Origin of the sequence: Paraferrimonas sp. SM1919 (assembly GCF_010993985.1) — a bacterium.
Classification (GTDB): Bacteria; Pseudomonadota; Gammaproteobacteria; order Enterobacterales; family Shewanellaceae; genus SM1919.
Genome location: NZ_WINH01000029.1, coordinates 1 through 46,145 on the forward strand (window position 1 = coordinate 1; position 46,145 = coordinate 46,145).

Consider the following 46,145-nt stretch of genomic DNA (forward strand, 5'->3'; position numbering starts at 1 on the left):
TACTGGGCATCACGCTGGGCTTTGGCTTGTAGGACTTGTGGATCGTTTAGCAGAGCTTGCTGATATATCTGCATTAAATCAGCAGCCATTGCGCTGCCACTCAATAGCGCTGCAACCAAGCCTGCCTTAAGAAATTGTTTCATATTTTATTCCTCATTAAGCCTGTCGATTTCGACAGGCTTAACCACTGAGAATTACTCTTTCACACCCAGCTTTTTGAACACCATTGCTGCTGGACAAAAGCCTGTAAATGCACTTTGGAATAAGTTGGCACCGACAAACACGGTGAACCAAATAAAGTTAGGGTGCACAAATTCAGTTAACACTACTGAAATTAATACCATGACACCTGCAAAGGCTTGAATTGTTCTCGCTAAGTTCATCTTCATTTCTCCTAATTAAGCGTTAAAGCGCTTACGCATAAACATAAAATACAATACTGGGATCACCACCAAGGTTAAGATGGTAGAAATAAAGATCCCGAAAATCAAACTGATCGCTAAGCCGTTGAAGATTGGGTCATCTAGGATAAACAATGCACCAATCATAGCCGCTAATGCCGTTAGCATGATTGGCTTAGCACGCACCGCTCCTGATTTAATTACAGCTTCAACAAAAGGCATACCTTTTTCAGTTTCTTGGTTAATAAAATCCACCAACAAGATTGAGTTACGCACGATAATCCCCGCTAAAGCGATCATGCCAATCATAGACGTTGCAGTAAACTGAGCTCCTAATAAAGCATGGCCTGGCATAACCCCAATAATGGTTAGCGGGATTGGCGCCATAATAATCAGCGGTACCAAATAGCTTTTAAACTGGGCCACGACCAACAGGTAGATTAAAATCATACCCACGCCATAGGCGATACCCATATCCCTGAAGGTCTCGTAAGTGATTTTCCACTCACCATCCCACAGCACTGCTGGCACCAAACCGTTTGGTTGCTCGACTAGGTTTTGCTCAATAGTAGTATCGGACAATTTAAAGAAGATGCTAAACATGCCGTATAACGGGCTATCAGAGCCACCAGCCACATCGGCCACTACCATCACCATTGGGCGCTGGTTTTTTCGCATAATGTAGTCTTGGTGGGTGACTTCGCTCACCGATACCACCTCTGCAATTGCCACCTTAGCGCCAGTTTGACTGGTAAGAGTAAGGCTTAAAGCGTCATTCAGGCCTAGCTTCTGCGACTCGTTTAGCTGCATACGCACCGGTACTGGGTCTTGGGCATAGCTTGGGTAAATGTAGCTGGCATCTTGGCCACCAATGGCAACTTGCATAGCACTTGCTACATCAGCATAGTTAAGGCCAAGCTGACGCACTTTGGCGCTATCAATACTCACTGCCCACTGGCTTTGCGCATCTGGTTTAAAGATATCTACGTCTACAACATGGTCTTCTTCTAAGAAGGTCTGTTTAACCTGCATTGCCGTTTGATTACGAATTTCCTGGGTTGGGCCGTAAACCTCAGCCACAATTGGTGACCATACCGGTGGACCTGGTGGCACTTCTACTACTTTGATATTGGCGTTATAAGCTGCACCAATTTGCTGCAAAGCCTCGCGCACGCTTAATGCCACTTCATGACTTGAACGGTCACGCTCGCCCTTATCAACCAAGTTTACTTGTACATCACCAAGCTCGGCTGACTCACGCAGGAAGTAATGACGCACTAAACCGTTAAAGTTAATGGGGGCACTGGTGCCCGCATACAATTGCATGTCTTTCACTTCTGGCACAGACTTAAGCTCGTTTGCCAGCATTTTTAGTAGGCGTTGGTTGTCTTCTAATGAACTGCCCTCAGGTAAATCCACCATCACTTGGAATTCTGACTTGTTATCAAATGGCAGCATTTTAAGCACCACAAGCCCGGTTGCAGGCAGTGCTACCGCCACCATAATAAGCGCAGTCACGCCACCGAACATCATCATGCGAGTACGACCAGCTTTATCGCCCTTAAGCATTGGTGACATAATGCCATCAAAAATGCTCAGTAGCTTTTTATCGCTGTTGCTTGGCTCATGGTTTTGATGCACCCCGTGGCCACCCAATAACTTGTAGCTTAACCACGGAGTAATGGTGAACGCCACAAACATAGAGATCAGCATGCCCATAGAAGCATTAATTGGGATTGGGCTCATGTATGGCCCCATCAGGCCAGAAACAAAGGCCATTGGCAGTAATGCCGCAATGACCGTAAAGGTTGCTAAAATAGTTGGTGCGCCGACTTCTTCTACCGCGATAGGAATAAGTTCAAGCAGCTTTTTGTTGCCCATTTGCATATGACGGTGAATGTTTTCCACCACCACAATGGCGTCGTCCACCAAAATACCGATTGAGAAAATCAGCGCGAACAAAGACACGCGGTTTAGGGTAAAACCATAGGCCCATGAGGCAAATAACGTCAGTGCTAGGGTAACTACAATAGCTAAACCAACCACCACCGACTCTTTCGCGCCCATGGTGATCACCACCAATAACACTACCGCCATAGTGGCGAAAATAAGCTTACCAATTAGGGTATTAGACTTTGTGTTAGCGGTTTCACCATAGTCACGGCTTAACTGCATTTGAATATCTGCAGGCACTAGGGTGTTTTTAGCAGCATCGGCTTTAGCAATTAGGCTTGATGCCAAATCCACTGCGTTCACGCCGACTTGCTTAGACACGCTAATGGTGACTGCTGGGAAAGTACCGTTGTCGTTAACCTGCCAAACACCTTGGGTCGCCATTTCATCGTTTAGAGTCACACTGGCAACATCTTCAAGGTAAACTGGTTGGTTATTGTGTACCCCAATCACGAGCTGTCTGACGTCATTAACGCTTTGGGCAAATTGGCCCACTTTAACCTGTACCACACCTTCAGGTTGGTTAAGTTGCATATGAGTTGACTGGGCATTAATGCCTTTAAGCAACTGAGACAATTGCCCTAAATGCACACCAAAATGATTCAGTTTTTGCGCATCAAGGCGCACATCAACAATTTGCTCGCGCTTACCTAGAAGCTTCACCTCTTTGGTGCCCGGAGTCGCGCTTAACTCTGCTTGCAGCGCTTTAGCAACATCCGTCACCTCAGACAAAGCCACATCGTTTTCTGACCACAGGGTAAAGCTCACCACAGGGACATCTTCAATGCCCTTAGGTTTAATCACAGGATCACTGACACCTAGATGACCTCGCCATAGGTCCTTGTTCGAGTAAAACTCGTTATACAAGCGCACCACTGCATCATTACGACTAATGCCGACATCGAAAATAACAATCATCACCGCGCCATCATGCTGGGCAATCGAGTAAAGGTTATCTACTCCTTTAATTTGTGACACTAACCGCTCAGCCGGTTTTAACACTATGTTTTCAACCTGCTGTGGCGTTGCGCCGGCAAATGGAATATAAACATCGGCAAAGGTGACATCAATTTGCGGCTCTTCCTCTTTTGGCGTCACCATCACCGCAAATATCCCCATTAACAAACCGACCAACGCCAATAATGGCGTAATCGCTGAGTTAACAAAATTCTTGGCTAAATTGCCTGAAAGACCAAACTGTGCCATAACTATTTACCTGCTTTAACCACAGTATGCGGCGCAGTTGAAATAACATCACCGGCTTTTAAGCCAGAAACCACACGCCAGCTATTGTTTTCAAATGGCAATACACGTACCTGAGTAAGGGCCCAACTGTCTCCTGATTGCAAATATACCGCCGTCATTTGATTACGGTTAATTAAGGCTGTATCAGGAATGACTAAGCCTGCTTTAGTATCAACGGCGACTTTAGCTGTTAACCAATCCCCTAGGGCAATCCCTTCAACACCAGCAAGCTCAATACGCAGGGTTTGTTTTAGGGCGTTGTCACTAAAGCTAAATAGCTGACCAGAGGCATCAATAACCCATTCTTTGCCGTCAAAAAGCTTAACTATTGTGCCATCCTTAAGGGCCTTAGCTTGGGTTTGTGGCAAAGCAACATCTAAACGTAAAGTATCATCGTTATAACCACTAAACAGCTTTACACCTGGAGCAACAGATTCGCCTACTTCAATAAAACGCTTGGTCATACGACCACTAAATGGCGCATAAATTTTGGTGTAGTTTAATGATTCTTTAGCTGCGGCCACTTGAGCTTTTGCAGCTTCAAACGCTTCTTTAGTACTTTGCGCCTGCGCTTTAGCGTTTTCTAATTGTTGAGCAGATACAGCCCCGGTTTCCCGCAGAGCAACATAACGCTGATATTGATTTTCAGCCTGCAATAATAAGGCACGAACGCGGGCTTGTTCAGCGGTGGCACTTTGTACGCGCGCTCCCTGCTCTTTAGCCGTTAGGTTTAGCAGTACTTGGCCTTTTTCAACGAAATCGTTTTCTTCAAAAAAGATATCTACCACTCGGCCGGATGTTTGCGCCGATACAGTGGCAGCCTGGCGTGAACTAACCTGAGCACTGTAGCTCTGCCACTGTGGCAGCATTTGCGTCTCAAGAGTTAAGGTTTCTTCTGCTAGCGCTGACAAACTTAAGCCTGTCGTCATTGCGATAAGTAACTGTTTCAATTTCATTGAGGGATTCTCACAAATTAACAATGAGACAATACTAATTTAGATTTTTCTAATATTCAAGTTAATATTAGAAGAATCTAAATAACGTTCACATTCTCTTTAAAAGATAAAGGTAGACCATATATGCAATCCAAGTAAACCCATAGCTAACCCCATCACCCTATCGACCCAATGACTATGGGACTGGAATCGAGACAATACCGCGGGGTGGGACAACAACAATACCACTGTGCTAAACCACAATAACTGGATTAACATAATCCAGCCACCGTAAATCGCCACTTGATATATCGGCAGTTCAGGACTGATTACCACAGTAAACAAAGACACAAAATAAATGGGTGCTTTGGGATTAAATGCGTTGCATAAAAAGCCTTTGCTAATGGTTGCTAGGCTAGATAGCTGTTGTGGTTGGGGGAGTGTGGCTGCTGTGGCTGCTTGAGGTTGACTTCGTAACCCTAAAGAACCCAAATACAATAAATAACCACCACCCAATATTTTAATCAAATTAAGGGCGAGTTCCGAGTTGGCAATTATCGCAGCCAAACCAAAGGCACTATAAAGAATATGAACCGATAACCCTAAAGCAATTCCTAACGCACATAACAGGCCTGTGCGTCTGCCGTTCACTAAAGTTTGTTGAGTAACCAAAACGAAATCAGGACCTGGGGAGGCTGCAGCCAATAAATGTATAGAACCGATTAAAATAAGACCTTGCAGTAATTCCATTTAAAACCTAAGAATCAAAATGTTTAAGCTAAGATACAACTCAACAGGATGTACTGCAACATTATCAAAAGGGCATCATTAGATACATAATCTGAGCTTCTATTGACATCACTACGTCTTTTCTACATGATTATATTTCAAACAAAAACAACGCTATATGGAGAGTACTGCGTGAATTCACAAGCATTATCAATGGCTGAAGAAGTTGTAGCCTCTAGCACCAATAAAGTTGTATCCCCTACCCTAAGTTTTAATCAATTGAGCCAGGGTATGCCTTACTGGTTAATGGGTTTGTTGACCTTAATCTGTGGCTGGGTAACCCTAATCGGATTTCCTTCAGCGGCTGCGTTATTTTTTACTATTCCGGCTGTCATCGTAGCCTTGCTTGCATACAAAACTTGGCTTTATCAACGCCAAGACGATGCCTTAAAAGAACAAATTAACCCGCAAAAGTTAATTAACCCAAAAATTCAGGAAACGCCAGAATTACAGCTCGCCAGTGCCAGCCTATCAGAGACTCAGCAGAATCAGTTATCTCAATCTAAAGTGATCACTGGCTATGCCCTTTTGCTCTGTGGTTTATTATCTGGGATAACCGCAGTGTTAGCAGTGGTGTGGGCACTATTAAACATAATTAATGCCAATGCTGAAGATAAAAAACACTACCTCAATATTATTAGTACTTTCGCTCTAAGCAGTGTTGCGATTGTCTTTGGCTACATGACCTTAAGCCTGTTGGTAGGCTATGTGATTATCGCCGCAAGCCTAGCTTGGGCGATTTACCGATTAACGGTAGGATTAACGAGTATATTAGAAAGTTAATCAAAAGCACTATGATGCTGGGGTTCTCGGTTCTCTAGTTTTGATTGATAAAGAGTTTAGATTGAAAAAGCGCTTATTTTGTAAGCGCTTTTTTATTGCCTTTAGACTCTGTCAGCCTAAATATCCCAGTGCAAACCACATTCACGTTTTAAACCTAAAAAGCGGGTATCTTGAGCTTTTTCGCCTTCGGATAATGGCCGTGAGGTATGGGTATCACCAATTGATACATAGCCCTTATCGTACAGTGGATTGTAAGGTAAATCATATTCGAACATAGTGTCGCGCACCTGTTTGGTCGACCAATCAATAATCGGTAAAAACTTATACACACCAGAGCGAATTGCTAATATGGGTAAGTCTTTACGACTGTCAGACTGCTCAGCCCTGAGTCCGGAGAACCACGTTTTCACCTTTAACTCTTGCAAGGCACGCTGCATTGGCTCGACTTTGTTAATGCGGTTATAGGTATCTATGCCCTCTAGACCTTGCTCCCATAACTTACCGTATTTAGCCTCTTGCCAAGCACTTGAGTAATCACTGCGATATACCTTTAAATTCAACTTAAAGCGCTCACGCATCTGCTCAATAAACTGGTAAGTTTCACTAAACAGATAGCCAGTATCGGTTAACACCACTGGCATATCAGGCTGCTGCTCATTGATTAGATGCAGCATCAACGCCGACTGCACCCCAAAGCTTGAACTTAAAATATGACTACCCGGCAAATACTTTAGAGCCCATTTAATGCGTTGTTGGGCGGTCATTGCCTGTAACTGTTTATTCACTTCGGCCAGAGTACTTTGCTGCTGCTCCTTATCGAGTTGCAGCAATTGGTAGAAATTGGTTTCAGTCATGAAAGTCCACCTTAGAGACCTTAATCTCGGCTACTATGCCTGCGCGAATCACAAAATCGCCAAAGCTCTCACCTGAATTACGCTCATCGACCCACAGGCCAATTAAACTATCCAATTCTTGCAAAATAACCGCTGAGCTTAGCCCTTCTTTGTACATTTTAGGAATACGCTCACCATAGCGGCTGCCACCTAAATGTAGGTTATATTTATCCGGCCCCTTACCCACTAAGCCCACTTCGGCCAACAAGGCACGGCCACAGCCATTAGGGCAACCTGTTACTCGCACTACTATGGTATCGTTGGCTTGGTGTTTATCCAGCAGGCCTTCAATTTGGGTGACGAACTCAGGGAGAAAACGTTCGGCCTCCGCCATAGCGAGGGGACAGGTTGGAAAGGCAACACAAGCCATAGAATCCTTGCGTTGATCACTTACACTGTCGTCAATTAACCCGTATTCACGGGCAATAGCTTCAATTTTAGCTTTATTTTCAGGGGCAACACCCGCCACAATCAGGTTTTGGTTGGCGGTTAATCTAAAGTCACCGCTATGCACCTTGGCAATTTCACGCATGCCACTCTTTAGTGGTTTCACCGTATCGAGCAGACGGCCATTTTCCACAAATAGGGTTAAGTGCTCTTTACCGTCAATCCCTGACACCCAACCAAAGCGGTCGCCTCTGCTAGTAAATTCATAGGGTTTAGATTCACTAAATTTAATCCCAGCACGCCTTTCTACTTCCGCCTTAAATACATCGATACCGACCCTATCAAGGGTGTATTTGGTTTTAGCATTTTTACGGTTAGAACGGTTCCCCCAATCACGCTGGGTAGTCACCACTGCGGCAGCGACTTGCAGGGTATGGCTTAGGGGAATAAAACCAAAATCGTCGGCACGTCGGGCATAGGTTGACGTATCACCATGGGTCGTTGCTAAGCCTCCACCTACCAGCACATTAAAACCTATCAGCTTGTCGCCTTCGCTAATGGCGACAAAGTTAAGGTCATTGGCGTGTAAATCAACATCGTTATGGGGAGGGATCACCACTGTGGTTTTAAACTTACGGGGTAAGTAGGTATCCCCCAAAATAGGCTCTACGTTGTCTTCGGTGGATTCTACTTTCTCGCCATCTAACCAGATTTCCGCATAGGCACGGGTTTTCGGTAATAGATGTTCACTGATTTTAGCCGCCCATTCATAGGCCTGCTGATGCAGCACAGACTCAACCGGATTAGAGGTACACAATACGTTACGGTTGACATCACCGGCAGTGGCGATGGAATCAATGCCAATGCTGTTTAGGGTTTGATGCATCAATTTAATGTCACGCTTAAGCACCCCGTGGAACTGGAAAGTCTGACGGGTGGTTAAACGAATAGAACCATAGCTGGTGTGAGTGTCGGCAAATTCATCGATAGCGAGCCATTGTTTAGGGGTGATCACCCCACCTGGCAAGCGGGCACGCAGCATGACATTATGCAAAGGTTCCAGCTTTTGCGCCTGACGCTCAGCACGTATGTCTCTGTCATCCTGCTGGTACATGCCATGAAAACGGATCAGCTGGAAATTGTCACTGGTAAAGCCACCGGTTAGCGGATCTTTTAAATCTTCGCTAATGGTGCCCCTTAGGTGTCTACTTTCGCCTTTAATTCGCTCATTTACTGATAACTTGACTTCTGACATTAGTAGACATCCTTTTGGTAACGCTTATTGCTTTTTAATTCATCTAGGTATTGCTGGGCCTGCTCTAAAGACTTTGAACCTTGCTCGGTTATTACCTCTAACAGTGCTTGCTCGACGTCTTTCGCCATACGGTTTTTGTCACCACAAATGTAGATATGGGCACCGTCTTGTAACCATTGATACAGTTCGCTAGCTTGCTCTTTAATGCGATGCTGTACGTAAATTTTATGGGGCTGATCCCTTGAGAATGCCAGCGAAATATTATTAATCAGGCCGTCCTTAACGTACTTTTGCCACTCCACTTGATACAGGAAGTCTTGAGTAAACTCAGGGTTACCAAAGAACAACCAGTTTTTACCATTAGCGCCACTGGCCGCCCGCTGTTGGATAAAAGCACGAAATGGCGCAATGCCGGTTCCAGGGCCAATCATGATCACTGGGGTATCAGGGTTTTCAGGTAGCTTAAAGTGCTTATTAGGTTCAACATAGACCCCTAGGGTATCGCCCTCTTGCACCCTTTGGGTCAGGTAACTAGAAGCACCGCCTTGGTAGGTTTGACCATCACGCTGCTCACTGACTAGCGCCACGGTTAAATGCACTTCTTCGTCGACCTCTTGCTGTGCTGAAGCAATCGAGTAGGAGCGGGGTGCCAATGGTCGCAGTAATTCCACTAATTGCTGCGCCGTTACCTCTGCATTGAACTCGCTGACCAGTTCAATAAATTGATGGGATTTAATATACGCATTTAATGCATCTTTATCGGCTAACAGACTGGCTAACTGGTCATTGGTCGCCAACTGTTGCCAGGCTTCGATGACCTTAGGGGTTAATTGGGTCAGTTCAAGCTTGTCTGTTAACGCGGCTTTTAATTCAAGCTCATTATTTTTAAGAGTCACTTGGCTAGTTGCTTCAAGCCTTAAAGCTTTAAGCAGTTGCGTTACCAGCTCTGGATCGTTTTGAAAGTACACCCCTAATGAGTCACCGGCTTGATAACTTAAGCCCGATCCCGCTAAATCCAGCTCGACATGGTGGATCACCTTAGATGAATCCCGGCCAGTAATACGTTGACTAACAATCACTTCAGCTTGATAGGGGTTTACTCTGCTGTAATTACTGCTGGCTAGGCTTGGCAATGTAACCACTTGTGCGCTTTGGGTTTGGTCACCAATAATCGGTTTGAATGCGCTGATAGCTTGCTGCTGCCAATCTTTGGCTGCATCGTCATAATCAACATCACAATCAACTCTGGCGACTAATGGCTTAGCACCGAGTTTGGCAAAGGCTTGGTCAAAGTCCTTGGCTGTTTGGCAAAAAAATTCATAACTGGAATCCCCTAGCCCTAATACCGCGTAATTAAGCTTATCGAGCTTAGGCGCACGTTTAGAGTGAATAAATTTATGGAATTCTAGGGCGTCATCCGGTGGATCGCCCTCACCATGGGTAGAGGCCACAATAACTAAAGCCGTTTCTGTTTTAAGCTCTTTTACCTTATAGCTGGCAATGTTTTCTAAACGAACGGTGAAACCTTTTGCCTTGGCTTGATCTGCTAAGGCTGTCGCCACCCCTTGGGCATTACCGGTTTGGCTGGCATATAAAATGGTGAGTGTAACACTAACGGCTGGCGCAGCTGCCACGGTGGTAGTGGAGGTTTGATTAGCACTAGCAGCCAGATAGCCACTCACCCATGCCTGTTGTATAGGGTTGAGCTCTGCAACTAATGACTGCAATGATTCTATTTGTTTTTGCTCTAGCGGTGAGCCAAGGGCATTCAATTCCTTTAACAGCATGATGGTGTCCTGTAGAAGTCAGAACATCAAAATAGAACAACCCGTTATAATTAAAAAGTAACATTTTGCAATTCTTTATAACCTAAAAGAATATAAATACCATACAATACCCAAATTCCATAATTGAAGCAAAAGCATTCAAATTTTAAATGGGCTTACTACTACTTTAATCTAAGCAAAACCTTATGGCGTATAGAGTTACACAGAAAAGCCGACAACTATTGCATAAATTTGCACATTTTATTGAATTTTATTCAAACAAAATAGAGGGATGATTGTGATAGATTAAAATTTAGACGTTATTAACAGAGGTGCAAGACTGTGAAAATTGGATTACTTAAGGAACGCAATCAGGCAGAAAAACGTGTTGCTCTGATCCCAGCTGCGGTAACCAAGCTTAGCGAACAAGGCTTTGAGTTAATGGTGCAAGCAGGGGCGGGAATCGCCGCTGGTTACACTGATGAAGATTATATTAAGGCTAATGCCAAAATCGTCACAGACGACGAGGTATTTTGCGCAGACATAATTACAGCTGTCAATGTGAAAGGTGCTATGGCTGAATATGTATTGGCGATGGTGAAGCCTCAGCAAATTATCATAGCGACCTTAGATCCTCTTACACAGCACAACACCATTAGAACATTAGCGGCAAAACACGTCACTGCTTTTGGTCTCGAATTAGTACCAAGAATTACTCGCGCCCAATCTATGGATGTGCTTTCATCAATGGCAACCATTGCCGGCTATAAAGCAGTCATTATGGCAGCAGATAAGTCTCCACGATTGTTCCCTATGATGATGACTGCCGCTGGAACGCTCAAACCAACAAGAGCATTCGTTATGGGCGTAGGAGTAGCAGGCTTGCAAGCCTGTGCAACTGCCAAACGTTTAGGTGCAGTTGTCGAGGCTTATGACATTCGCCCTGCCGCTCAAGAACAAATTCTTTCGGTCGGAGCCCGCCCTGTGGTACTGGATATAGAAGCCGATCATTCTCAAGCTGCCGGCGGCTATGCGCAAGAACAGTCTGATGACTTTATTCAACGACAACAGCAAGCCATGGCCGATGTGCTCGCTCAACAAGATGTCGTGATCACTACCGCGGCGATACCTGGACGACCAGCCCCCAAGCTTATCACCAAAGCCATGGTTGAGCAGATGAAACCTGGCACCATTATCATCGACTTAGCTGCAGAAACTGGTGGCAATTGTGAGCTGACTAAACTTGATGAAGAAGTAGTCATTAATGGTGTAACGATAGTGGGCCCCAGTAATATCGCCTGTCGTGCCGCCACCCATGCCAGTCAGATGTATTCTACCAACATAGAGAACTTGCTAAAGCTGATGACCAGGGCAGAAGGTCAGGTAATTTTAGATTTTGAAGATGAAGTCATTAAAGAAACCTGTGCCACTCATCAAGGTAAAATTATTAGTTCACGGTTACTCGATTTAATCAAGCTAGACCAGCCTCAAGCAACTACTGCAGGAGTTTAATCATGGAATATTTATTACTACTGACTTTATTCATTGTTGCTGTCTTCCTCGGGGTAGAACTTATCACCAAGGTGCCACCCACGTTGCACACACCTCTGATGTCAGGCTCGAATGCAATATCAGGTATCACCTTAGTTGGGGCACTCCTTGCCGCAGGATCTGGAGCAGGTTTTTGGGTCAACCTTTTTGGTTTTATTGCGGTGACTCTAGCCACCATTAATGTGGTAGGTGGATATATGGTTACCGACCGCATGCTCGCTATGTTTAAAAGGAAGTAAGTCATGAACGAGACAATTATTTATCTAAGTTACTTAGTCGCCGCTAGTTTATTTATTCTCGGCATTAAGGGGCTAACTAAACCCAAAACTGCTGTTCGTGGTAATCAATTATCCGCACTTGGCATGTTTATCGCTGTGGTCGTAACCTTAACTGACCAAGGAATTATCAGTTTCCAATGGATTATCGCAGGGGTACTCTTGGGCTCGGTTATCGGTGCTGTTTTTGCGAAGAAAATCCAGATGACCGCAATGCCGCAAATGGTGGCAATGCTTAACGGTTTCGGTGGTGGTGCATCGTTATTTGTAGCTCTGGCACTGTTTATGGATACCAACTCTGAAGCGGCACTAATACCATTGATTGCCGGCAGCATCACCATGTTAATTGGTGCAGTGACGCTCTCTGGTTCTTTGGTGGCCTTTGCCAAGTTACAAGAGCTGATCTCGGGCCAGCCTATTAAAGTTCCTGCCAATAAGTTCCTTAATGGGGCACTCTTTATTGGCTCTTTAGTACTAATAGGCTTGATTGTGGCAAACCCGTATCAGCTCGAACTGGCCTACTACCTGATTGCTGCAGCATTGGTGCTTGGGTTAGTGTTAGTGCTGCCTATTGGGGGGGCTGATATGCCTGTCGTAATTGCGCTACTCAACTCCTACTCGGGGATAGCTGCGGCAACCGCTGGCTTTATTTCTGGCAACACCGTTCTGATTGTCTCTGGCTCACTCGTTGGCGCGTCGGGTATTATCTTGACCTCTATCATGTGTAAGGCGATGAATCGTAGCCTGACAAATGTGCTGTTTGGAGTAATGGCTGACGTCGGCGAAAAAGTTGATGCTGATGAAGTTTACGCTGGTAAAATTAAAGCATCGACAGCAGATGAAGTCGCCATGCTACTTGAAACCGCACAAAAGGTTATCATAGTACCGGGTTACGGTCTCGCGATGGCTCAGGCCCAGCATGCTGTGAGAGAGCTGGCGAATACCCTGCAACAAAGAGGCACCCAAGTAAAGTATGCAATCCACCCTGTTGCTGGGCGTATGCCTGGACATATGAATGTGTTATTGGCAGAAGCAGAAGTTCCCTATGAGCAGTTAGTTGAAATGGATATCATTAACCCTGAGTTTGAACAAACCTGTGTGGCAATTGTTATCGGCGCAAATGATGTCACCAATCCACTAGCAAGAGAAGACAAAGGTAGCCCAATCTATGGCATGCCGATTCTCAACGTCGACAAAGCAAAAACGGTGGTTGTGGTTAAACGCTCACTGAGTCCAGGTTTTGCTGGCCTACCTAACCCTTTATTTGCCAAAGACCATTCACTAATGTTATTTGGTGATGGCAAACAAGCTATAGTAGATTTGGCAGCAAATCTTAAAGAAGCTTCTTAAGGATATAAAAAAACCGAGCATAACTAGCTCGGCGCTTTACCAGTCATCCTGCTGTAACTCTTCTGCTTTCCAACATGGGAGGCAGAAGCTTTTGCGATTACCTTTTTGCAAGATCAAATACCTGGCCGGTTTCTTACACTGGCAAAAATATTGTTTTGAATAGTGAATAATCGAATGGGCTAAATCGACCTTTTGAGCGATTCTGCCTTGGTATTCTACCTTCTCTACTTCCATTGGTTATCTATATCTAAAGCCCATGAGTGAAATGTCTATGGTACCGTAAATGGCCTACTTTCTCTAGGGTCAAACTCGCAAAGTTGAACCCAACGCCAATCCGGAACAAAAAGCCCTATCCATCTGTTTTTGCTGGAGATAATAGTGTGACAAAGATCAAATTTTTGCTGAATAAAACTAATATTTATGCTAAAAATACAACAACTATAAAAACATTATTCTGCTTAAACACAAATTTAACAAAGTGTTCACCCAGAATTTTCATAATTAAAGGTTTTTCTAAATGAACACAATAACAAAAAGAGAATTAACCAAAGGTTTATGGTCGATCATTATTGAAGACCCTATTGAAAATCAATTTGAACTAAGAAAACGTTTTACCCAAGACGGCTACCAAATTCTCTCTAATATTGTTGACGATAATGGCAATGTCATTTTCTTAGCTAATTACCAAGGTGAATTGCAACAACAGTATTCTGTGATTGAATTATCAAGTAATAAAATGGCTATGTTGTTCGACTTAGAAACCGCTTTACAATACGACGCTAGACAGATGCTAGAGGAACAGGGTTATCAAGTTTTATCCGCCACTTTGGATGAGCAATCCCAACAAATGGTCCTTATTGCCCAGGTTAAGCAACTAAAGCCTTTAGTTTCTTTGGCATAAAGTTGATATAGAGCCTTACAATAAGGCTCTTTTTTTAAGCCAATTTTGGGCAACCACAGCGCCAAGGTGTCGCTCTAAAGTTGGTTTTAAATATTCGCCAAACCCCCGCCTATGCCAGCGTAAATAAGAGGGTTGATGGTAATCTGGCTGTAAAGAAAACTCTGCCTTAAAAAGGCCAATCATTTGTTGATACCAGCCAGGATCACTCACTTTCAATTCTAACTGCCAGACCTTATTTATAAAGGTAGCGAAAGTGGTATTTTTGATTTCACTGGCAGCAAAGTTATCGCGTATGTCTTGAATAATAGGCACTGACCAGTAATAACGGTTCTGAGTATCATTGACTAACATTAAATTACGTTTATCAACCAGCGCCGCAATTCGCTCAGGGTATTGCTCCGACTGAGCCATCGACCACATGGCATACAAATCAGCCAACAGCTCATCTTGATAATGTTGAAATTCAAAATCACCGCACTGCCAAGAAAAAAGAGGCGCTAATTGCTGTTCATTGATGGTTGCTTTTACCACAATATGACCAATTTCATGGATTAGAAAATTACTGATTTCAAACTCGCTTCGGTAGTCGATCAACTGATAACCAACCTTCGCAATTAAAGCTTGCGGTACTGTTTTATAGAGCACCATGCCTTTGACATCAGAATGAGAAAAGGTTAGTGAAAACCCCTGTCTAAACTCGAGATTTTGCTTCAGCTCAAGCGCTGTGGGCAAACGGCTTTGAATCGCATCAGGTAAAGCCTTAACACATTGTTGCAAATCCCTTTCAGGGCAAAGCAACATTTGCTGTTGCTCAACTTGCAACCATTGCATTTGACCAATCGTTAAGGCTTCTAATAACATTACTAATTATGAACGTTCTACTATGGTTTTAATAATACTGCTGGTTGAACAGCCATCTTCAAAGCCAAGCACTTTGACACTACCACCGTTAGCCATCACTTCCACACCACCAGCAATTTCTTCAATTTTATAATCACCGCCTTTAACTAAAATATCAGGCAGCAATTCACTAATCACCCTCTGTGGAGTGTCCTCAGAAAATGGGATAACCCAATCTACCGCAGCAAGACCCGCTAAAACCGCCATGCGGCGAGCCACTGGGTTGACAGGGCGACCTTCCCCTTTTAAACGACGAACTGAATCATCATCATTAACGGCCACGATTAAACGGTCACCTAAGGCTTTTGCTTGCTGTAAATAGCTGACATGACCAGCATGCAAAATGTCGAAGCAACCATTAGTCATCACTACGGTTTCTCCTGCTTCAAGAGCTAATTTTCGGCCTTTAAGCATTTGTTCTTGAGTTAGCACTCCAAAGCCCACATCACCATGGTGCTGGCCTAGGGCCTGAGCAAGTTCTAATAGGCTTACGGTTGAGGTGCCGACTTTACCCACTACAATACCAGCAGCTTCATTCGCTAATACACAGGCATCTTCAAGGCTTGCACCGGCTGCTAGTGAGGTCGCTAGGGTAGCCACTACCGTATCGCCAGCACCGGTGACGTCGTACACTTCCTTAGCTTGAGTTGGAATATGTAAACTTGGCTTGTTTGGCTGTACTAGGGTCATGCCCTGCTCTGAGCGTGTCACCAATAGCGCCCCTAATTGGAATTGCTCTATAAGCGCTAACGCTTTTTGCTCAAGATCTGTGTCATCACTGACCTTACCTACTACCGCTTCAAATTCTGAAAGGTTCGGGGTTAATAGGCTAGCACCTGTGTATTTAGCAAAGTCACTGCCCTTAGGATCCACCACTACAGGCAGATTAATGGCGTTTGCTGCAGCAATTAATGTTCTAGGGTCGGCTAATGTGCCTTTGGCGTAGTCACTTAATACTAGTGCGCCTAAGTCAGAGAGTTGTTGGCCACAGTGCTCTGCCAATAAATCTGCATCCGTTTTAGCAAACGCTTCTTCAAAGTCTAAACGTAATAATTGTTGGTTACGGCTAAGTACACGTAACTTAGTGATCGTTGGCGCAGAGTCCACCGCCATAAATTGGGTATCAACCCCAAGGGCTTCTACTCCTTGCTTAAGCGCTGCAGCAGCTTCATCATTGCCCACTAAACCCGCTAGAGTAACTTCAGCCCCTAGCGCCGCGGTATTAAATGCTACGTTGGCTCCCCCACCTGGCCTGTCTTCTAAGTTTTCTACCTTTACCACAGGCACCGGTGCTTCAGGAGATATCCGACCTGTCGGTCCCATCCAGTATCTGTCGAGCATGACATCGCCAAGGATTAAAACTTTGGCTTTTTCAAATTCTGGTAAGGTAACTTTCATAACATTCCTATGTTGACATATTTAATCTTTTCTACTGGCTATTGTACCTAAGGTTATCAGATTTAGGGTACAATCTTTGTTTTAAAGTTATAAAGAGTAACCAAAAGTGGTTCAACACGCACAATTTAAACTGAGTTTATTAAAACCTAAGTACTGGGGAATTTGGCTAGGGGTTGCGGTTACCTCACTATTAAGCTTGTTGCCTATCAAAACCCAGATGAAAATTGGCGCAGGTATTGGTCGGCTTGCCCTTAGATATATTCCAAGACGCTCGAAGGTTGCCAAGCGTAATCTTGAACTGTGCTTTCCTGAAATGAGCGAGCAACAGCGCGAAAAACTACTGAAGCAGAATTTTGAACAAACGGGAAAAGCCATTTTTGATACCGTGAATGCATGGTCTTGGTCAAATAAGCGCATTCAAAAACACATGAAAATTGAGGGGCAGCAACACGTTGAGCAGGCCATTAATGATGGCCATGGTGTGTTGTTGTTTGCAGTGCACTGTTTACCCCTAGAAATGGGCGCCCGCATTTTTGGTCAATTCCATCCGGGAGTTGGGGTGTATCGCCCCCATGATAACCCTGTTATGGAATATCTGCAGGTGCGTGGCCGCCTGCGCTCTAATAAAGCCTTGGTTTCCAAGCGTGATGTTCGGGACATGATTAAGGCGCTTCGCCAAAAAAATGTCGTCTGGTATACCGCCGATCAAGATTTTGGCCGCTCTACCGCAGTATTTATCCCCCTATTTGCTGTAGAACAAGCCGCCACTATCACTGCGGCTACGAGCCTAGCTAAACTTGGAAAAGCTAAAGTGTTGCCATTTTTTGTAGAGCGTAACGACGATGATTCTGGCTACCGGATTAATATTGCTGCTCCATTGGAAAATTTCCCAGGTACTGATGAGATTGAGGATGCCACCCGTGGCAATAAAGTTATTGAGCAACTTATCATGCAAAACCCTAGTCAATACATGTGGTTACATCGACGCTTCAAAACCCGCCCTAATCCACAAGACGCCCCTCTTTATTAAATTCTGGATTTAGCCAGAAGTACACTACTTCTGGCTAACTTACCTATAGGTGGTAAGTGAAAAAAAACCAATTTCAATCAGAATCCTTAGCCCTTATACTGCCGCGGTCTTAAAATTCACTTTTAAATAAGAACAAAAAGGATTCAACAGAGCTATGTTTGAACTGTTTCTTATCTCCTTGGCCGTACTCGCTTTGCTTAGCGTGGTTTTTGAAGAAGTCACCCATATCAATAAAGCTAAAACAACACTCTTTTTTGGGTGTGTATCTTGGCTCGCGCTATTTATTGATGCTTCATTTACCAATCACACGCCCAAAATAATTTATGAGCTTAATGAGAACCTGCTTGAGATTGCCACATTATGGCTGTTCTTGATGTCAACTATGACCTTTGTTGCCTACCTCAATGCAAAAGGTATGATCCAAGCTCTCGTTCAAACTTTATTTCCGCAAAAAGTATCAGTTAGGATGTTAATGTGGCAAGTAGCTGGCTTTGCGCTGGTGTTATCGGCTATTTGTGACAACGTAACCGCTACCTTGGTCTCCTTAGGACTGCTAACAACTTTCGACCTTGATAAGCGCACCCGCAGACGCATGGCCATTTTAATTATCTTTGCGGTAAACTCTGGCGGCGTAGCCTTGATTACTGGTGATGTCACCACATTGATGATCTTCTTAAAAGGTCACCTCAATATGGCGCAATTATTGATCTTGACCTTACCGGCTGCATTTAGTGTGATGATTCTGGCCCTTATTTTCTCTAAGGGTGCCACAGGCGTTGTCACTACAACCCCAGCTCCGAGTCGCTTTACCCATATTGACATCATCATTGGTATCACCTTCTTACTGACTATTATGTCAACGATGGTGTTAAATATCTTATACCAAGTCCCCCCTGTACTTACCTTCTTAACCGGTCTGTCGATTATGTTTTTGATCGGTCAATTTAACCACTCTAAAAAAGAAGAGCTTAAAATTTTAGAGTATATTCGTCAGGTAGAGTATGACACCTTACTGTTCTTCTTAGGTATTTTATTGCTCGTTGGCATGCTTAAAGAAATTGGTACTCTGGATTTATTAGCAGCAATCTATGCTTCTCATCACCCAGATATTTCAAACTTTGTTGCCGGAGTTGGCTCTGCAATTCTAGACAACGTGCCATTAACTGCAGCCCTATTAAAAGCAGAACCGGTACTCACCACTGCTGAATGGTTGGGATTGACGTACTCTGTTGGAGTGGGTGGTTCACTACTAGTTATTGGTTCTGCAGCAGGCATTATTGCCATGAGCAAAATCAAAGAGCTGACCTTTGTAAGTTACTTACGCTATTTCCCTGCGTTACTGTTTTGCTATGCCATTGGTTACATTATGACACTTTGGTTAGCACACACAGTTTATGGTTAAGGGACACTGAGCATAAAAAAAGGGCTCTGAAGCAATACTTCAAAGCCCTTTTTTTCATAAACTGTTTACTATAATCTCAATTCAATTCCCGCAAATACACCATCGAGTTCTGTGTTCAGTCTCAGCTTTGACAAATCATTACTGTCAATTTTCATGTTGCGGTAACCGACTTTTACTTTTAGGTCTTCATCTTCTGTGAAAGCCCAACCTAAGCCAACCTGATAGTCCGTATGGGTGCCAGCATTCGCCCCCACATAGCCATCCACAAAGCCGTACAGGCCAATTCCTGGAATGTGCGCCTTAGCCGCAACATAGCCCATAATGACACCGTCAGTGAAGCTACGCTCAACACGACGTCCATCGTCTACCCCACCAATAGGGGTGGCACGTAAAGCACCTTTATATTTGCGGTAATTAACACCTAAATCTACTTCAAAAATACCTAAACCGAGTACTTTATCGATCAGCTCGTAATAAAGCACAATATCGGTGCTTGATGCATCCATATCCGCTGCAACATTCTGATTAACAAAAGGGTAATCGGCAAATTTCCAATTATTCACTAATGCACTGCCCGCGACCTCAATTTCATTTTGACGGATCATAAAGTTAGGTATAAGCGGGATAAAATGCTCTACCGCTAAGTAAGCCGTACCAGACCATTTTTTGTCGGTGTTGAAAGCTTGTAAAGTGGCATCAGGATTACCCAGATTTGGCACCTCACCAAAAGCTAAATTAGACTGGGGATTCCAAGCGTCTAAACCAACCTTAAAACTGAGGCTATCGGCGTTTACAGAAGTGGCCATTGTGGCCCCTATAACGAGTGCTGATAATTTTAAATGCTTCATGACTACCCTTGGGTTAAAAGTTGGTTAAGGTCAATAACTGCCGCATTAGCCCGGGAAATATAGTTTGCCATGACTAATGAGTGGTTAGGCATAATACCGAATCCGGAGCCGTTTAAGACCATAGGGCTCCAAACGGTATCTTGGGTCGCTTCTAATTCTCGAATAATTTGCTGTAAAGAAATTCTAGCATTTTTCCTTTCAAGCACGTCTACAAAATCAATCTCTACAGCTTTAAGAAAGTTTAAAAGTGCCCAGCTGGCCCCACGAGCCTCATAAAATACATCATCAATCTTCATCCAGGGTGTTTTATAAGCAAGCTCAGCGGGACTAGGCGTAGACTGTTTTGCTGCAGATTCACCTGCTAAATCGGTATTAATTTTTTGCTGGCCAACGCTGGCTGCTAACCTTGCTGATAATGAACCTAAGCGATTTTGAACCAGGGCTAACCATTGGGTAAGATTATCAGCTCTAGCATAAAATTGGGCATTAGTTGCTGGGTCACTAATCTTACTTCGATAATCGAGTAAATAGCCAATTGCGTCATAGTATTCGCTTTCAGCACTTCGAAAGGCCCAACGCTTGTGGTCGGCGTTAAGCTTAGGTTGTGCTTTAGCAAGATCGACATCCTCTATCGATTGGGACTGACTGCGACTAAACTCTTTACGCATAATTAACGCTAAATCTCTTATCTGCTCTAACGCGCCAAACTCAAAAGCAGGCATATTATCCATCATCACCGATGGCGGCAGAATATCATTCGATAGATAGCCACCTGGCTTATCAAGCAATTCTTGGGTAGTGAAAATTAAAGAAGTGGTGGTGGCGAAGCCTACGACATTACTATTGGGCGGTGGCAGTAACTTATTACGCTCAATGACATCTGGAGTATTACTCCAATAACTACTGATTGCTAACAATAGTATAAAAATACCACTCACTGCTGCCGCAATTAACTTTGCTCTACTCATAAATTATCCTAGTGATGCCCGTGATGATGCTGCATTGACTGCGCAATCTCTACATTAACCAACAAAGTCTGACCATTATTAAACTTTAGTCTGACATCAAAACTTTCCCCAGCTATCAGTGGCTTTTTTAACCCTAATAGCATCAAATGTACCCCACCTGGTTTTAATTCAAAGCTTGAATTTGCCGCAATGCCTATAGCTTCAAGCTGTTCCATACTCATTAAGCCATCATGACTCACCATGGTATGAATTTCTACTTTGGCAATATCGGCAACCGCCGACTCTAAAGTAATGTCCGTTGCAGTATGGTTATTAATTCGCATATAAGCGGCACCATTAGGAACACTTTTAGGCATTGCATTAGAGTAAGCTTTTGTTACGGTAATCCCTTCAGCTAACGCAACAAAACTCACTAAAGACAACAGGCAAATGTTAAACAATTGTTTGAAAATAAGTTTCAATGGCTTACACTCCAATAAAAAAGAGGGAATTTGTTATGTCTAATATCATTTATACAACTAAAAATGGGGTGGCGATTATCACCCTTAACAGGCCTGAAAAGCGTAATGCTATCAGTACCTTGATGTATCAAGAACTAACAGAATACCTTATAAAAGCAGAAACTGATAGCTCAATAAAAGCAGTAATTATTCAAGGCCAAGAAAACTGTTTTACCGCTGGAAACGATATTAAAGACTTCCTTAATTCTGGTGCTTTTGATAGCAATCATCCCACCATTAAGTTTTTATATAAGCTGAGTAATTTTGCTAAACCTGCAGTTGCCGCCATCGCGGGGGCGGCTGTCGGAATTGGCACCACATTACTGCTTCATTGTGATTTAGTTGTGGCCACTCCTTGCGCCAAACTGCAACTCCCTTTTACCAATCTCGGTCTGGTACCTGAAGCGGCTTCAAGTTTATTGCTTCCCAATTTAGTCGGTCACCACAAAGCCAGTGAGCTGTTATTACTTGGAACACCTTTCTCTGGTGAACAAGCAAGGGACTTAGGGTTAGTAAATTATTTAGTTGACCCATCAGATCTACTATCTAAAGCTCAGAATGTTGCAGAGCAATTGGCACAAAAACCAACCGAAGCGCTGATGTTGACCAAAGCGTTATTAAAAATGAATACTCAAAAAGCAATCAACACCACCATGAATAATGAATTGGATATTTTTGCTCAATGTTTGCAGTCAGATGCCGCTAAGCAAGCCTTTGCGGCATTTCTTAAAAGTTAATACAACCAATACTCAAGGTTAGGCCGACAACAAGACTGATAAACCCGATAATAAGCAGCGGCACTAGGATAATAAATGTGACGCTGCTTGCTAATAGTGCCCAAATCACACTGCCTGAACTCACAAAGAAACCTACCAACATTAAAATAAATAACCACTTAAACATGATGTTAATCTCTTAATCTTGATAGTCTGTTTGGCATACAAAGGCCAGCAATAATATAAGCAAGGGCAGTAACTTCTGGCATACTCACAAGCAGCACTACCGCTGCAATACGTAGCCATAATCTTGGTACTTGCCAGTGATTAGCTAAGCCAGCAATCACCCCCATAAATACGCCTGAGCTCGGATCTTTATAAATTGTCATCTTAAACTCCTTGTGTAACCGATTTAACCGATAGTAAATAAGCGCAGATGGCGCCACCAATAATTGGCATGGTGGCACTTAAAAGAAAGCTTAAAAACATTATTGTTGTTCCTCAGCTTGCTCTTCGGTTTGTGCTTGCGCTGAGTCAACAAAGCCTAATTGCTCAAGTTGCTCGCTAATTTCTAGACTAATTTCAGCCTGTGCAGCAAAAAATGCATTATCTAACTGAGCCTGAAGCGCTTGCTCTAGTTGAGTCATGACTAAATCCACATCCACCGCATATGCTTTTGGAGCTAGAGCCATAAGGCCAATTAGTGCTGCTAAAGTAACTGTTTTAACTGTGTTCATTTTTCTGTCCTCTCAATCAATGACACCATAGGTATTTCAATACCTGTGCCAAATATACAAAAAACGAAAACAATCATTAAAAATCAACAACTTAATCAAAGCTTAAACAAGAAGAAAAAATACCAACAAAAAAGGCGATAGTTAAAATCACTATCGCCTTTAGTAAATTTGACTAATTTTTAGTAGGCTTTTTTAGCCCAAGTTCTGCAGCGGTTATTGTTCTGCTTGAGCTTGGCTTTCAGCTTGGTACTGAGCCATAATTTCTACCCCTTGGGTTAACACCTCAAGACCAGCACCTGCCTTATGGGCGTGCTCAGATAAATGACGACGCCAACGTCGGCCTCCATTAATACCTTGATACAAGCCAATCATATGCCTTGCCACATGGTTCAGTCGGCCACCAGCAGCTAAGTGGGCTTCAATGTATGGCAACATCAACTCAACCACTTGTTCGCGGGTTTGCACAGGATCTGCTAAGCCAAACACCTTAGAGTCAACTTGTGCCAGCATAAATGGATTTTGGTAAGCCTCACGCCCCACCATTACGCCATCAAGGTGCTGTAACTGTTCGCTAATCATATCAAAGCTAGTAATACCGCCATTAATGCTGACATGCAGATCTGAGTAATCCTGCTTTAGTTGCGCAACCCTAGGGTAATCTAGCTCAGGGATCTCACGGTTTTGTTTCGGGCTTAACCCCTGTAACCAAGCCTTGCGGGCATGAACGATAAAGCGATCACAGCCAGCAGCTTGAACTTCATCAACAAAGTTGGTTAAAAATTGATAGGAATCCTGATCATCAATACCGATGCGGGTTTTAACGGTCACATCGATATCTACCGCATCACGCATAGCCTTGACACAATCTGCCACTAAGGATGGCTCGGCCATTAAGCAGGCACCAAACTTACCGTTTTGGACACGATCTGATGGGCAACCTACGTTTAAGTTAATTTCGTCATAACCGCGCTCGGCGGCAATTTTGGCACACTTAGCTAACGCCTCTGGATCGCTACCACCCAATTGCAAGGCTAATGGGTGCTCCGCTTCGTTATAAGCTAGGTAATCACCCTTACCGAAAAGAATCGCCCCTGTAGTTACCATTTCGGTATACAACAAAGTTTGCTTAGTCATTAAACGGGCAAAATAACGATAGTGTCTATCGGTCCAATCTAACATTGGGGCGATAGAAAATTTGGCATGGTGCTTAAGATCAGTCACTACCTAGCTACCTTTTAAACGTCAAAAAAAAATAAAGCCAGAGTATAGCATTTTCATGCCCTCTGGCTTAAGGATTAGATCTCAATTTTTAATAATCAGTTAATTAAAAAGTGCATATCAATTTTATCAGTTTCATTGGCTTGTAAAACTCCATACTCATTTTTACCCAGTTCTATATCAGCATTGAAGGCATTGCTGGTTTGAGTCACCGGCTCGACACAGAAATAACCTGCATCTAGAGGTGAATAAACCACCATAAATTTACAGTTGTCGCTGCATTTAATGGTTAATGACTTGGCAAACTCTGGCCAATTAATCACAATATTTGAGCTCAACCCAGTAAATAGATTATCAAGCTGTGTCGATGAAATTTGAGCCCCTTGATTAAAACTAAAGGCCTCTGATGTCGGCTGCCAATAACTTGGCAGCACCGCCTCGTCAACGTGCCACATGCCTGTGGTTTGGGCTTGTAAGTTAACTTTATCGGTCCTTATAAAATAAGGATGAAAGCCCAACCCAAACGGCATTGCTGCTGATCCGGTATTTTTGAGTGTCAGGGTTTGAGTTAAATTTCCATTGACCAATTTAAAAAAATATTTGCATTGGTAACTAAAGGGCCAGTCCGCTGCTTTATAACTAAATATTAACTCTAGAGAATCCCTTGACTGAGTGCTTATTTGCCAGTTTTGCTGCCAACCATGACCATGGATAGCATGGGGTTCTGAGGCTAAATTAGCCATCAAAGTAATGGCTTGCCCTTGCCAATTAAACTGACCATCCTTAATTCGATTACTAAAAGGTACTAAGGGAAAAGCGGTGTTGGTTAATTGCTCTGGCTCAGCAATGGCGTTTGGTACAATATCAACCCAATCTTGGTTACTGTGGCTTCGATGCCGATAACAAAGTATCCTAGCCCCTAGCTCAGGCGCAATGGTCACTACAGCAAACTCATCCTGTAAGGTAATCGTATTCATGTTCCCTCGAATTAGTACATCTTGCAAAACCAAACAAGGTGCCTAAGCACCTTGTTTATCATTTCTATTAGCTAACTTAATTTACCACCATGTCGCATACAGACCACAAAGGATCAAAAATACTGCGATTGCCGATAAATTGAAGCTCGTCGTGGTGGTAAAGTTAATTTTATTAAGTTGCACCGCTTGCATAGCAGATTGCGAACTTGCTGGCTTAAGCAATGACATCAGCACAATGACGAAACTGCATAGTAAAAATACTAAACCAACGCGATCCATAAACGGCAACTCTGGCCACCATAACTTAAAGGTTAAAGAGAATACCGCTGAACCCAGCGCCGCCGCTAGAGCCCCATTGGCGGTAGTTTTAGACCAGAACATACCAAATAAGAACAGTACCACGATACCTGGTGTGAAAAATCCGGTAAACTCTTGAATGTACTGGAATGCCTGATCAAATTGCCCCAGCAATGGTTGGGCAACAACCATTGCCACAATCAAAGCAAGTACGCTGACAATACGTCCTACTTTCACAAAGTGAGATTCAGATTGTTGTTTAGCAACATTCTTATATAGATCCATTGTGAAAATAGTCGCCACAGAGTTAGTCATAGAAGCCAGCGAAGAAACAATCGCTGCCACAAGTGCCGCGAAAACCAGACCGCGAAGTCCTTCAGGCATAATTGCCATCAGAGTTGGGTAAGCCTGATCAGCACGCTCTAGATCTGGGGCTAATATAACTGCTGCAATGCCAGGAAGCACCACAATAAGAGGCATCAAAAGCTTTAAAAAAGCTGCAAATACTATACCCTTTTGCCCTTCTTCAAGACTTTTCGCAGCCAACGTTCTTTGGATAATGTACTGATTGAAACCCCAATAAGAGATGTTCATGATCCACATACCGCCAATCAACACCGACAACCCCGGAAGATCATTATAAAAAGGACTGTCTTTGGCCAAAATCATGTCAAACTTCTCTGGTAACGCTGTCGTCAGGGTGCTAAATCCAGCCATCACCCCGGCACCATCAGAAATCATATTTAGAGAAACATAGGATAAGAACAAGCCACCAATAATGAGTAACACAACTTGAATAATATCAGTAAAGGCTACGGCTTTAAGGCCACCATATAAGGAATAAGCAAGCGAAAATGCGCCTAAGAAAATCATTGCATAGGTTACATCTACGCCAGTGATAGTATTAATCGCAAGAGCACCTAGCCACAATACCGCAGTTAAATTGACAAATACATATACGCCTAACCAGAATACCGCCATGACCGTTTTTACTCGGCTGTCGAAACGCTGCTCTAAAAATTGTGGCATGGTGTATATTTTCTTTTCCAAGAAAATAGGTAAACAATATTTCCCCACCAAAATTAAGGTAAGTGCCGCCATCCATTCGTATGAAGCAATAGCTAAACCGAGAACATAGCCTGAACCTGACATTCCAATAATTTGCTCGGCAGAAATGTTTGCAGCAATCAATGAAGCGCCAATGGCCCACCAAGGCAATGATTTACCAGCAAGAAAGTAATCGCCAGCATCCTTATCATGTCCAGGCTTCTCTCTTGATACCCAGTAAGCAATACCAATTAGCGCTAGTACATAAAAGACAAACACTGAAATATCTAAGGAGGATAAATTCATCCGTAACCTCTTTTTTATAATTTTTTATTTAGTAATATAAAAAGGCAAGTGGCCTTGTTATTAATCGTAAGTTAATCCATCTGTACTTTTACAGGTATAGAAGTCTGCAATCAAGCCAAATGTTGATTCATAATTATTCTCAACGGCATCTTTTAACGTTGCCACATCTTTATCTTCACAAAGGCACACAATCGCTCCACCAAAGCCGCCACCCGTCATTCTCACCGCCGCATTACCGTTGAGGGCTTTATTACAGATCTCGACTAAACCATCAGTGGCAGGTACGGTAACCTCAAAATCATCTCTTAAAGATGCATGGCTGGCCTGCATCAATTCTTTCATTGCGGCTAAATCGGCATTTTGCAGTGCCACGACCGCAGCCTGAACTCGAGCATTTTCAGTGATCACATGACGTGCACGACGGTACTGCACCTCTGTTAATTGCCCTTTAAAAGAGTCCAATAAGCTCATATCGGCGAACCTAAGACTCTTTACAGCTAATGTGGCGGCGACCTGTTCACAATCTTGACGACGCTGATTGTACTCGCTATCGACTAATTTCCGTGGGTAATTAGAATTGATAATTACTATTGACCAATCTTTTGGGATCGCGACCGCTTGTGAGGAAAGATCCAAGCAGTCAATCGCTAATGCATGATTAGCAATCCCTTTAGCTGAGATAAGCTGATCCATAATACCACATTGACATCCCATAAACGCATTCTCAGCATACTGGCTTAGTTGAGCAATTTTATCTTTACTGAGATTGAGCTGATTGGTCTTATCAAACATGCCTGCTATCGCCACTTCTAATGCCGCAGAAGACGATAAACCACTGCCCTGAGGCACATCGCTAGTAATATAAAGCTCAACACCTTGAAGCTTGTGTCCCTCATTTTTCAAAGCAAATGCCATTGCCCTTATGTAATTGCCCCATTGACTGTCACCATGACGAATATCTGCATCTAGGTCAAAACGTTCGATTTCCCCTGGGTACATTTCAGAGCAAACAACCAAGGTAGAATCACCACGCAGTTTATAATAAACCTGAGCATTAAAATTGATACTCGCTGGAAACACAAAACCATCGTTATAATCAGTATGTTCCCCGATTAAATTAACCCGTCCAGGGGCAATAATTCGACCTTCTGGTTCGGCATTAAAAATAGCTTTAAACGCTTCTACTGCTTTAGCTTGCATGGTTTAACCTCTTAAATAATGTGTCGTACTGGCTGCTTTTAATATTTCTGCCGCTTGTTCTGGTGTTAAGTCTCGCTGTGGTTCGCCTAACATTTCATAACCAACCATATGTTTTTTAATACTGGCTGAGCGTAATAAAGGAGGATAGAAGTGCGCATGTAAACGCCAATGCTGCTTGTTTTCAATATTATTGGGCGCGTTATGCCAACCCATAGAGTAAGCAAAATTACAATTAAATACATTGTCATATTTGACTGTTAATATCTGTAAAGCCTCACTCAACCCGTGCATATCAGCCTCGCTTAGGTCATCAAAAGAAACGGCTTCTACTTTACAAATTAACAGCGTCTCAAACGGCCATGCTGCCCAATAGGGAACAACCACCAACCATGATTCATTTTCAAAAATGATGCGGCTGGCCTGTTGCTGCTCAAAGGAAATGTAATCTGCGAGTAGGTTACTCCCATGCTCAGCATAGTAGTCAGCTAAGCGCGCATTTTCTGTTTCAACTTCGCTCGACAAATGGTCATGAGCCCAAATTTGCCCATGTGGGTGAGGTTGTGAGCAACCCATAATTTCACCCTTATTTTCAAAAATATGAACGCAATTATAGGTTTTACTCAGTTCTTGATATTGTCTCTGCCACTCTTTAACCACTGCCAGAATTTGCACTTTACTCATCTGAGCCAAGGTCTGGTTGTGGTTAGGAGAAAAGCACATCACTCGACATTCACCATTAGTGACATGTTGCTCAATAAAATGAGGGGCTGGGCTTGTTGGTGTAGGATCTAAGTTTTCTATAATTGCGCCGAAATCATTATTGAAAACATGAGTGGCCGAATAGCTCGGATTTTGCTCACCATTAGCACGAGTATTGCCAGGGCATAACGGGCAAGTTTGCTCATAATCGGGTAAACTCTGAATTGAAGGGGTTTCAGTTGCACCACTCCAAGGGCGATTATTTCGGTGCGGGGAAACTAATACCCACTTACCCGATAAAGGGTTTTTTCTTCGGTGTGTAGTGTGCTGATCGCTCATAAATTCCTGTCCGTCAACCTTATTCACGCTTCTTTTGCAGGAAAGTTGATGAACCCATAACTAACGCCGCAAATTTCACATATCAAAATACAATTTCATATACGATCTATAATCTATAACATTTACCAAACAACAACAATGGAATTGTTGTCATATTGTTTTTCCAAACAATCGGATGGCTAATCCTTCACCAAAAAAAAGGAAGCAAATGCTTCCTTTTTATAAACGACTTATATTTAGTCCACTTTCACGGTTATGTTAGCTGACACACCACTAGTATCAAATGTCTTTTTCAGATTTGCTGAGAGTGGGTAAGCATCATCCCATGAGTAGATAGTAATATCGGTTTGACCTGGCTGATGTGCTGTCACTTGACCAAGTTTATTAACACTGGCTACTTCAGGATTTGCTGATACCCAAACCACTCCAGCACGCTTAGCATTTACTGGGGTCACACTATAATCAAGCTTTACCGTGTCGCCAACAGCCAGAACCTGTGGCGGATTATCAATACTTAGCGCTGTGACTCTTTCGACCACGTTTGCTTGTATAATTTCACCTAACTTATCATAAGCAGCTTGCTGCTGTGGGGTTAAGCTATCTAGTGCTAAGCCACTGTAACGACGGACCCCCCATCTCGCTTCAATCATTGTTTCGCCGACACGCTCAAGTGGATCGCTGCGCAAATCAAAGAAACGCCCCTGTGGAAACTCTTTACTTGGTGCATAGCGTTTAAAGTCTTTGTTAAAGGCATAGATAATGCCAACATCATCCACATCCTTATAGCTGTTATTTCCTATAAACCAAGTATAGATATGATCACGATGTTCGCTCTTATTGGCACCTGTGGCTTGCGCCCAGAAGCTAATGCCATCAACTTGCTCTGCCCTTGGCATTGCAATGCCTGCTGCCTCTGCAATGGTTGGGTAGATATCAGTTAAATTAACCAAACCTTGGTAATTGCGGTAGCTGCCATCTGTCGATGCAGGCACAACCCCTGGGTAGTTGATAATAAGTGGCACATGCAAGCCATTATCAGCGTTGCCGCCTTTACGGCCAGGGTAAATGGAATCATCCGGCATAACATGGCCAAAGGTCTCTTTGGTGGCATTATCACCCATAATCACAATCAACGTATTTTCTCGGACGCCCTGCTCTTCAAGCTTATCAACCACTTTGCCCACAAGGAAACTCATGTATTCAATCATGTCTGGGAAGTACTGACGATCATCGCCACCTTGATTGTTGTATTGAGCGGTTTCAGGGAAATTATCAAAGATTGAGTCCGGCTTAGTGTGCGGTGTAGGTTTGTGATCGTCGTGCACTAAAATCATTGGGTAGTACAAGAAAAACGGCTTATCCTTATTCTTCTCAATAAAGTTAAGCGCATGGCGATTAACAATATCTGGGCCATACCAGCGGCGACCCGTTTGCGGATCTAAATCTTTACGACCACGATAATTATGGACTTCGCCGTTAATAACTAGGTTAGGGTTAATGTAACGCTGGCCTTCCATAATCACATCAAACGCTGCGTAGTCATCCCAACCAAATTGACTGATATAGTCTTTTCCTTTAACCTCTTTGGTGCCACGGGTTTGCTTCCATTTACCAAATAAACCTGTAGTGTAACCTGCTTGCTTAAAGGCATCACCAAAAGTAATGTCTGACTCATGCTGCGACTTTGGCTTTAAATAGTTTCTGTCGTTACGTTTACCACTCATTAAAGAGATACGAGTGTTTTCACAAATAGGATAAGCAAAAGCATTATCCATACGTAAGCCCTCACGAGCTAACGCATCAATTTCAGGGGTAGAAAATTCTTTATTGGTAAACTCACCATCGTAGCTGTGTAAACGATTGGCACCATAAGCGGTCACTCCGTAATGACTAAGATCATCAATCAGAATGAGTACCACATTGGTGTGTTTAGGCGCTTTTGGGGATTGAGCTACTGGTGCATCACTGCTGCATGCTACAAGAGTGGTTGCCGTAGTTAGGGCTACAGCTAGCTTTTTAAAATGGCTTAAAGTGTTAAACGTCATAGTAAGTCTCTAGTGCTGGTTTCAAGACATCAGAAGGAGCACTTTCTCTATATTTGAAATACAGCATCTTATTTCAATACTGGAGTATATTAGTTATTATCAAACTCCCCCTCAAGTTCGTTACACCCTAACAACTATTCATTTACTTTTCTACATTTAAATGCAAACATTCGTTTTCATATATAAATAACTCAGGGTTTTTTCATGAATAGGCTAAAACCATTTTTATTGAGCTCTGTAACTATAGCGATTGTCAGTGCCTGCAGTTACACCTCTCATCATTTGCCCCTGTCAACTCAATCAGCAGAAGTTAATGCGCAGACAACTCAAGATATTTTTGTTGATTTGAGCTCCCAGCAGTTTTTTGACGATTCAGGTTCCCTTAATCGCAACAAATTCTTTAATGTCCATGGCAATTTTTATCATCGCAGTAAACACATTCCATCAAGTCATATTGATAAATACTTAAACGAATGGAACGTTGGCCATGGCCGCGATTTTTGGAGCGCTATTGCGTTATCAAGTCGTGAGTTTGGTGCAGCGGTATACCCACCAACAACATACGCTAAAGAACAAGGTGCCATCGATTTAGCCAGCCACAATGCTCATCCATATAAGGATTATGCAACCAACCGCATTATTTATACCGACCGTGGAGAAAGATATGTGGTGCCCGGCTCTGACCCTAAAGAAGGTGCTCGCTGGATTGCCGACTACTACCAATATTTTTTCGATGACGAATCCCGACCACTGTTTTTTGAACCAATGAACGAGCCCTTCGTACAAATTTGGAAAGGCAAATATCATGATGTTTCCAAAGATCCTGAGGTCATTCGTTTAAAACTAGTAAATTGGTTTAAAGAAGTGGGAAAAGCCATTGATGAGCGTCCTGCGCTAAAAAACATGTCTGTTCTAGGCTATGCTGCAGCTTGGCCAAGTTTTGAACGGGAAAATTTTAAACACTGGCAACAAGAGATGAAACTATTTATGGATGTAGCTGGTGAATATATCGATTCTATCTCTATCCACTTATACAACGGCATTAATCAAGGGCAAGGCCAGCACACGAAGCGCACCGGCAGTAATGCTCAAGCAACACTAGACCTGATTGAAACCTATTCCCATTATAAATGGGGCTATGTCAAACCCCACTCCATCACTGAATATGGCACCATCATTAAAAATAAAAATGAAAACGATGAACACTATGATACTAAGTATTCCCAGTGGGCCAATTCCATCCGCATTAAATCGATGAATCAATTCCTAATTGAGCTATTGAACCGTGAAGAGCGTATCCTGACTTCGATTCCATTTTTAACAGACAATGCCCCTTGGCATTGGCAGAGTCCGAACATTGGTGATGGTGATGCATATAATGCTTCTCTGTGGCGACCAGATCCCAACAAGATCGAATTTATCCAAGGTGCTGATGGTGCAGATGGACGCTGGGATTACATCAACAAAGATGATCCTAACAACTATTTACCCAACCATAACCAAGTATTCTTCGAAATGTGGAAGGATGTGCAAGGTCGACGCTTGGCTATTTCATCGGCGGATCCTGATCTGCAGCAAGTCGCTTATAGTCATGGTACACATAGCTATATCATTATCACTAACTTAGAAGACCAGCACACTAAGCAAGTACAGCTTAACGTTAATAAAGCAAAAGAGATAAGCTATCAGCAGTTACGCACAGAGCGTGTCAGCTTTAATGATACCGTTGGCGCAGTTTACACTGATCATTCAGCAACAATCAGCAATCAAAATAGCTTGTTACCCGAATTTTCAATCGCACCTGGAGAAACCATTAAATTCACTCTTATTGCCAATAAAGACACTGTGCCACAGCAGCTTTATCAACGTAAAACCTACTACAGTGATAGCCATATTATTCCAATAGAAGCAAACCAACCGATAACGTTTAAGTTCGACAATATTGATCTTGGCACCGCCCCAAAGCAATTGCAAGACTCAGTTATTCTGAGAATAAGTCTCGCCAGAAAACCTGAGCAGAGTAAAGCCCCCACTCTATATTTCAATGGCATCAAAGTTGACGTTGGCAACGATTGGCCAGGTTACGATCAAGCTAACAGAGATACTTTCTTTGGGGCCTTAACAGTACCAATACCCAGGGAATTGCTGGCTCAAAGCAACACAGTTAGCGCTGTCTTCCCTGACGACGGCGGCCAAATGAGTACCATGGTGCTCTCGGTTAACAGCGCCATTTCTAAGGATGGTCCGCGTTAATTTGTTAGTCATTTACTCAGCGCAACAATGGAGCCAACAATGGCTCCATTTTTTCAAAACAAAAAGACTTATTATTCAGTGTATTATATTTATAAAACTGAATCAGCACAGTAACCGCTCAATGTTCAAGCAAGCCACTGTTCCAACACTGATCATTTTGACTTAGAATAAAACAACACAATTACACAACAGCAACCCAACTAATTGTTTACTTTTTATTATTTAAATGTAAATATTTACTTTCACCTGTGAATAATAAAGAGTACAAAAGATGAAACGGGTTAATCACTTTCTTCTAAATTCTATTGCCCTGTGTATGATCGCAGCATGTGGCGGTAGTGATACAAACACCCAATCCAATTCTGAGATTTATATACCAAACTCTGCACCAGTACATAATGGCAATTTAACCTATACCGTCACCGAGTCAGACCCTGAGTTTGTTGTGGATTTACTCGAAGGAACCTTCGATCAAGACAGTGACACGTTAGTAGTTGTTGATATACAGCTTGCACAAGCCAGTCCGACTATAGGTTCAATAGTGGGCGAAAACACTATCAGTTTTACCCCTTCAAGCTTTAGTGATGGGATTGCTGATGGTGAATCTGAGGTAATTAGATATCACTACACCATCTCTGATGGCAAAGACACCATCGAAAGAACTCTGGCAGTACTGGTTTATGGCGAGGGATTAGCTTCGTCTGATAAAGAAATTGATACTAACGCTGAGCAAATTTATGTAAATCTAAACTCGCAGCAATATTTTGCCAATTCTGGGGAATTAGAGCGTAAAAAATTCTTTAACATTCACACCAATTTCCTACAACAAGACAACCCCACCGAACACATTGAACTGTATACCAAACAATGGAATGTCAGCCATGGCCGTGGCTTTTGGAGTGGTATATCTGTTGCCAAGCAAAAAATGGGGGATGGTCAATACCCAGCGACAGAGTTTGCTATTGCTGAAGGGCCAAAAAATATTGAAGCTTACTACAGTAACCCTCATCAACCGCTAGCCGATAATAGACGCATTGATACTGAACGCGGTCCAAGCTATATCGTTCCTGGTGCTAATGCTATAGAGGGTGCCCGCTGGATTGCAGATTATTATGAGCACTATTTTGATGCTAACTCACGCCCCTTATTTGTGGAGCCTATGAATGAACCATTCATTCAAATTTGGAAAGACGAATACAGTAACGTATCGAGCGAACCTTCCATCATTCGTGCTGAAATCGCTAATTGGTTAAAAGAAATTGGTAAAGCCTTTGATGAACGCCCAGCATTAAGTGGAATGTCAATGTTGGGCTATGCTGCCGCATGGCCAAGCTTTGAGCGTGATAATTTTGGCCACTGGCAAAGTGAAATGAAAATGTATATGGATACTGCAGGTGATTATACCGACTCATTCTCTATCCATCTATACAATGGCATTAACCAGGGGCAAGGGCAAGACACCAAAAGAACTGGTAGTAATTCACAAGCCACACTGGATCTTATCGAAACCTACTCTCATTTTAAGTGGGATACCGTTAAACCTCATTCAATTTCTGAATACGGCAGTATTATTGCTGGTAAAAATGAAAATGATGAAAATTATGATACAAGCTACTCCCCTTGGGCAAACAGTGTTCGTATCAGATCCATCAACCAACTGTTGATTGAGCTCCTAAATCGTGAGGAAAGGATCCTCACTTCAATTCCATTCTTAACTGGCACTGCGGCATGGCACTGGAAAGATCCTGAAATTGGCAATGGTGATCCCTACAACGCTTCATTATGGCGTCCTGACCCAGCTAAAATAGAATTGGTAGCTGGCATAAACGGTGCACCTAATCGTTGGCAATTTATTGATGGCAGCGATCCCGAAAACTATCTGCCGAATCATAATCAGATCTTTTTTGAAATGTGGAAAGACGTTGCAGGACGACGCTTAGCGATACATTCTCACGACCCTGATCTGCAACAAGTTGCTTATACTAATGATAATCAAACTTTTATCATTCTAACCAATTTAGAAGATGATCAAGCAAAACAAGTGCAACTCAATATTGAAGCCATTGAGGGCGTCAATTATACCTCCATCCGCACTGAACGCATTGCTTTTAACGACATTGATGGTGCGCTATACAGCGATGACACCATCGAATCGACCAAATTGGTTGGGGCCACTTTACCCAGCTTTACCATTGCAGCAGGGGAAACGATTAAACTGACGTTAAATAAGACTGCCAGCATTAAAGCTGAGAACTTTTATCAACGTTCGCTTTACTATAGTGATCAGCACATTGTGCCGATTAATGCTAATGAAGCAGCGATTTTTAATATAGATAATGTTGATGTTGGTAAGCTAAATAGTACAGCTCATAACAGCGTATCTCTGCGAATGAGCCTTGCTAGGGCACCAAGTAAAAACAAAATCCCGGAATTATTCTTTAATAACGTCAAGATCGCTGTGCCTAATGACTGGGCGGGTTATGATCAAGCAGATCGAGATACCTTCTTTGGTGCCATAGAAATCCCAGTGCCAAGGCAGCTATTGGCTCAAAATAATGTCATCAAAGCTGTTTATGCAACCGATGGTGGCCACATTAGCTCTATGGTTTTAACCGTCAATAATGATATTGAGCCCATCCCTGTTGAGAGTTTGCAAGTCAACGGCAACCTATCGATTGCCCAAGGCAATAGCTTTCAAGCAACCGTTACCGCTCTACCAAGTTATGCCTCAGATTTGACGGTGAATTGGAGCTCAAGTGATACCACAGTCGCCGTCATTGACACTCAAGGTAAAATCACTGCATTAGAGCAAGGTACTACAATCATTAGCGCGACATCAGTTAATGGGCCATCAGCAAGCTTCAGCCTAACGGTCAAACCACCTCATAAGAACCTATTGCAAGAGCTCAATCCTGGTTTCGAACTTGGCACTCTAGGATTATGGTTATCCAATTGGAATAACCCTAGTAACATAGAGTTAAATGTCACTGCAGAAGCTAGCTTTGAAGGCGAATATGGCCTGCATATGTTATTCGATGGCAGCACTATCGGAGCAAGCGATCCTAGCAATGCAGTTGCAGGTATCACCCTTAGTGAAAACAATTTTCCACAGATATTCGGTGAAGCCAAAGGCCGCCAATTTAAGCTTACGTTCGATATTAAGTCAAATATTGGTGTTGATCAGTGGCGCTGGATTAAATTTAGAATGATTGCCAATGGCTACTTTGCAAATCGTTTTGAGCAAGCCATGTATCCATGGAGCACGATTGATGATCCTGAATTACGTAAACAATGGCAGCGCGTCGAACTTGTTTTTGACGAGCAAGATTGGTCAGTAGAGCAATCGCAAAACGTCAATTATCGAGGTGAATTATTTATTCCTTTAACAGGGGGAATAAATGAAGGTAAAAGTGGCGACTTCTTTATTGATAATATCAGCATAGAAATCGTCGAATAAAACTCTATTCAGAGCGAAGGGCTTGTACTGATGTGTTTGCAAGCCCTTAAACTCTTCTTTAAATCGCCACCTCACTCCCTCAACAGTTAGAGACTTACAACATTTAAACAAATCATTTACTTTGTTTCTTTTACATGTAAATATTGTTTTTCACCAATAAATATAATAAAGGGAAGCATTATGAACAGGTTGAACAAACTCCTCCTGCATTCTGTTGCATTAACGATGTTATCAGCGTGTGGTGGAGGCGATACTGATACCACCTCTAAAACCAACACCGCGCCAACTTTTAATGGCAATTTAAGTTTTACTAAATCTGAGACTGATGCCGAATTTACGGTCGATTTACTCTCTGACATCACAGATAGAGAAGGTGATCCATTAACCATTGTCAACATTAGCTCTGATCCTAATAATGCTTCCATTGGCGCTGCCATTAGCGGTAATAGCATTACTTTTACCCCAGAGGTTTTTGTTGATTTGCTTGGCGCTGCTCAAACAGAAACAATACGTTATAGTTATAGCGTGTCCGATGGTATTAATACCGTAGAAAGAAGCATCACTTTAGTGATTAATGGTGCAGATCCTGAAATCATCAAGGAAACCGAAGATGGTAATCCAGATGATGGCACCACCACAGATCCTATCGATGAAGTCATTAGCGTTATCCTTAATGAGGATAAACAAGTCATCATCGGTGAAAGCTTGCAATCAATTGCTACATTATTTCCTGTTAATGCTGATGACAAAACGCTGTTATGGAGTGTTAGTGATGAAACGATAGCATCGGTAGATATTGATGGTTTAGTGACGACCTTACAAATAGGCACAACCACCATTACCGCCACCGCGAGTAATGGTATTAAAGGGAGTTATCAGCTGACTGTAGTGGCTATTCCTGTCGAATCAATCAGTGTTAATGCCAACACCACTGTAGGGCTTGGTCAAACTGTACAAGCAAGCGCCCAAGTGCTGCCAGCTAACGCTGGTGATTCAACAGTGATTTGGGCTTCCTCTGAGCAAAGTATTGCCACTGTAGACGCCAATGGCTTGGTCACGACTACGGGAGTGGGCGAAACACTCATCAGTGCAACAGCAAACAATGGCGTATCAGCCTCTTTTAGCCTTATCGTTACTCCTAACGTCACCCAAATTGATGTCAATGCTGATATTACTTTGACACTAGGTGCAACCTATCAAGCCAATGCACAAGTTTTACCAGAAAATGCCTATGACACAACGGTTACTTGGGACTCTAGTGATAGTGCCATTGCCAGCGTTGATGTAAATGGCCTAATCACTGCACAACAATTTGGACAAACAACCATCACCGCGACGGCGATTAATGGTGTCAGTAATTCATTTAATCTCACCGTTGATGATAACGGTAACTTACTTTCTGCATTAAATGCTGGCTTTGAAGATGCTCAGTTAACACCATGGGCTAAGCATTGGAATACACCCACCAACGCAGTTGTGGCGGTCACCCAAGAAGCAGCCAAAGACAGTAACTATGGTTTGCATATCAATTTTGATGGCACAACCGAGGGCGCTTTCGATGCAGCTAATGCTGTAGTTGGCATTAGCCTCAGCGAGGACATCTTTCCTCAACTTTTTGGTGATGGTGGAAATCGACGCTTTAAATTAAGTTTTGACATTAAATCCAACCAAACCATTGATAGATGGCAAGGCATCAAATTTATGCTACGTGCCGATGAACACTGGGATGCCCGACTTGAAAAAGGGCTTTATCCGTGGAGTGAAACTGCTGATAATGACAACGAAAGTCGCATTAACCAGTGGCAAAACGTAAGCTATATTTTCTCCGAAATGGATTGGAGCGACGTGATTGCGGCGGGAGAAAAATACAAATTAGAATTAACCATCCCTGCCAATGGCAAAACCGGGGACTTCTATCTTGATAACATCCGTATTGAGGAGCATACCCCTGTTTTAGTGACTGCTGTCACTCTCAATGGCGATATCAATTTAAAACAGACCAAAAGTTATACTGCAGTGGCAAGCATTAGCCCGAGTAATGCCGATTTTCAAAGTCTTGTATGGTCATCATCCGATGAGGCTATCGCCACAGTCGATGATAAAGGCGCAGTTACTGCAATCGCCTTAGGACAAGCGACCATTACAGCCACCTCAATTGATGGTCCCACAAGCGCCTTTAATGTAAATGTAGAAGCCCTTAACCATGATGCGACGATTACTGTAGGCGGCACTTATCAAGCTTATGCTCCAGGTGAACAGCTAGCAAGCGTTTGGCAGTCATCTAACCCACAAGTGGCCAGCGTCAATAGTGATGGTTTAGTCACAGCCCTTGCTACTGGCAGCAGCACCATTACTGTCGAAGCAAGTGGGATCAGTAGCTCTTTTGTGATTACCGTAGACAATAACGGTAATTTATTGTCTGCCCTTAACCCAGATTTTGAATCAAGCCTATTAAGCCCATGGGAGCGTCACTGGAACGTTGCCAACAGCACAGTCATCAGTAGCACTGTTGCTGCAGCCAATCAGGGAACCTCTGGCTTACATATTAGTTTTGATGGCGTTACTGATGGCGCCGTAGATCCTAATAACGCTGTTGCAGGTATTAGCCTTTCGGGTCAACACCTACCGCAACTCTTTGGTGAAGCAGGCAATCGCCGCTTTAAATTAAGTTTTGACATCCAGGCCAATCAAACCATTGATAGATGGCAAGGGGTCAAATTTCTGTTAATAGCCAAAGATCACTGGGACCAACGCCATGAAAAAACCCTCTATCCATGGAGCGACACCGCCGATAATGCCGTTCGCGATGGCAGTTGGTACAGCGCCGAGTACATCTTTGAAGAAATGGATTGGAGCGCGGTCGCTGCAGCGGGTGAATTGTTCAATTTAGAATTAACCCTCCCTGCCAATGGTAAAACTGGCGATTTCTATATTGATAATATTCGCCTTGAAGAGCATGCCCCGGTGTTAGTCACTGCTGTGTCTCTAAACTCTGACATCACATTAAAAGAGAGCTTCAGCTACAGTGCATCAAGCACATTAACCCCTGTTAATGCAGACTTTACCGAGCTGACTTGGACCTCATCGGATGAAACCGTCGCAACCGTAGACAGTGCTGGCAAGGTCACTGCGGTAGCAATGGGTAACGCGACCATTACCGCGACCTCACATGACGGCCCAAGTGGTAGCTTTGCGGTGACGGTAGAAGCCTTAAACGATGATGTCACCTTAACTAAAGGCGGCACTTACCAAGCTTATGCTCGTCAAATTGAAGAGACCTTAACTTGGGCTTCAAGCAATGAAGCGGTGGCAACTGTGGACAGTAATGGCTTAGTCACAGCGTTAACGACAGGTGCCGCGACTATTACCTCAACGGCCACTGACATCAATGATTCATTTACCGTAACAGTCGATGAAAATGGCAACTACCTATCGGCAGTAAACCCTGATTTTGAGCAAGGTGATTTAGGCCCATGGGAGACCAACTGGAATACCCCTGCGGATACTCAGTACAACATCAGTGCCGATGCTGCAAAAGACGGTAGCTTTGGTCTTGAGCTTATCTTTGATGGTGGCAATGATGGTGCAGCCAATGAAGGGGCTAACGCTCAAAGTGGTATTTCCATGGCTGAAGATCAAATGCCGCAGCTATTGGGCGAAGGCTTAGGTCGTAAGTTCAAGCTGAGCTTTGATATTCAATCGAAAACCGCCGTTGACCAAAGCCGCGTGATTAAGTTTGTAGTTCGTGGTGACGGTTACTGGAGTGAAGCACAGCTGCAACCTTGGGCGGATACCGCTGATGCCAATGCCCGTATCGACACTTGGCATCATGTTGAGTATGTGTTCGATGAGTTTGATGCGGCAGCCGAAGTGGCCAGTGGCAACTTTATTGCCGAACTATTCTTCCCTGCCAACGGCACTGCAGGTCACTTCTACTTAGATAACATCGTTATTGAAGAGTACATCGAAGTGACTTCAGTAAACTTAGGCAGCAATATCACCCTAGCTGAAGCTGGTACTGCGCAAATCAACGCAACAGTATTACCGAGTAACGCTGATAACAAAACTCTGACTTGGCGTTCTGATGACGAAGCAATTGCCAGCGTTGATGCCACCGGCTTAATCACCGCCATTGGCGCAGGTTCTACCACCATCACGGCAACCTCCGTCGATGGCGTGTTCGGCACCCTTGCCGTAACCGTAGAAGCGCCAGTGGTTGATGTAACCTCGGTAAGCGTAAATAGTGATATTGTGCTAACTAAAGGCGGTACTTATACGGCCCAAGGCTCAGTATTGCCAGCAAACGCTACCGATGAAACCCTAACTTGGGATTCATCAGACGAATTGGTGATAACTATCGATGCCAATACTGGCGCAATGACAGCCGTTGGTTTAGGCACAGCCACCATTACCGCAAGCTCGCATAACGCGCTAACCAATAGCTTCACAGTAACGGTAGATAATTCGGGTAACCTGCTTTCTGCACTAAATAGTGATTTTGAAACCGGTTCAGTCACACCTTGGGTTAACTACTGGGGTACGCCAGAAGGCGCTGCGGCGCTAACCGTTTCAGGCTCTGCAGCGAAAGATGGCAGCTACGGTTTGCACTTTGTCTCTGATGGCACAGAGCATACCGGTATATCTATCCCTAGTGATGTTATGCCACAGCATCTCGGTCAAGGATTAGGTCGCACTTTCAGACTCACCTACGATGTGAAGCTAAATAACTATGCTGGTAGCTCTCACCCACTGCGTATGTACTTCTTAGGTGGCGTCTTCAACGAACGTATCGAGAAATGGCACAACCCAATCAGCAGCAGCGATTGGACCAGTGTTGCTATCGATATTACTGAACATGATTTAAGCGACAATGGCGTCTTTGAGTTGTTCTTTATTAAACAAGATCCAACCCAAAGCATCGATGCTTATTTCGATAACTTTGTTCTGCAAGAGTTAAGCGTGCGCGAGATTGAAATCAATGATGTTAGCCTGCAAATTGCCGACACCTTTGATGCCGATGCCACAGTAAGCTATCTACCAGCTGATGCGGTGGATATTGCGGATCACTCATTAACGTGGGAGTCCAGTGATACTAATATCGCCACCGTTGACGCTAATGGCCTGATCACTGCGGTTGCTGGCGGCACGGCCGTCATCACTGCTACATCAGTCGCTGATGGTGATGTCACTACCACGTTCAATGTAACCGTTGATGCCAACTATCTAGCAGGGGTTAACTCAGACTTTGAAGATGGCGTTGTAACACCTTGGGTACACTACTGGGAAACACCAGAGGGGGCATCCGCTTTATCTGTGACTACTGATGCAGCTAAAGATGGCAGCTATGGGTTGCACTTCGTTTCTGATGGTTCAGCACATACTGGTATCAAGTTAAACCCAAGTGAGGCGCCACAAGTTTTAGGTGAAGGTTTAGGTCGTAAATTCCAGCTTACCTACGATGTTAAGTTAAATAACTATGTTGGTAACGCTCACCCACTTCGTATGTATTTTGTTGGCAGCGACTTCAATACTCGTATTGAAAAATGGCACGATCCAATCTCATCAGGTGAATGGACTACTGTGACCTTGGACTTAGATGAAATATCGATTGATGACTCTGGTCGACTTGAAATCTATTTCATTAAGCAATCTTCTGTTCAAGCTATAGACGCTTATTTTGATAACTTCAGGTTGATAGAAGTTATAGAATAATAAAGCCTTAAATTAATCACAGGGCATAGGTAATTCATTACTTATGCCCTTTTTTATCGATAACTATAAGTAATATTATGATGAAGCAGTATCTACTTTCCTTAATGGCACTGGCCGCCCCGGTGGCCGCAATTGAAGCGCCCGCCCCGTTTCAAAATAACGACAACATCATTTTTATTGGCGACTCCATCACCCATGGCGGCAGTTACCACAAGCAAGTCTATTTGTACTACGCCACCCGCTACCCTGAGCTTAATTTAAGCTATGTAAATGCTGGAATTTCAGGGGATACCGCCCCTGGCACCTTAAAACGTTACAGTGAGGATATCCAAGTCCATAACGCCAATAAGGCCTTTATTATGCTGGGCATGAATGACGTTAACCGCCCACATTATGACAAACTGCCGCAAACGGCTGCAGAGCGTAGCAAGCGCCGAGCGCAGCAGGCCAAAAGCTTACATAATTACCTAAGCGCTATGGATACCCTTATCAGCAAGCTAAAAGCCGATGGCGTAGAAGTGGGGCTGATCCTGCCAAGCATTTACGATGAAACCGCCACGCTTGCAAAGCCAATTAATGTGGGGGCAAATTTAGAACTTGGAGTATATTCATACTCTTTACTGCAACTGGCGCAGCAACATGATTTAAGCGTGGTAGATTTCTACAATCCAATGTCAGCCCTTAATGCCAAGCTGCAGCAAAATGATCCAGAAGCGACCTTGGTATCAAACGACCGCGTCCATCCAGAGCAAGATGGTCACTTTGTCATGGCCTATGAGTTTATTAAGCAAACCCTACCTCAAGGTAAGGTAGCCAATATCAATATTGATTTATCAGCACAAACAATAAACTCTGATGGCGACTGTGAGTTAAACAGCAAAGGTAGCTCTAGCGATAAAATCAGCTTTAGCTGTACCTTAACCGCATTACCTTTCCCCAGCCATAATGGCATAAAGCGTGCCCTTGAGTGGACAAGCTTTAACCAAGACTATAACCAACTGCCATTAACGGTTAAGGGTCTAACACAAGGCCAATACCAACTCAGTATTGATGGTAACAAGGTTGCCAGCTTTAGCTCCAGCGAACTTGAAAACAGCGTAAACCTAAGCGCGTTTGCCCACACCCCAATGTACCAACAAGCCCTTGAAGTGCGTCGCCTAAACGATAAACGCGCCCAGCTTGCTGGCACCCTGCGCTCCATCGCGCTGGTACAGCATACGATGGTAGATAACCCCGACTGTATCCCTGCTGACAACACCTTAAGCATTGATAAGGCATTGCACCAATGTTTGCAAAAATCCATTGATAAGCCTTGGTACGGCTACCTATCGTCAGAGGTGAACAAGTACAATGAATTCAACCCTAAAAAGCAAAGCATTCGTGCACAAATCAATGATCTATTTGAGCAAATTAATAGGGTAAATAAACCCAAACAGCATAGCTATGCCCTAACAAGGAAGCCGTAATGAAAACGTTACTGTTGCTGTTTACACTGCTGCTCACAAGCTACCTGCATGCCAGCGATAAACCCAACATATTGTTTATCTATACCGACGATCAAGCCCCTTGGGCACTGGGTGAATCCGGCAATAAGCAAGCACTTACCCCAAATATGGACAAGCTTGCCAGAGAAGGGGTGTACTACCCCAACGCCTATACCACCACGCCGGTGTGTTCCCCCTCTCGGGCAGGATTGCTGACCTCAAAATACGGCTATGAAACCGGCATCGATGATTGGATCAACACCAAGTATAAATCCCTCACCGAGCAAGAGCCCGAACTGGGCTTGGATGCCAATTTACCCAACTGGGTGCGAGACTTACAAAACCACGGTTATCATACCGGGTTAGTGGGCAAGTGGCATTTGGGTTACCAAGCCGGCCACCACCCAAGCCATTACGGGTATGATGAATTTCATGGTTTTATTGCAGGGGGTACCAAGCCTATAAACCCGACGATAGAGACGGGTGGTAAGCTGGTTCAAACCAAAGGCTTTACCGCCGATGTCTTAACGGACTTTGCCATCGACTTTATTAATAGGCATCAAACGCAGCCTTTTATGTTATCGCTGCATTATCGCGCGCCCCACACCAACTGGCTGCCAGTTGCCAAAGACGACATGCTGCCGATTAAAGCTAAAGACATTGAATTGCCCCACCCTGACTACCCTAACTTAAACAGCAAACGGGCCAAAAGGATGATGCGCGAGTATTTATCTAGCCTTCGCAGCGTCGATAGAAACTTAGGGGTGCTGCTATCCAAACTTGATGAGCTTAAACTCAGTGATAATACCGTGGTAATTTTCACCTCAGATCATGGCTACAACCTTGGCCATAACGGCATTTGGCATAAGGGCAATGGCCACTGGCTGTTAAAAACGCCTACAGCAGCTACGCCAAACATCCCCAAAAACCAACGCCCCAATATGTATGACACCTCCATTAAGGTGCCGCTGTTTATCAAATGGCCGCAGGTTGGGGCGCAGGGCAAGCAAAGTCTTTCGACCTTCTCTAACCTGGATTGGTACCCAACTATTCTATCGATCGCAGGTATCAAACCTAAAAAAGAACTGCGCTTTAGAGGCGTCGATCAATCAAGTACTATCAGTGCACCAGAGCGCATTATCAGCGATGATTACTACGCCGCCTACACCACCAAACACCAATCCAAATCGGGCATGCGCATGTACTCCGATGGCCGCTACAAGCTGGTCAAAGACTTCATTAACACCGATCGTGATGAATTTTATGACTTAAGCCGTGATCCCGCTGAAACCACCAATATCATCAATACCAACAATGCCCTTGAGCTAAGTATCATTAAAAGCTTCAACGAGAAAATCACCGCCAAAATGGCAGCGACCAATGATCCCTTGCTCAAGTAGCGTCATGAACGATTAGATGTAAAAAGGCCGTCACAGTGAATGCTGTGACGGCCTTTTTATTTAAGCATTTGAGATAGCACTGCTAACTCATTTTTGGACAAAAATGATTTACGATTTGAGAGGTAACGTTGAAGCTCAGCCGAGGCGGCGCGTTAGCGGCGGCGTCGGCTGGAGCGAATTGTTATAGGTAATTTGCACTGTAACTCAATAGTTGAATAACTCTCTGCTTTATGAAGCTTGTTTTGTATGCACCTCGACTTAATGCAAATGAACTACCAGATCTTGCTCTAGTCCAGTTTTCTTCTATAAAGGAAAATTCTTCGTTTCTATACTTTATCCACTGCCTTTGTGAGTTTCTAAGTGCTATTTTAGATTCGCCTTTAAGTTTACCTATTAAAAACGAATATGCAGTATTTAACTCTTTATCTAGAGCTTTTTCATATTCGTAATATGTCTCTATAGTATTAAGCGTAGACTTTGCGTTATTGATTTTAGAAATATAAGGAGTCATCCGTATTTCAAAATCTCCAATCCTGTCAGGTGCATCAGGATTATCAACAGCTACCGCACTAATCGAGATAAAAAAAGTAATTGCTATAAATGTGGTAATTGTTTTTCTCATATTTTTCCTATAGACATTATGACTCCCCCAGACAGTGCTAACCTCCTGCACATGGGTTAGCCTAAACCAGAGCCAAAAATATTCTTCAAAATATAATCAGGAGGTT

General features: G+C 43.5%; 36 protein-coding genes. 13 read left to right on the forward strand and 23 right to left on the reverse strand.

The genetic code is table 11. The annotated features are described in order from the left end of the window. Window positions 1–194: 194 nt before the first annotated feature. The 4 genes from GFB48_RS15320 to GFB48_RS15335 all read right to left on the reverse strand — a co-directional run bounded on the left by GFB48_RS15320 (window position 195) and on the right by GFB48_RS15335 (window position 5,284). Entirely contained in the window at window positions 195–383 is a 189-nt protein-coding gene (locus GFB48_RS15320) for a DUF2892 domain-containing protein (RefSeq protein ID WP_163937837.1), read from the reverse strand. A 15-nt stretch (window positions 384–398) separates the two neighbouring features. Further along, complete coding sequence (locus GFB48_RS15325; protein ID WP_163937737.1) at window positions 399–3,560, reverse strand: efflux RND transporter permease subunit; 3,162 nt, start codon at window positions 3,558–3,560, stop codon at window positions 399–401. 2 nt (window positions 3,561–3,562) lie between these two features. Then, entirely contained in the window at window positions 3,563–4,555 is a 993-nt protein-coding gene (locus tag GFB48_RS15330; RefSeq protein WP_163937739.1) for an efflux RND transporter periplasmic adaptor subunit, read from the reverse strand. A 99-nt stretch (window positions 4,556–4,654) separates the two neighbouring features. Next, the gene (locus GFB48_RS15335; protein ID WP_163937742.1) at window positions 4,655–5,284 is read right to left on the reverse strand and encodes a LysE family transporter; all 630 of its coding nucleotides are present in this window, start codon (window positions 5,282–5,284) and stop codon (window positions 4,655–4,657) included. A gap of 171 nt (window positions 5,285–5,455) precedes the next feature. Here GFB48_RS15335 and GFB48_RS15340 point away from each other — a divergent pair, with 171 nt between their 5' ends. Next, window positions 5,456–6,106, forward strand: coding sequence for a hypothetical protein (locus tag GFB48_RS15340; RefSeq protein WP_205597749.1), 651 nt, complete (start codon window positions 5,456–5,458; stop codon window positions 6,104–6,106). A gap of 116 nt (window positions 6,107–6,222) precedes the next feature. Here GFB48_RS15340 and GFB48_RS15345 read toward each other — a convergent pair whose 3' ends face one another. Genes GFB48_RS15345 through GFB48_RS15355 form a run of 3 tightly spaced genes read right to left on the reverse strand, consistent with a single transcriptional unit; the run spans window position 6,223 to window position 10,428 of the window. After that, the gene (locus GFB48_RS15345) at window positions 6,223–6,960 is read right to left on the reverse strand and encodes a phosphoadenylyl-sulfate reductase (protein WP_163937749.1); all 738 of its coding nucleotides are present in this window, start codon (window positions 6,958–6,960) and stop codon (window positions 6,223–6,225) included. Then, the gene (gene cysI / locus GFB48_RS15350) at window positions 6,953–8,641 is read right to left on the reverse strand and encodes an assimilatory sulfite reductase (NADPH) hemoprotein subunit (protein ID WP_163937752.1); all 1,689 of its coding nucleotides are present in this window, start codon (window positions 8,639–8,641) and stop codon (window positions 6,953–6,955) included. Before cysI ends, GFB48_RS15345 begins: the two co-directional genes overlap by 8 nt. Next, window positions 8,641–10,428 carry an assimilatory sulfite reductase (NADPH) flavoprotein subunit gene (locus GFB48_RS15355; protein ID WP_163937755.1) on the reverse strand — a complete coding sequence of 596 codons (1,788 nt, stop codon included), beginning with the start codon at window positions 10,426–10,428 and terminating at the stop codon, window positions 8,641–8,643. The genes cysI and GFB48_RS15355 overlap by 1 nt, the downstream gene beginning before the upstream one ends. A gap of 321 nt (window positions 10,429–10,749) precedes the next feature. Between GFB48_RS15355 and GFB48_RS15360 the strand changes: the two genes are divergently transcribed. From GFB48_RS15360 to GFB48_RS15370, 3 genes are read left to right on the forward strand one after another with little or no spacing between them, the layout of a single operon-like run. Next, window positions 10,750–11,919 carry a Re/Si-specific NAD(P)(+) transhydrogenase subunit alpha gene (locus GFB48_RS15360; RefSeq protein ID WP_163937758.1) on the forward strand — a complete coding sequence of 390 codons (1,170 nt, stop codon included), beginning with the start codon at window positions 10,750–10,752 and terminating at the stop codon, window positions 11,917–11,919. 2 nt (window positions 11,920–11,921) lie between these two features. Next, a complete protein-coding gene (locus GFB48_RS15365) occupies window positions 11,922–12,197 on the forward strand; it encodes an NAD(P) transhydrogenase subunit alpha (protein WP_163937760.1) in 276 nt (91 codons plus the stop codon). A 3-nt stretch (window positions 12,198–12,200) separates the two neighbouring features. Continuing rightward, on the forward strand, window positions 12,201–13,583 hold the full coding sequence (locus tag GFB48_RS15370; RefSeq protein ID WP_163937763.1) for an NAD(P)(+) transhydrogenase (Re/Si-specific) subunit beta: 1,383 nt from the start codon (window positions 12,201–12,203) through the stop codon (window positions 13,581–13,583). A 36-nt stretch (window positions 13,584–13,619) separates the two neighbouring features. Here GFB48_RS15370 and GFB48_RS15375 read toward each other — a convergent pair whose 3' ends face one another. Then, the gene (locus tag GFB48_RS15375; RefSeq protein ID WP_163937766.1) at window positions 13,620–13,817 is read right to left on the reverse strand and encodes a hypothetical protein; all 198 of its coding nucleotides are present in this window, start codon (window positions 13,815–13,817) and stop codon (window positions 13,620–13,622) included. Window positions 13,818–14,100: 283 nt separating this feature from the next. On the opposite strand from GFB48_RS15375, the gene GFB48_RS15380 reads away from it, so the two are divergent. Continuing rightward, window positions 14,101–14,484 carry a hypothetical protein gene (locus GFB48_RS15380; RefSeq protein WP_163937769.1) on the forward strand — a complete coding sequence of 128 codons (384 nt, stop codon included), beginning with the start codon at window positions 14,101–14,103 and terminating at the stop codon, window positions 14,482–14,484. A 15-nt stretch (window positions 14,485–14,499) separates the two neighbouring features. On the opposite strand, the gene GFB48_RS15385 is transcribed toward GFB48_RS15380, so the two are convergent. Continuing rightward, window positions 14,500–15,345, reverse strand: a complete 846-nt coding sequence (locus GFB48_RS15385; RefSeq protein ID WP_163937772.1) for a hypothetical protein — start codon at window positions 15,343–15,345, stop codon at window positions 14,500–14,502. Between the two features lie 6 nt (window positions 15,346–15,351). Beyond that, window positions 15,352–16,782, reverse strand: coding sequence for a bifunctional D-glycero-beta-D-manno-heptose-7-phosphate kinase/D-glycero-beta-D-manno-heptose 1-phosphate adenylyltransferase HldE (gene hldE, locus GFB48_RS15390; RefSeq protein WP_163937775.1), 1,431 nt, complete (start codon window positions 16,780–16,782; stop codon window positions 15,352–15,354). Window positions 16,783–16,888: 106 nt separating this feature from the next. On the opposite strand from hldE, the gene GFB48_RS15395 reads away from it, so the two are divergent. Then, a complete protein-coding gene (locus tag GFB48_RS15395) occupies window positions 16,889–17,812 on the forward strand; it encodes an LpxL/LpxP family Kdo(2)-lipid IV(A) lauroyl/palmitoleoyl acyltransferase (protein WP_163937777.1) in 924 nt (307 codons plus the stop codon). 154 nt (window positions 17,813–17,966) lie between these two features. Further along, window positions 17,967–19,214, forward strand: coding sequence for a sodium:proton antiporter NhaD (gene nhaD / locus GFB48_RS15400; protein WP_163937780.1), 1,248 nt, complete (start codon window positions 17,967–17,969; stop codon window positions 19,212–19,214). A gap of 68 nt (window positions 19,215–19,282) precedes the next feature. Here nhaD and GFB48_RS15405 read toward each other — a convergent pair whose 3' ends face one another. The 3 genes from GFB48_RS15405 to GFB48_RS15415 are packed head-to-tail and all read right to left on the reverse strand — an operon-like array spanning window position 19,283 to window position 21,491. Beyond that, window positions 19,283–20,062, reverse strand: a complete 780-nt coding sequence (locus GFB48_RS15405) for a TIGR04219 family outer membrane beta-barrel protein (protein ID WP_256377997.1) — start codon at window positions 20,060–20,062, stop codon at window positions 19,283–19,285. A gap of 2 nt (window positions 20,063–20,064) precedes the next feature. Next, window positions 20,065–21,030: a DUF2333 family protein gene (locus tag GFB48_RS15410; protein WP_163937785.1), complete on the reverse strand. Its 966-nt coding sequence runs from the start codon at window positions 21,028–21,030 to the stop codon at window positions 20,065–20,067. An 8-nt stretch (window positions 21,031–21,038) separates the two neighbouring features. Then, window positions 21,039–21,491, reverse strand: a complete 453-nt coding sequence (locus GFB48_RS15415) for a copper chaperone PCu(A)C (RefSeq protein WP_163937788.1) — start codon at window positions 21,489–21,491, stop codon at window positions 21,039–21,041. Between the two features lie 35 nt (window positions 21,492–21,526). On the opposite strand from GFB48_RS15415, the gene GFB48_RS15420 reads away from it, so the two are divergent. Beyond that, window positions 21,527–22,267, forward strand: coding sequence for an enoyl-CoA hydratase-related protein (locus GFB48_RS15420; RefSeq protein ID WP_163937791.1), 741 nt, complete (start codon window positions 21,527–21,529; stop codon window positions 22,265–22,267). Here GFB48_RS15420 and GFB48_RS15425 read toward each other — a convergent pair. The 9 genes from GFB48_RS15425 to GFB48_RS15465 all read right to left on the reverse strand — a co-directional run bounded on the left by GFB48_RS15425 (window position 22,257) and on the right by GFB48_RS15465 (window position 31,111). Further along, a complete protein-coding gene (locus GFB48_RS15425; protein WP_163937794.1) occupies window positions 22,257–22,433 on the reverse strand; it encodes a hypothetical protein in 177 nt (58 codons plus the stop codon). The genes GFB48_RS15420 and GFB48_RS15425 overlap by 11 nt on opposite strands. A gap of 4 nt (window positions 22,434–22,437) precedes the next feature. Continuing rightward, on the reverse strand, window positions 22,438–22,635 hold the full coding sequence (locus GFB48_RS15430; RefSeq protein ID WP_163937797.1) for a PspC domain-containing protein: 198 nt from the start codon (window positions 22,633–22,635) through the stop codon (window positions 22,438–22,440). A gap of 99 nt (window positions 22,636–22,734) precedes the next feature. After that, a complete protein-coding gene (locus GFB48_RS15435; RefSeq protein WP_163937800.1) occupies window positions 22,735–22,983 on the reverse strand; it encodes a hypothetical protein in 249 nt (82 codons plus the stop codon). A gap of 213 nt (window positions 22,984–23,196) precedes the next feature. Then, the gene (dusA, locus tag GFB48_RS15440; RefSeq protein WP_256377998.1) at window positions 23,197–24,204 is read right to left on the reverse strand and encodes a tRNA dihydrouridine(20/20a) synthase DusA; all 1,008 of its coding nucleotides are present in this window, start codon (window positions 24,202–24,204) and stop codon (window positions 23,197–23,199) included. 95 nt (window positions 24,205–24,299) lie between these two features. Then, entirely contained in the window at window positions 24,300–25,178 is an 879-nt protein-coding gene (locus GFB48_RS15445) for an aldose 1-epimerase (RefSeq protein WP_163937804.1), read from the reverse strand. A gap of 81 nt (window positions 25,179–25,259) precedes the next feature. Next, the gene (locus GFB48_RS15450) at window positions 25,260–26,828 is read right to left on the reverse strand and encodes a sodium/sugar symporter (protein WP_163937807.1); all 1,569 of its coding nucleotides are present in this window, start codon (window positions 26,826–26,828) and stop codon (window positions 25,260–25,262) included. Window positions 26,829–26,888: 60 nt separating this feature from the next. Next, a complete protein-coding gene (galK, locus tag GFB48_RS15455; protein WP_163937810.1) occupies window positions 26,889–28,028 on the reverse strand; it encodes a galactokinase in 1,140 nt (379 codons plus the stop codon). Window positions 28,029–28,031: 3 nt separating this feature from the next. Next, window positions 28,032–29,066 carry a UDP-glucose--hexose-1-phosphate uridylyltransferase gene (locus tag GFB48_RS15460; RefSeq protein WP_163937812.1) on the reverse strand — a complete coding sequence of 345 codons (1,035 nt, stop codon included), beginning with the start codon at window positions 29,064–29,066 and terminating at the stop codon, window positions 28,032–28,034. 236 nt (window positions 29,067–29,302) lie between these two features. Next, window positions 29,303–31,111, reverse strand: a complete 1,809-nt coding sequence (locus GFB48_RS15465; protein WP_163937816.1) for a sulfatase-like hydrolase/transferase — start codon at window positions 31,109–31,111, stop codon at window positions 29,303–29,305. Between the two features lie 204 nt (window positions 31,112–31,315). Here GFB48_RS15465 and GFB48_RS15470 point away from each other — a divergent pair, with 204 nt between their 5' ends. The 5 genes from GFB48_RS15470 to GFB48_RS15490 all read left to right on the forward strand — a co-directional run bounded on the left by GFB48_RS15470 (window position 31,316) and on the right by GFB48_RS15490 (window position 45,417). Beyond that, window positions 31,316–33,364, forward strand: coding sequence for a hypothetical protein (locus tag GFB48_RS15470; protein WP_163937819.1), 2,049 nt, complete (start codon window positions 31,316–31,318; stop codon window positions 33,362–33,364). Window positions 33,365–33,635: 271 nt separating this feature from the next. Next, on the forward strand, window positions 33,636–36,821 hold the full coding sequence (locus GFB48_RS15475; RefSeq protein ID WP_163937822.1) for an Ig-like domain-containing protein: 3,186 nt from the start codon (window positions 33,636–33,638) through the stop codon (window positions 36,819–36,821). A 180-nt stretch (window positions 36,822–37,001) separates the two neighbouring features. Then, complete coding sequence (locus GFB48_RS15480; protein ID WP_163937825.1) at window positions 37,002–42,533, forward strand: Ig-like domain-containing protein; 5,532 nt, start codon at window positions 37,002–37,004, stop codon at window positions 42,531–42,533. Window positions 42,534–42,610: 77 nt separating this feature from the next. Continuing rightward, entirely contained in the window at window positions 42,611–43,999 is a 1,389-nt protein-coding gene (locus GFB48_RS15485; protein WP_163937828.1) for an SGNH/GDSL hydrolase family protein, read from the forward strand. Then, window positions 43,999–45,417 (forward strand): sulfatase-like hydrolase/transferase, encoded by a 1,419-nt coding sequence (locus GFB48_RS15490; protein WP_163937831.1) that lies wholly within the window; start codon window positions 43,999–44,001, stop codon window positions 45,415–45,417. The genes GFB48_RS15485 and GFB48_RS15490 overlap by 1 nt, the downstream gene beginning before the upstream one ends. 181 nt (window positions 45,418–45,598) lie before the next feature. Here GFB48_RS15490 and GFB48_RS15495 read toward each other — a convergent pair whose 3' ends face one another. Further along, entirely contained in the window at window positions 45,599–46,039 is a 441-nt protein-coding gene (locus tag GFB48_RS15495) for a lysozyme inhibitor LprI family protein (RefSeq protein WP_163937834.1), read from the reverse strand. Window positions 46,040–46,145 lie beyond the last annotated feature (106 nt).

Bases quoted from the DNA above. Each gene is read 5' to 3' on its own strand.
- GFB48_RS15320 (WP_163937837.1), bottom strand. From the start codon at position 383: ATGAACTTAGCGAGAACAATTCAAGCCTTTGCAGGTGTCATGGTATTA.
- GFB48_RS15325 (WP_163937737.1), bottom strand. From the start codon at position 3,560: ATGGCACAGTTTGGTCTTTCAGGCAATTTAGCCAAGAATTTTGTTAAC.
- GFB48_RS15330 (WP_163937739.1), bottom strand. From the start codon at position 4,555: ATGAAATTGAAACAGTTACTTATCGCAATGACGACAGGCTTAAGTTTG.
- GFB48_RS15335 (WP_163937742.1), bottom strand. From the start codon at position 5,284: ATGGAATTACTGCAAGGTCTTATTTTAATCGGTTCTATACATTTATTG.
- GFB48_RS15345 (WP_163937749.1), bottom strand. From the start codon at position 6,960: ATGACTGAAACCAATTTCTACCAATTGCTGCAACTCGATAAGGAGCAG.
- cysI (WP_163937752.1), bottom strand. From the start codon at position 8,641: ATGTCAGAAGTCAAGTTATCAGTAAATGAGCGAATTAAAGGCGAAAGT.
- GFB48_RS15355 (WP_163937755.1), bottom strand. From the start codon at position 10,428: ATGCTGTTAAAGGAATTGAATGCCCTTGGCTCACCGCTAGAGCAAAAA.
- GFB48_RS15365 (WP_163937760.1), top strand. From the start codon at position 11,922: ATGGAATATTTATTACTACTGACTTTATTCATTGTTGCTGTCTTCCTC.
- GFB48_RS15370 (WP_163937763.1), top strand. From the start codon at position 12,201: ATGAACGAGACAATTATTTATCTAAGTTACTTAGTCGCCGCTAGTTTA.
- GFB48_RS15375 (WP_163937766.1), bottom strand. From the start codon at position 13,817: ATGGAAGTAGAGAAGGTAGAATACCAAGGCAGAATCGCTCAAAAGGTC.
- GFB48_RS15380 (WP_163937769.1), top strand. From the start codon at position 14,101: ATGAACACAATAACAAAAAGAGAATTAACCAAAGGTTTATGGTCGATC.
- GFB48_RS15385 (WP_163937772.1), bottom strand. From the start codon at position 15,345: ATGTTATTAGAAGCCTTAACGATTGGTCAAATGCAATGGTTGCAAGTT.
- hldE (WP_163937775.1), bottom strand. From the start codon at position 16,782: ATGAAAGTTACCTTACCAGAATTTGAAAAAGCCAAAGTTTTAATCCTT.
- nhaD (WP_163937780.1), top strand. From the start codon at position 17,967: ATGTTTGAACTGTTTCTTATCTCCTTGGCCGTACTCGCTTTGCTTAGC.
- GFB48_RS15405 (WP_256377997.1), bottom strand. From the start codon at position 20,062: ATGAAGCATTTAAAATTATCAGCACTCGTTATAGGGGCCACAATGGCC.
- GFB48_RS15410 (WP_163937785.1), bottom strand. From the start codon at position 21,030: ATGAGTAGAGCAAAGTTAATTGCGGCAGCAGTGAGTGGTATTTTTATA.
- GFB48_RS15420 (WP_163937791.1), top strand. From the start codon at position 21,527: ATGTCTAATATCATTTATACAACTAAAAATGGGGTGGCGATTATCACC.
- GFB48_RS15425 (WP_163937794.1), bottom strand. From the start codon at position 22,433: ATGTTTAAGTGGTTATTTATTTTAATGTTGGTAGGTTTCTTTGTGAGT.
- GFB48_RS15430 (WP_163937797.1), bottom strand. From the start codon at position 22,635: ATGACAATTTATAAAGATCCGAGCTCAGGCGTATTTATGGGGGTGATT.
- GFB48_RS15435 (WP_163937800.1), bottom strand. From the start codon at position 22,983: ATGAACACAGTTAAAACAGTTACTTTAGCAGCACTAATTGGCCTTATG.
- GFB48_RS15445 (WP_163937804.1), bottom strand. From the start codon at position 25,178: ATGAATACGATTACCTTACAGGATGAGTTTGCTGTAGTGACCATTGCG.
- GFB48_RS15450 (WP_163937807.1), bottom strand. From the start codon at position 26,828: ATGAATTTATCCTCCTTAGATATTTCAGTGTTTGTCTTTTATGTACTA.
- galK (WP_163937810.1), bottom strand. From the start codon at position 28,028: ATGCAAGCTAAAGCAGTAGAAGCGTTTAAAGCTATTTTTAATGCCGAA.
- GFB48_RS15460 (WP_163937812.1), bottom strand. From the start codon at position 29,066: ATGAGCGATCAGCACACTACACACCGAAGAAAAAACCCTTTATCGGGT.
- GFB48_RS15465 (WP_163937816.1), bottom strand. From the start codon at position 31,111: ATGACGTTTAACACTTTAAGCCATTTTAAAAAGCTAGCTGTAGCCCTA.
- GFB48_RS15470 (WP_163937819.1), top strand. From the start codon at position 31,316: ATGAATAGGCTAAAACCATTTTTATTGAGCTCTGTAACTATAGCGATT.
- GFB48_RS15475 (WP_163937822.1), top strand. From the start codon at position 33,636: ATGAAACGGGTTAATCACTTTCTTCTAAATTCTATTGCCCTGTGTATG.
- GFB48_RS15480 (WP_163937825.1), top strand. From the start codon at position 37,002: ATGAACAGGTTGAACAAACTCCTCCTGCATTCTGTTGCATTAACGATG.
- GFB48_RS15485 (WP_163937828.1), top strand. From the start codon at position 42,611: ATGATGAAGCAGTATCTACTTTCCTTAATGGCACTGGCCGCCCCGGTG.
- GFB48_RS15490 (WP_163937831.1), top strand. From the start codon at position 43,999: ATGAAAACGTTACTGTTGCTGTTTACACTGCTGCTCACAAGCTACCTG.
- GFB48_RS15495 (WP_163937834.1), bottom strand. From the start codon at position 46,039: ATGAGAAAAACAATTACCACATTTATAGCAATTACTTTTTTTATCTCG.